Here is a 57,671-nt window from a genome sequence, read left to right as displayed (position 1 = left end):
GCAAACCACCTTTGCTGAAGTAGTTGATTACCAAATCAGTGATGACGGTAACTGGCTTGCTTATCGCACCAAAGAAAAACCAGAAGACGATAAAACAGACAAAAAAGCTGACAAGCCTGAAAGCGAAATTAAGGCAGATAAAAAAGACAAGTTCTATTCACTAGTTATCGTAAATCTGCGCGATATGAGCAAAACCACCATTGAGCATGTTGGTAAGTTTGCGCTGAGCCCTAAAGAATATGGCGTACTATTTAACGTCCATGCTGAGCATGGCACAAAAAACCACATAGGCTTTTTTGATTTAAACACGCAAACGCAAAGCAGCTTATTCAACGAGCCAGGTGTCACCTTAAGCCAAGCTATTTGGCACCCTAAAAAGCCTATTGTTGCCTTTAACATGGCCAATTATGTGAATGACGATACACGTCGTCGCGATCATCAAGTTACCCTATGGCACAGTGATACCAATACATTAAAAGAGATTGATAACCCAACAGGTTGGTTCACAGGAAAAACAGCAAAACTGACCTGGTCTGAGCAAGGCGAGCGCTTATACTTCCAAAACCGACCTGAGCTTGAAGCTAAAGAAAAAGAGCTAAAATACGAAGACGAGGCGTCACTCACTGACTTCGACACCATTCGCGCTCAAAAAGGCCTACAGGTTTGGCACAATAATGATGCTGAAATTAAAACTCGTGAAGCTAAAACATGGCAACAAGCGAACAAAAACCGCCACTATCAAGCAGTTTATCATCTAAATGGTGAGCAAGTTGTGCAGCTTGCTAACGAGCAAGCGCCAAATATTCGCCTAAACACCGAAGCGAACTTCTTACTCGCAAGTAACGATAAGCCACATTTAGAACGCATTATGTATGAAGGCTTCTTCAACGATTATGTAGCCATTAATGTGAAAACCGGCGAGCAAACTCAAATCATCGAAGGCTCACCGTTTAGACCAAGCCTATCTCCGACTGGTAGCCATGCTGCACTCTTTAAAGACCAGCAAGTTTGGTTAAAAGACTTATCATCTCAGTCTTTGTCACCACTAACCAAAGCTATCAGAGAAGCGATTTTCGCCGATGATAAGCACGACTACCCGAGCGAGCAACCTGGCTATGGTTTTGCGGGTTGGCAACTTGATGGCTCAGTTGTGTATGTCTACTCAAAGTTTGATATTTGGGCGTTCGATGTAAAAACGCAGCAAGCAACGCGTTTAACAAAGGGCCGAGAAACAAACACCCAATACCGCGTAAAACATCTTGATAAAAACCAACTTGGTTTTGCTGCAAACGACACCTTAATGCTGCATACCCACAACACTGAAAATAAACAGTCGGGCGTGGCAACGCTTAACCTAGCAACAGGTAAAGTAAAAACGGTACTAAAAGGCGAAGCCCGCTACGAACTAATAGCTAGAGCAAAAGACGCTGACAAGCTGATTTTCACCAAAGAAAGCTATCATCAGTTCCCTGATTTTTGGCAAACCAACAGTACATTCGCTAAACCTAAAAAAGTGACAAACTTAAACCCACAAGTTAAAAACTTTGCATGGGGTGGCAAACCTGAATTAGTGCAGTATAAAGGTTATAACGGCGAGGACTTACAAGGTGTGTTAATCAAACCTGCGGGCTATAAAGAAGGCGATAAAGTACCTACGGTGATTTATTTCTACCGATACATGAGCCAACGCATGTATAACTTCCCGAAAATGGAGTTAAACCATAGACCGAACTTCCCAATGTTTACCTCGAACGGTTACGCATTGTTCTTACCTGATATTCGTTTTGAAATTGGTAAGCCGGGCCCATCATCAACTCAAACCATGATCAACGCCGCGCAAAAGCTGATTGATATGGGGGTTGCCCACCCTGATAAGATTGGTTTACAAGGTCACTCGTGGGCTGGCTACCAGAGTGCCTTTATGATCACGCAAACTGATATGTTTAAAGCGGTTGTCTCGGGCGCACCAGTGTCTAACATGACATCAGCCTATAGTGGTATTCGTTTGAATTCGGGACTTGCTCGTCAGTTCCAGTATGAAACTGGTCAGAGCCGTATAGGTAAACCGCTGACGCAAGCACTTGATTTATACATTGAAAACTCACCAGTATTCTTTGCTGATAAAGTGAATACACCTGTAATGATTATGTTTGGTGATGAAGATGGCGCTGTGCCTTGGCAAGAAGGTATTCAATACTACCTAGCACTTCGCAGACACAATAAAGATGCTATCTTTTTACAATATGAGGGCGAACCACATCATCTGAAGAAATTCCCGAACCAAGTGGATTTTTCAGTTCGTATGATGGAATACTTTGATCATCACCTAAAAGGAAAACCTGCAGCTGATTGGATCAAAAACGGGGTTAAACACCAGCCTGAGTAATTGAAAACGCTTTAAATAATACAATTAATAAAGCCTGCAACCGCAGGCTTTATTATTTATGACACTTAAAACTCTATGCGTTGGTTTTAGTTAACACCTTATTTTCAAACCACTCGCCTAATAGTCGCTTTTCATAATAGAAAGACGTCTCACGACCTTTCTTAATGCGATCCATAAAGCTCATATCTTTTAATACTAGCTTTTCAGCACTACTTACCGTCACGCCTGATTTATCTTGCAAAGTGTAACTGATGGTCAATCTTGGAAAATAGATTGGCTTTATCACACGTATATCTTGCATGTTCATTCTCGCGTCGCCAGCAAGGTCTATGTCATCAAAAGTCACATTTAGTTTATAACCTTCAGGTAACTGCTCAGCCAGTTTGCTGATGTGCTTTTCAAACTGCTTAGCGACGTGTTTGTGATATGCGCCTTTCACTTCGTTTCCTGGATAGACATCGCGATAATCGTTAAAGTCTTTCCAAGTAACTTTCGCCTCTCCAGCGATACTTAAAAATGGCATACTCAAAGCGAGTAAGGTGAAACATAACTTTTTCATGATGACCTCCTAAAAGACTTTCGTCTCTATAATGAGCAAAAAAGTGCGTAATGGGAACCTTTTTAGGGCCGCAATTACACACTTTTACACTTATAAACGCTAAATTCTAAACTGTTACTTTTTTATACCGAAAAGTAACGCATACAGCACAGGTACGACTCCTAAGGTCAAAAGGGTCGAGAACAATAGCCCGCCCATAATGGTCAGCGCCATCGGCTCCCACATTTCGCCGCCGCCTAAGTACAGTGGAATTAATCCCAAAACTGTTGTCGCGGTTGTCAATAAAATCGGTCGCATACGCTGTTGTGCAGCATAAATAATGGCTTGTATAGGATGACTGCTGTCTTCATCTAACTCCATCTTAATGCGCTCAAGCAATACAATCGCGTTGTTGATCACGATACCCGCCAGCGAAATCACACCCAATAGCGTCATAAAACCAAAAAATGACTGCCCAAGTAATAGCGCAGCCACAACCCCGACAAAACCAAGTGGGATAGTTGTAAGCACAATGACTGACTTACGGATCGAGTTGAATTGGCCAATTAATAAAATCACGATAATAAAGATGGCAATCGGCATCTTATCGGCAATTGACTGGTTGGCTTTGCCCGATGACTCGGCTTCACCGCCGAGCTCATAGTCATACCCATAAGGCCAATTTACTTTTTGTGCCTCAAGCCAAGGGAGCAGCTGAGCAAACCCTTCATTGGCGGTAATACCTTCAATTTGTGCACCAACTTTTACGGCTTTTAGGCGATCACGGCGTAAAATCTGGGCGCTTTCCCAAACAACTTCGATGTCAGCAACTTGCTTTAGTGGCACTGAGCGACCTGTTGCTTGTGAATACACTACCATAGCCTCTAATTTGCCAATATCTTGTCTGTCACCTGCGATTGAACGCAAGGTAATAGGTATAAGCTCGTCACCTTCACGATACTTAGTGAGCTCCATACCACTTAAACCAGTTTGTAGAGAGTTTGCAATATCTCGGCTAGACAAGCCCGCTCTGCGAGCCCGTGCTTGGTCAATTTTGATCTGCAGCTTTTTAATGGGTAAGCCCCAATCGTCGCTGATTGACTTTAAGCCCGATGTTTCACGCATTTTCGCTTTTAACTCATCAACAATCCCCATCAGTACATTGATGTCATCACCGAGTAATCTCACTTCAACCGGATTGGCTATCGGTGCACCATTTTCGATTTTGCGCAGCTTTAAAAGCAGATCAGGGTGGCGTGCTAACGCATACTCCTCTATTTGCTTCATCACTTTATCGATATGCTTATACGACGTCGTGGTGATGATCATTAAGGCATAATTAGAACTGGTTGGCTCAGGGCTATGTGTTAACAAGAACCTAGGCCCACCATTACCGATATAGCTTACCCAATCAGTAACGCCTTGCTCTGTTTGTTCGTTTACTTTTAAGTTGTTAGCAATAAACGACTCCATATCACGCACAACCGACTCTGTCGTAGTAATGCGTGTCCCAATAGGAAGCTCTAATTCAACTTTGAAATAATCACGATCTGACGGCGGGAAGAACAATTTAGGCACGTATTGCATACCTTGAATGGCAATAAATAACATGCCCACACAACCTAGAACCGTGAACCAACGGTATTTAATCAGCCCAGCTAAAATATTTTTATAAGTCAGATAAAAGCCCGAATCGTAATTGGCTGACTCTTTCTTCACTTTCGTGAAGTAAACACATAACATGGGGATCATGGTCATCGCCAATAACCAAGAACATAGCAAGGTAATGGTCACTACTTTAAATAGCGAGGCGGTATATTCCCCCGTCGTCGATTCTGCTAAAAAGATAGGCAAAAACGCCGCGCCCGTTGTGAGAGACGACACCAGCAATGGAATTTTCAGCTCTTGTGCCGAATCAACTGCTGCGTCTATGGCTGCTTTCCCTCGCTCCATCTGAACCATGATGTTCTCAGACATTACGATGCCGTTGTCTACCAACATACCCAATGCGATGATCAATGCAGCCAAAGAGATTTGGTCGATGCTGATATTGAAAAACGACATCACCAAAATGCCTAACACCATGCTCATTGGAATAAGACTCGCGACAATCAGGCCAGTTCTTAGACCTAGACTAAACAGCATGACCACAGTCACGACTAAAACAGCTTGTACAAGGTTAGACACAAAGTCCGAGACTTTCTTTTCAACTTCTTTGGGTAAGAATGATAGCAGCTTGAACTCAACCCCAATGGGATAAACTGATTCTAGATGATGCAGAGCATTAATAACTTGCTCACCGAGCAGTAGGTTATTACCGCCCTGGCGCATAGAAATAGCAATGGTCATGCCGCTTTGCTGGGCAACTCGCACCTTGCTCTTAGCTGGGTCAACGTAATCGCGATAGACACGGGCAATATCACTGAGCAAGATCACTTGCTGACTACCCGATACATTGATGATGGTATTGGCAATATCTTCGACTGACTCAAAATTACCACTTGGCTCTAAGGCCAAAGTTTCATCTTCAATGTAAATTGAGCCACCTGGGTTAACGATATTACGAGCCGCGAGTTGATCTTTTAATTGATTTGGCGTGATACCGAGCGCCGCCATTTTGGCATTTTCAAACTCAATGAACACTCGCTGTTCTTGTATACCAAAGATCTCGACTTTCGCCGCTTCTGGCAAGCGTAGCAGTTGATCTCGAACTTGCTCAGCCACATCTTCCATTTCGCGATAGGTGTAGCCTTCGGCGGTTAAGCCAATGACTACGCCAAACACATCTCCAAACTCATCATTGACTATCGGGGCTTGAGCACCACTCGGTAAATCTTTTTCTATGGATTGAATTTTACGGCGCAAGTTATCCCATATCGGCCGCATCTCTTTGTAGCTTTCTTTAATATTGACGCTGACAATCGATACCCCTGTTTTTGAGGTACTACTGACAAAATCGAGTTCAGGAATTTGCTGCACTACTTTCTCGATTTTATCTGTCACTAGCTCTTCAACACGCTGTGGGCTTGCCCCAGGAAAGTAAGTCACCACTTGCGCAGTACGGATTATAAAACCTGGGTCATAGTCTTTCGGCATTTTGTCAAAGGCGAGTATACCCGACAGTAAAAGTACCAAGATCAACACCCATGTGGTGCGATTGTTTTCTAAGGCGAGGCGAGTAATGTTCATTACTTACCTCCTGAAAACTTCACTATTTGCCCATCGGTTACCTTGCTCATACCCGCAGTCACTATGAAAGCGCCTTGCTCAACACCCGATATAACAGGAAAGCCTAACGATGAAATTTCGCCAATCACAACAGGGGTTTTTACGATTCTTCCCTGCCCTTCTGCTTGAGGCTCAACAGTCCAAACATAGTTGCCTTGATTGTCTTTTAACACCGTCGCTAAAGGTAGGTAAAGATTTGAATTAGAACGACTTGGCGTACCCGCCATCACTTTTGCTGTCATACCAGGTAAAATATTGTAGCCATCAGGTGGCAGCATGCTGAATGTCACCTCATAAGTTTTTGTCGCTTCATCCGCTTGTGTACTCACTTCAAAAAACTCTAAGGGAAAACGTTTATCTTTAATCGCAGCAAACTCAGCAAATACTTGTTTTGGCGCCTCTTTACTCACGCGGATCATAATGCTTTCAGGCACATTCACTTTTAAATTGATGTGCTGAATGTTTTGCAGAGTCGCAATGGCTTGTTTGGCTTGTACTTCCTCAAATTGTTCAACATGGGTGCGCGATACAATGCCAGTGAAAGAGGCTTTTAAGGTGGTATATGCTAGGTTGTTTTTTGCATTCGCTAGCTTAGTTTTGGCACTGGTGAATTGCGACTTTAAGGTGTCGTAATCAGACTGGCTAATGGTGCCAGAAACAATTAACTGCTCTGCACGTGAAAAATCAGCTTTGGCTTTATCGTAATTTGCCTGTGCTTCATCGAGTGATAGCTTGTAATCTGTATCATCAATATGTGCGATAAGGTCGCCAACTTGTACTGACTGCCCTTGTTTAACGTACAAATCGGTCACTGTGCCCGGCACTTTAAATGACAAGTCAGCTGTACTTGCCGCATCCACCACCGCCGGAAACTCTTGCAAAGGCCCTTCACTTTGCTCCACAAGTTGTAAAGTTCTAACTGGCCGCAACTGCGCTTTTTTATCTGACTCTAATTGCTGCTCAGAACAGCCAATTAATAGGAGTGCAAATGTTGCAACGAGCAAAAGCGAGTATGTTGTTTTCATTGTCTTATCACCGTGATGTTCTTATTAGACGAAACAGGCTGGAAGGATAGCCTTTTGTTATCTCATTAACTGTAGCTAACTTTTCAGTGTTCGTGAGACAAGCCTGCACTTTTATTAAGCATATCAGACTTATACTTAACCAGGATTAACTAACCTGAACTTTGGGTAAGAGATTTACTAAAGTATGGGTATAAAAAAACCGAAGCCTTGGAGCTTCGGTTTGCAAGAAAGTTTCAAAATAAATAATACAGTTCAATAATTCATTTTATAGCTTTACTTAGTATCGTCAGTTGCCTGCTTATTTAATGTGATATCAGACCAAACTAAGCGATGATCCGAACTTTGTAATCCCGGCCCGACGAGATGATAGTTTGCATCGGTTTTACTCGGCCAAAACACCGCTGTTTGCTCAACCTGAATGCCAAATGTTGATGAGATCACATAATCAGCGCGCATCTTCCAGTCAGCAGTATGAGTTGCAGAAAACGGATTATTGGGTGCATTCTCAACGCCGCCCACACTAACAGGCGCGAGCTTGCCATTGATATATTCACTGGCAAATAATTTAGCCATTGGGTTGCCCGTGCCATTGCCTTCATCAGGAGAAGCATTTAAATCGCCCATGATCACAAAGCGCTTATTCTTGCCTAACCCACCTTTCTGGCCTTTATCGTCATAAATGTAGTCTGATGCATTTGGATCTACATAATCCCACCAAAAACGAATTTCATCATGGTTACGTAAGCCGTTCCTGTCTTCTTTACCATCAAACACGGGCGGTGTTGGGTGACTGGCAAGCACATGAATGACTTCATCACCCACTTTTACTGGCACATCCCAATGGCTTTTCGACGACAACCTAAATATTTCAAGCTCTTCATCGTTATACCAGGCTTCGCCTGTCTCTGGATTTACTGGCAGCGTTGCATTGGGCATGTCTTTCCATAAGAACTTTTGAAAGGTGCGTACTTCATCAGTGATGATTGGATGCTGCGATAACAACACCATGGCATATTGGCCCTCAAAGACCCCAAAGCCATAAGCGTCGCCACCGCCAGCGCCTACTTTACCGTCATTGTTTAAATCAAATTCAGTGACAATACCCGTGTTAGATTCTGCAAGGTAAAAATAAGGATAATCAATACCTTTTACGCCATTTTGACTGACGTTTAAGTAATTTTTAAGCAGTGCTCTAACCGCTCTGCCATCAGCCTCATAATCGAACTCTGCCAGTAATAGCACCTCAGGGCGAACGCGTTGAATGATCTCTGCTACTTTTTTAATTTGTGTATCGTTACCGCTTTGTACGTCGGCCAGAATATCGCCAGCATTTTTGCGATTCAAATAAGCGTTAAAAACCGCAACTCGAAGCTCACCTTGCTTAGCTGGTACGCCCAAATCACTGGTTTGACTTTGTGTTTCTTGAGATGACAAGTTTGCTGACTTTGCTGTATCTGGATGATTCAGCGAACACCCCGCCGCACTTAAACTGACTAATATGCTAAACACCAATACACTTTTATTCATGAAAATATCCTTTACGTGCTGAGCCCGATTCTCAGCAGCTGTTAGAATTTAAAATCGCATTAGCGTAAATAGTTAATTCAAATAACTCAACGCATTACGACGAGTGACTAAGCATAGCCCTTAACGCAAAAAACCTCGCAAATGCGAGGTTTTTTATAAGCGTTTAGTGCTTAGGGGATGATGTCGGGTAGCAGCAGTGCATTGCTGCACCGCCGCCCCCTAAGAACCGTACGAGCGAGTTTCCCCGCATACGGCTCAAGCCTTTATAAGTCAGTACCTGAATACAGACCGGCGACTCAGATTACCACTTACTACAGGAATAACATTCCTCATGTGATGTATCTATAACTTCTTTAATCAAATCAGTAAGCTCTCCCTGACTTTCAAATTCATCATATTCACCACGTTTGAAATGCTTTGCCGCAATCTTATAAGCTCGAGTATTTGCATCCATGTCATGCATCGATAAAAGGACATCCTCGTGATTACCACATGGTTTAATCGCTTCTGCCTCAACGGCAATCATTTCTGCAATAACTCTCTTGTGTTCCTCTTGTTCTAGGTACCTTTTTTGTTGCCCCATATCTTTATCTCCCATTAAGTGTTGGCAAATATTGTTATGGGGGTTGTTGGTCACTAAACCAATGGAACTCAATAACTTTCTGCTACAAAAATATGCAATTGCCTATGACAATTGGGATGCAACAACACTAAGTTACTTAGCTCATCAGAACCGCCTTTTACCCTTTCCACAATATGATGGACATTCCACCCTGTTTCTTTGGTAATTGTCTGGCGGCACAGCAGGCAGCGATGCTGCTGTCTGAGCCATAGCGTTAACACTTTTCGTTTACCTTGCATTGAATCACTCCAAGCTCGCTCAAGGCGCTGCTCGAAGTATGTTTCAAATGCTAAGTCATACGGATTAGCGTCCGATTTGATCTTAGTGTGTCGCTTTATCACAGTGTCATTGGTGTATATCAATCGTTTATCAAAACCGTCGATTGTTATACCGGAAAATGTCCAATTGCGTTTGCCCACAGATTTAAAGTACTTAGACTTAATCCAGCGCTTGCGCCTGTTGGCATGACGCCTTCGACACCATTGCCACAACATTTTCCAAATCCGATAGTCCACATAGTTAAAGGTTTCTTTCGCAACCACATGTCGATGATAGTTAGCCCAACCCCGTAATACCGGATTGAGTTGAGCTATCAACATACTGGCAGCCGCTGTTTTGTTACCCGTCACTATGCTTTTCACCTTATGAAGCAAGTTACGCAAGTTCTTTCGGCTTGGCTTAATTAAAAGCTTACCTTGGTACTTTCGTAAGTTTTGCCCCAAAAAGTCAAACCCATCTTCTATATGCGTGATCACCGTTTTTTCCGGCGATAACTGTAACCCTCGTTCTGCCATAAAGGCTGTTACGAGAGGTTTAACTTCCTCTTCTAAGAGCTCTTTAGAGATCCCAGTAATGATGAAGTCATCAGCGTATCGCACGTAGTTGACCTTGGTCTTGTAGCTGGCTTTGGTATTTTTCTTCCCAAAATGAGATTCAAGTACCGTTTCCAGCCCATCAAGTGCCAAATTAGCCAACACTGGAGAGATTATCCCTCCTTGTGGTGTACCCGCTTCCGTCGGATTTAATTTACCGGATTCCATAAACCCCGCTTTTAGCCATTTTCTGAGTACTTGTTTATCCAATGGGACATTGGCAAGTAGCCAGTCATGACTAATGTTATCGAAGCACCCTTTAATATCCCCCTCTAACACCCATTTAGCAGAATGCTTGCGACTGAGATTCACAAAACATTGCTCAATCGCATCTGCTGTAGAGCGCACCGGGCGAAAGCCATAACTATTTCTGTCTGCGGTAGTTTCCGACACAGGCTCTAGCGCCAGCAGGTATAACGCCTGCATAGCTCTGTCGAGCATAGTCGGTATCCCAAGCGGTCGACGCTTGCCGTTCGCTTTAGGAATATAAACTCGCCTCAACGGTTTGGGTTTATAGCCCTTACGCGTTAATCGAAATAGCGCCAGCCATTTACTCTCAGGTGTACTCCATAACTCCCCATCGACACCGGCAGTCCTTTTGCCTCGATTTTCAGTTACCCGTTTAACTGCCAAAGCTTTGGCAGCAAACGAGCGCACCAACATGCGTTGTAGGGCTTTCACCTTACGCCACTGTTGTTGCTTAGTCGCCTTCGCGATCCGTACTTGTAGCCCTCTCACCTTGCGCTCAACCGCATACCAATCAATGGTATGCCAGCTGTTTGCTTGGTGGGAGAACGCAGGTACATGGAACATACATTCCGTACTCATCTTGCTTTCCTCCATAACCACAAAATGGAGAAAAGCCAAGCCCTTACGGGGATAGCTAATCCCCGCTTGGGTTAATTTGTTAGATGGCTTTACACGCCTTCACACGATTAAAGACCAGTCTGAATTTGGCACTCTTTCGAGTTAGGGCAAAGTTAGAACCCCTATCCGAACCATTACAGTTCAGCCTTCGCTTGGTCAGACATCCTTTACCCACTTATCCAACAGTATTTCTTACGAAATACCTGCCAGAGAATGAAATTTTCTGGCAGATAATTGGGCTTACCGAGTTCCATTGTAATTACACGAACAACTTAGGTTCTACCTATTCACCGATGGTCAAATGACGACGTAATCCCAGATGTAAAAGGATTAACCGACCACGTACCTTTTGGTTAGAGCGTATCAACAATATTTCGCTCTTTGCGGTTGACGGTGTTTATCAGTAGTTCACTTACGTTAACCATATTGCCCAGCCTAGCCTTCAACCAGCTTATTGTTAGCCAATTACGACAACTCTCACGAGTAAATCACCGCTTTCGCAGAAGTACATTGTCAGGAAGCTTCGCACCATGCCGTTACCAGCATCACACTATCCCTAGGCTACAGTTAGTCGTATAACAGGTCTCACTACCGAAATGCCTAAACAAACGGTGAGACAATAATTACAACAGCTTATGCCCGTAGGTCATAAACTCCAGTTGGTTTTGGAACATATAAGAACTGCTATAGGCATGCGCCTATATTTATATGAAGTGATAGTTAAAAAAATGAATACACCTTATAGGTGCTACGAGTGATGAACAGTAGTCCTCATCTACACAAAGGGGTACTTTGTGCCAATCATTTATTTTAAATCTATACTTAAAGGTTCGATGACTAGTAAGCCTCGTTATTTATCCAATTGTTTAAACAATTGCACGACATATCAACTCCTTGGAGTGATATTCCGGCAATCGTTAAAACCCCAATTGCCGGAGTCGATTACTAATTTTGCAGGTGGTGGAAGTGAGTACCTAAGTACTCACTGACAGATAGTCCTGCTAGGCTAGCGACCTACGCGACTCTCGTCGCACTACATCATGCCGCCCATGCCACCCATTCCGCCCATGCCACCCATGTCTGGTGCAGCTGGAGCGTCTTGTGGGATTTCAGAAACCATTGCTTCTGTTGTGATCATAAGACCCGCAACTGATGCAGCGTACTGAAGTGCTGAACGCGTTACTTTAGTTGGATCTAGGATACCCATTTCAAGCATGTCGCTGTAAGTACCGTTCGCCGCGTTGAAGCCATAGTTACCTTCGCCCGCTTTAACGTTGTTTACAACTACCGATGCTTCGTCACCTGCGTTTGAAACGATTTGACGAAGTGGTGCTTCCATTGCACGTAGTGCAACTTTAATACCGTGGTTTTGGTCTTCGTTTTCACCAGTTAGCTCAGCAATCTTGCTTGCTACGCGAACGAGTGCAACACCACCACCAGGTACAACACCTTCTTCAACCGCTGCACGAGTTGCGTGTAGTGCATCTTCAACGCGGTCTTTCTTCTCTTTCATTTCAACTTCAGTAGCAGCACCTACTTTGATTACTGCTACGCCGCCAGCAAGTTTAGCCATGCGCTCTTGTAGCTTTTCTTTGTCGTAATCAGACGTTGCTTCTGCGATTTGTGCTTTAATTTGCTCAACACGACCGTCAATTGCTGCTTGCTCGCCAACACCGTCGATGATGGTTGTGTCATCTTTAGTGATAACAACGCGCTTAGCTGTACCTAGGTCTTCAATCGTTGCTTTTTCAAGCTCTAGACCAATCTCTTCAGAGATAACTGTACCGCCAGTTAGAATCGCGATGTCTTGTAACATAGCTTTACGACGGTCACCGAAACCTGGTGCTTTAACCGCAGCAACTTTCACGATGCCACGCATGTTGTTAACTACTAGCGTTGCTAGTGCTTCACCTTCAAGGTCTTCAGCAATAATTAGTAGTGGCTTGCTTGTTTTAGCAACCGCTTCTAGTGTAGGTAGTAGCTCACGGATGTTAGATACTTTTTTGTCTACTAAAAGAATGTGCGGGTTATCTAGCTCAACTTGGCCTTTTTCAGCGTTGTTGATGAAGTAAGGAGATAGGTAACCGCGGTCAAACTGCATACCTTCTACTACGTCTAGTTCGTTCTCTAGAGACTGACCTTCTTCAACTGTGATAACACCAGACTCACGACCAACTTTTTCCATTGCTTCTGCAATGATGTCGCCGATTTCTTTGTCTGAGTTTGCAGAGATAGTACCTACCTGTGCGATTGCAGTTGCGTCTGCACATGGTACTGAAAGCGCTTTTAGTTCTTCAACTGCAGCAACAACTGCTTTGTCGATACCACGCTTAAGGTCCATTGGGTTCATACCCGCAGCAACCGCTTTAAGGCCTTCATTCACGATAGCTTGTGCTAGTACCGTTGCAGTTGTTGTACCGTCACCTGCAGCGTCATTTGCTTTAGACGCGACTTCTTTAACCATCTGTGCGCCCATGTTTTCGAACTTGTCTTCTAGTTCGATTTCTTTCGCTACAGATACACCGTCTTTAGTGATAGTTGGTGCGCCAAATGACTTGTCTAGTACAACGTTACGACCCTTAGGACCTAATGTTACTTTAACTGCATTTGCTAGTACGTTTACGCCCGCTAACATTTTTGTGCGTGCGTCACCTGCGAATAATACTTCTTTAGCTGCCATGTCTTATATTCCTCTAAATTCTGTATGTAAAAACCGTAAGTTCGACTTATTCAACAATACCTAAGATATTGTCTTCGCGCATGATCAGGTACTCTTGACCTTCGATCTTCTCTGTTTTCTCAATGTATGAGCCAAACAGTACAGTGTCGCCTGCTTTTACTTGAAGTGCTCTCACTTCACCATTGTCCAACACGCGACCGTTACCAACAGCAACGATTTCACCACGTGTTGATTTTTCTGCTGCAGAACCAGTTAGTACGATACCGCCAGCAGACTTTGTTTCTTCTTCTAGACGCTTAACAATAACGCGATCATGTAAAGGACGAATGTTCATGTGTGTAGTTCTCCTAACAATTTGAACAATGACAGAATATTTATTTTCTACCAATTAGCCCAATTGCCTTGGGCTAAAACTTTAAATCTTTGTTGCAACTCTTTATGGGGATGTATTTTTCAAAACCCAAGAGAAAAAATTAAAAATTTTTAATCTTTACGCTTATATTCACCTTCAAAGGTGTTCGAGCCATCAACGTTACGCTCTGGTTGACGAGGTTGCGTGTCTTCAAACGGACGATTTGCTTGCTGCTCAAAAGGATTGTTTTGCTGCGTGCTTTGTTGGCCGCTTTGACTAAAGCCTGCGCCAAAACCACCACCAAAGCCAGTTTGTACTTTGACTGATGCTTGTGCCAATAACGCTTTAGATAATGAGCGACGCACAGCTGGGGTTAATAAAAGAAAACCAAGTACGTCAGTCATGATACCCGGTGTCATTAATAGTACACCTGCGATGATCACACACAGACCGGTAAAAATATGCTCGCCCGGTAACTGGCCCTGTGCCATTTGTTGCTGCACATTGGTATATGCACCTAAACCTTGTTGTTTAACACATTTAGCACCGATGATGGCGGTAATAATGACTAATGCGATGGTCGCAAACCCACCGATCACATCACTCACTTGAATAAGTAGCGCAATCTCAATAATGGGAACCACAATAAAAAGCAAAAATAAAATACGGAACATAGGGTCTCCTAAAGTCAATGAAAGAGAAATATGGCTAGTTCGGTCTATTTTCAAGTAATCTGGCGCAAAATACACCTTTATATGGCAACTATATTGTAAGTTTGCGTAAACGAGCGTTTGGGCTAGCACATTCATTGCGCTAGTATGATACCAATCCTCAAGAATACATCACTTAATTAAGAGGATTGGTATGATGCCTCGTTTTGGTGAACTGGTTTAGAGAAAAGCACCTTATGACAAGCGATTATAAAATTGTACTCACAACATGTGAGAGTAAACATGACGCGCGCAAACTTGCTGCGATACTCGTTGAAAAAAAATTGGCTGCCTGTGTAAACATTTTGCCCGAAGTGGAGTCTGTGTATGTATGGCAAGGAAAAGTTGAACAGCAAACAGAAAGTAAACTTTTCATTAAGACCAACGTACAACGCTTGGAAGAATTAATGGCATGTATTAAATGCCACCACAGCTATGATGTGCCTGAGATCCAAGTTCTTGATGTATCGACTGGCAACCCTGACTATTTTAATTGGATAAATGAGGTACTGAGTTAATGCGCATAGTGGCATTTTTGCTTTGCTTGCTGTTTATGCTTCCCGCACAGGCAGCGAACAACACGGTGTTAAATAGCCTTTTAGCCCCAAAACAACAAACCTTCTTACCGGTAAACGAAGCTTTCCAGTTCGATTTCGATCAGCAAGGCACTATTTTATTCACTGGCTGGGAAATAGCACCTGGTTACTATATCTATAAGCATAAGCTCGAGATCATTGCTAAGAACGCCAAAATCAAAGTGCCAGAACTCGACCCAGGTGTTGAAATAGAAGATGAGTTCTTTGGTAAGACCGAAGTGTATTTTGATGAGCTGGTTGTTGTTTCTAGACTGAGTGAAATTGGTGAAGATGCCGTCGTTAAAATTCGCTATCAAGGCTGTGCCGAAGCTGGACTTTGTTACCCGCCTGAAGTGATCACCATTCCGCTTTCTATGCTGAACAAAGTGTCAGATAAGACAAATAAAGCAGCCGAAACTGCTGCGCCAGCGGGTAATAATAGTAACGACTTCGTCAATAAACTCGCTGAGCAAGACTTTTTAACTAACCTTGCTGTGTTTTTTGGGGTTGGCGTGCTGTTAGCGTTTACACCTTGCGTGTTTCCTATGTTCCCTATCCTATCTAGTTTGATTGCCGGCCAATCAAAGTTATCGACGAAAAAGGCCTTCTCACTGTCATTTGTGTATGTACAAGGCATGGCCGTCACTTACGCTGCGCTTGGTCTGGTTGTGGCTGCGGTTGGTGGGCAAATTCAAGGTTACTTACAAAGCCCTGCGGTACTGATTAGCTTCAGCTTACTGTTTGTATTATTGGCTTTTGCCATGTTCGGTTGGTATGAAATTAAACTGCCAGAGAAGTTTATGACGCGTTTAACTAACGTCAGCAACCAACAAAAAGGCGGTAACTATACGGGCGTCTTCTTTATGGGTGTGCTGTCAGGTTTAATTGCCTCACCGTGTACCACAGCCCCTCTCTCTGCTGCTCTTCTTTATGTTGCGCAAAGTGGCGACTATCTCGTGGGTGGTTTAACTCTCTATGTGCTAAGCCTTGGCATGGGTCTACCACTGTTACTATTGGGTACTTCTGGCGGTAAATTACTGCCTAAAGCAGGCGCTTGGATGGAACAAGTGAAGATGCTGTTTGGCTTCGTGATGCTGGTTGTGCCGCTCGTGTTGTTAGAGCGTATTCTTGAATGGAACACAATCTTGTTACTTGGCAGCGTATGGCTGATTGTTACCGCGCTATTTTTGCACCATTGGCAAAGCCAAGAGCAAGCCAGTAAGCTTAAAACAACACTTTGGGCTGCTGCCGTGTTATTCATGATAGGTGGTGTATTAACGGCAAAGCATGTATTAATGCCACCAGCCAAAGTAACAGCAGTTGCTACCGCATCTGATGGTAAGTTTAAACTACTGCCGGATTTAGCTGCACTGCGTGAAGAAGTCGCCCAAGCTAACCAACAAGGCAAAATTGCCATGGTCGATTTATACGCTGATTGGTGTGTCGCCTGTAAAGAGTTTGAGAAATACACTTTCTCTGACGACAAAGTGAAGCAAGCGTTTAAAGACTTCTCTTTGTTGAAGCTCGACCTGACCGTGACCAATGAGGTGAGTAAAGAGATTTACCAAACCTTTAATGTGGTTGGTTTACCTGCCATCCTATTTTTTGATGCACAAGGCAACGAGCTGAACAATTTACGGATCACCGGCTTTCAAAGCGCCGAAGAGTTTACCGCCCACCTAGAAAAAGTTCGCCAAACCGTACAATAAGCATACAAATCTTAGGCTGTGAGCTGATAAATTCAGCAAGCAGCCTAGGCTATTTACCTACCTCACCACCTTGCTGATTAGACCAGTATTTTGCTGCTATTTAACACGAACTCTCTATAATAGTCTGCGAACGTGAGAAAAAGTTGCTATTTTCAACCGAACGGCTTAGTTTAACAAACTGAATAGAGTGAATTTTTAGTTTGTTATAGCTTTTAAGGAATTTCGCGAATTATGTCTGCAAAATCTAAGATTTTAGTACTCAATGGCCCAAACTTGAATATGTTAGGCCGTAGAGAGCCTGAGAAATATGGCTCACAGACTTTGTCTGACATTGTGAACAACCTTGAAAAGCAGGCTGAGCAACTGAATATCACGCTGACACATGTACAAAGTAATAGTGAAGCAGAGCTAATAAATACAATTCATGATGCATGGCAAGCTATCGATGCCATTATCATTAATCCTGCCGCTTTTACGCATACCAGTATCGCACTGCGCGATGCGCTGTTAAGTGTCAGCATACCGTTTTTTGAAGTGCATATTACTAACGTATATGCACGTGAACCTTTTCGTCATAAGTCTTATTTTTCTGACGTAGCCGAAGGGGTGATATGTGGATTAGGCGCACTAGGTTATGAAGCAGCATTAAATGCCGCACATCATCTACTGCACAACAAAAATAACGCAAATTAACTAACAGGCGGGCCATCATGGACATTCGCAAAATTAAAAAACTTATCGAATTAGTAGAAGAATCAGGTATTGCAGAGCTTGAGATCACTGAAGGTGAAGAGTCGGTACGTATTAACCGTCACAGCAGCGCTCCAGTTATCGCAGCACAACCACAGCATTATGCTGCAGCACCAGCACCTGTAGCAGCGCCTGCGGCGGCACCTGCACCAGCAGCTGAAGCGGCTCCGGCAGCAGCGGCAGAGCCTGCTGGTCATAAAGTACTTTCTCCAATGGTTGGTACTTTCTACGCAGCAGCTTCTCCTGAAGCACCTAAGTACGTTGAAGTTGGTCAGTCTGTAAACGTTGGCGACACACTTTGTATCGTTGAAGCGATGAAGATGATGAACCAAATCGAAGCTGACAAAGCAGGTGTAGTTAAAGCTATCCTAGTTGAAAACGGTGAGCCAATCGAGTTCGACCAACCACTATTCATCATCGAATAATTACGCAATAGAAGGCAAATGCTATGTTAGACAAAGTAGTCATTGCGAACCGAGGTGAAATTGCACTTCGCGTATTGCGTGCCTGTAAAGAGCTAGGTATTAAAACGGTTGCTGTGCATTCAACAGCTGACCGTGACTTAAAGCACGTGCTACTTGCAGACGAAACGATTTGTATCGGTAAACCAGCTGCGTCTGAAAGTTACCTTGATATTCCTCGTATTATTGCTGCGGCTGAAGTAACTGACGCAGTTGCAATTCACCCGGGCTACGGTTTCTTATCTGAAAATGCTGATTTTGCAGACCAAGTTGAGCAAAGTGGTTTCGTATTTATCGGTCCTAAAGGCGACACAATTCGCCTAATGGGTGACAAGGTTTCAGCCATCGAAGCAATGCGTAAAGCAGGTGTACCTTGTGTACCAGGTTCTGACGGTCCACTGACTGAAGACAACGAGCGTAACGTTCAAATCGCTAAGCGTATTGGTTACCCGGTAATCATCAAAGCAGCTGGCGGCGGCGGTGGTCGTGGTATGCGTGTTGTTCGCTCTGAACAAGAGTTAATTGATTCAATCGCATTAACTCAACAAGAAGCAAAACAGTTCTTTGGTAATGGCATGGTTTACATGGAGAAATTCCTTGAAAACCCTCGCCACATCGAAGTTCAAGTGTTAGCTGATGGTCAAGGTAATGCAATTCACTTAGGTGAGCGTGACTGTTCAATGCAGCGTCGTCACCAGAAAGTCGTTGAAGAAGCACCAGCGCCAGGTATCACAGCTGAAATGCGTAAGTTCATCGGTGATCGTTGTACTCGTGCATGTATCGAAATTGGTTATCGCGGTGCAGGTACGTTCGAATTCCTATACGAAAATGGCGAATTCTACTTCATCGAAATGAATACTCGTATTCAAGTAGAGCACCCTGTAACTGAAATGGTTACTGGTGTTGACCTAATCAAAGAGCAGTTGAAAATCGCTGCGGGTCAACCTCTATCAATCACACAAGATGACGTTGTGATCAAAGGTCACGCCATTGAGTGTCGTATTAACGCAGAAGACCCTGTGAGCTTTATTCCTTCACCAGGTAAAATCACTCGCTTCCACCCTGCTGGCGGCTTAGGTATTCGTTGGGACAGTCACATTTATGCTGACTACAGCGTACCACCACATTACGACTCAATGATCGGTAAGCTTATCACTTATGGTGAGAACCGTGACGTTGCAATCGCGCGTGCGCGTAATGCTTTAAATGAATTAGTGATCGATGGTATTAAAACCAACACACCATTACATAAAGACATCCTTGCGGATGAGCACTTCCAAAATGGCGGCACAAACATTCATTACCTAGAGAAAAAGCTAGGTCTTCAATAAGACACCGCTTTTACAAAAAAACCGATATCAATGATATCGGTTTTTTTATGTCTTTAATTCGAAACTAAACTATTCCTTAAGCTGTACCACCGACTGTGATTTCGTCGATCTTCAAACTTGGTTGACCCACGCCAACAGGAACACTTTGACCATCTTTGCCACATACGCCGACACCGCGATCTAGCTCTAAGTCGTTACCGACCATAGAGATCTTATGCATTACATCTGGTCCATTGCCGATTAAGGTTGCACCTTTAATTGGTTGCGTGATTTTACCATCTTCGATTAAGTAGGCTTCAGAGGCTGAGAATACAAACTTACCCGACGTGATATCAACTTGACCACCACCAAAGTTTGACGCAAATACGCCTTTTTTCACGGTACTGATGATCTCTTCTTGGCTGTATTCACCCGGTAGCATATAGGTATTGGTCATGCGCGGCATAGGTAGGTGCGCGTAAGACTCGCGACGACCATTACCAGTTGGAGCCACGCCCATCAGTCGCGCATTCATCTTATCTTGCATGTAGCCTTTCAGAATACCATTCTCAATAAGCACGTTGTAACCCGCTGGCGTGCCTTCATCATCTATGTTTAAGGAGCCTCGACGGTCAGCCATAGTGCCATCATCGACTACGGTACATAAGCTAGAAGCCACTTGCTCGCCCACTTTTCCGCTGAATGCCGATGCGCCTTTACGGTTAAAGTCGCCTTCTAAACCATGACCTACCGCTTCATGCAACAGTACGCCCGGCCAACCAGCGCCTAATACAACCGGCATAGCACCTGCTGGTGCGTCAATCGCCTCCAGGTTTACCTTTGCCATACGAACCGCTTCTTTGGCATATTCCATCCAGCGCGGTTTGCCATCGACTAACTCTTTAAAGTAGCCATAATCTAGACGTGCACCGCCACCTGCACCGCCACGTTCACGGCGGCCATTCTTCTCAAGTAATACTGAGCAGTTAAGGCGGATCAGCGGACGAATATCGGTTGCAAAAGTACCGTCACTGGCCGCCACTAACACTTCTTCGTACACGGCTGACATCGAGCTAACAACTTGTTGCGCATCGGGTGCGAGTTCACGAATATAGTTTTCGATTTCTTTTAACAGCGACACCTTGTCGTTATCACTCATGCTGGTGATTGGTTGCAGTGGCGCAAACTGCTGCTTAGCAGTAACGTCACTAAATACTTGTACTGTTTTGCTTTCACCCGCTTGCGCGATACTACGCGCCGCCATTGCCGCTTTATTTAATGCTTCGATGTTGATGGCATCTGAGTATGAAAAACCCGTTTTTTCTCCTGATACCGCACGCACACCGACACCACGCTCGATGTTATAACTGCCTTCTTTTACGAGGCCGTCTTCTAGCACCCAAGTCTCGTTATAACTTGATTGAAAGTATAAATCTGCGTAATCAACCTGATGTTGGTGAATATAGCTTAGAGTTTGCTCAAGTTGCTCTCTGGTAAGCTGACTATCCGTTAATAAGTTCTGCTCAACATTATTCATAAAACGTGCTCTTAAATCGGTTATGTTGGTGCACAGGTAAACTGGCACGAACTTGTTGGAGTTCTGATAAATCTAGCTGACACTCTATGTTTGTCAGCTCAACTTTGGCGTTCGCTAATACCTCACCCCAAGGTGAGATAGCAACACTGTGGCCGTAAGTCGCTCTGCCGTTGTCATGCAGCCCTACTTGTGCTGCCGCCAATACATAGCATTGTGTTTCTATGGCTCGGGCTTGCAGTAAAGGCAACCAATGTGCTTCGCCAGTGACTGTGGTAAATGCGCTAGGGACTAAAATGATATCTGCACCCAGCGCCATCATCTGCTGATAAAGGCCTGCAAAACGCACATCATAACATACACTTAAACCAATTCTGCCAAAGGGCGAATCGACAACTACCACATCACTGCCCGCCTGGGTAAACTTGGACTCTCGATAGCCACCACTACCATCTTGTACTTGCGCATCAAATAAATGGATCTTGTTATATTGCGCAACAACCTCACCCTGCTCATTAAAGAGTAGGCTGGCAGCATAGTATTTACCAGTATTTTCAGAGGGTAATGCAATGGTGCCTGCCGCGAGCCAAATATTAAATTGACGACAAAGCTGCGCTAACTTCTCAACCCAAAGATGGTTCTTTTTACTCTGTTCGAGCGTTGTTGTACCGTCTTTATTAAAACATAACCAAGTTTCGGGCAAACAGACTAAAGTCGGTTGTTTTAAATTTGCTTGGGTAAGTTGCTGTTGCAGATAGTTGAAGTTTTGCTCTGCGCTCATGGTTGAGCACATCTGCACAATAAAGGCCTGAGGATGCATTAATTTCCTCCTTCGTTCGCTTTATCTTTGTTTTTGCTTTGTTCGTTTTGTTGTGTTTTTACTGGGATTTGACCTGCTTCTAACTTCTCAGCCTTAACCGAAGTGGCACTCGAAGAAGGCTCACTTACGGCCTCACCTTCAACAACTGGCTGAGAGGCTGGTTGCTCACTCGGTGCTGGGGGTTCACTTTGTGCAGGTTTAGGGATCTCGATTTCGCGACTCTTTCTGTCGATCTCCGTCACCACAGGCTCTTGCATGGTGCCTGTGACTTTAAACTTAATTTCAGAAATAACCCTTGCCGAGTGCAATACTTGGTCGAGTGCCAAAGCGGCAATACCCGTTACTGGGTTCACCATCCACCCCACAATCACAGGCAAACTCGACGTCACCTGAGGCGCAACCGCCAAATCATAGTTAATTTCTTGGGTATCTAAATTAGCAAAGCCTTGAATGGTCAAATCAGCGGGAACCCCATCCATTTTCGTGTCCTTGGTATACGCGATCCCTTCTGCGATTTGTATGCTGCCTTCCATACTGTTGTAAAAGAAGCCTTTTGAGAAGACATCACGAAAATCGAGTTTTAGTTTACGTACTAGCGAGTCTAAACTCAGTAATGAGAACACCCGTGCGCCTTTGTCACTGATCTCAGATAAATGACCTTCGCCCAACTCCCATTGAATGTCTCCCGCTAGGCTAGGCACATGGACTTTATAAGGCGCGCCTTGCCAGCTCAGTTGATAGTGCATATTGGCTTTTGAATCTTTAATTGACGAGGTTAAGTCGAACTCTGAAAGCAATTCACCAATATCACGACTATTCATGATACCGCTGATCTCAGTCATGCCGTCTTGCCAACTACCTTGACCTCTAAATACATGATCTTGCTTATCAACCACTAACTCTGAAATATTAAACTTTTCCCCATCACCAAACATAGACAATGACACTTTATCTAGTTGGTAGGTTTTCACTTTGCAATCAGCACACAACATCTCAATGGCAGGCATACGGGTAAGCCATTGTAACGACTCAGCACTGTCTGGTTTTGAGGGGGCATCATCCGGTTCCGCTTCAGGCACGTTTAAACGTAAATAATCACTGTCTATCTGGATAGGTCGACTTGAACCACCTTCTGGTACCGCGACCGTCGCACGTAACTCTTTAGCATTGAGACGGATTTGTGTACCTGTTGCAACTGGCTCTAAACGCATTTCAAAATCGTTAAACGGTAAGCCTGAAATGGTTAACGCATCAATTTGCGCAGTAATTTCGTGAAGCTTTGGCAACATACTAGGATTGTCTGAAGGCTGGGCGCTGATCTGGATTAATCGATCAATAAAATCTATCCATGGCACCAATGCTATTTCAGGTAGCTCGATAGACACCTGAAAATCTTGCTGCGCTAAACCTCGGTCTTGTCGTGCTGCAATGATATGGGTATTGCTAAAGCGACCTGTTTCATTCTCTAGAATGGCATTAAAGAATAGCTTTTCTTGAATACTCGCCGTGATAAGGTTTGAAATGTCGTCACCACGTACTTGACCAGATAAAGGCCAACTGGTTTCAGCTTTTTTGCTGTAAGGCAGCGGTAGAGAACTTTCTAAGCCGGTTAGGTCCGATGTAAATTTGGCGTTATATGTGAATCCTTGTGGTGCAAAATCTAATGTAACTTGCGTGTTTAAGTCGGTTGTTCCTGCTAGGTAACCGTCCATGACCCCATGCCCATAAGGTAATAACTTATCTGTACTCGCTTTAAGTAAGGTATCTATTTCAACCTTGTAAACTTGCGCCTGTGATTCACCATGTACTGACAAGGTCAGAGGCATCTCTAGCCAAGACGCGGTCGCCGCTTTTAAATCTATAACCTCATCATCAAATGTTAATGTCCCGCTTACCTGATTTAACTGCATGCCCGGTTGAGCTAAATAGACAGAGTTATCATCCAATAACACTCGACCTGTGGCGTTTACGGCGAGACTTTTAAGGTCAATATCAAGTAACACATCTCCCGTCACCGCACCTTGTGCTTGTACCACATCAAAGACGTTTGTTAAGGGATCTTTTAAAGGCGTTTTTGCAAAAAATGCACCTAAGCTTTGTGCTTGCGTTGTTTGTTTGATATCAACAGTGAGGTTATTTGCCTGTTCTAAATTTGCCAGACTCACTTGCACAGCGCCATCAATAGACTGATTGATCAGCTTGCCCTCATCAACGTAAATATCCATACGCTCGTTGGCAAAGTGCAGTGTCGCAGCCGCTTCTTTGACTGCGGGCCATTCGGGCGCAAAGGCAAACTCTGTCTGAGTAAGTTCTGATAGAACTTCGAATCTACCTGTTTTATCTATATGTGGAAAATCTGCTAACTTGCCAGAAAGCAACACTTGAGAACCCAGATGCTGACCCGCTTTGATGGCACCGTTTAAGTAGTTGATGAGTGATTCAGCCATTAACGTCTGTGGAAAATAGTGCTTTGCGATTTGCCCGTTACCACCTTTTACTTCAATGTATAAATCAAGTTCAGGTTGTTCAAGTAACCGCAACTGCATTTCTGCTGCGAGGGTTAAGTCTTGATTATCTAACCAGATAGAGTCACTGGTAACACGCCAATGACCATTAAACTTATCTATATTAAAACGCCCTGCTAAGTGCTCATAAGCAATCGGTTTGGCAAACATATCCGCAGTATGTAATTGCCCTTGTTGCGAATAAAGCTCTATAACGGCCTGTTCACCTATCGCTTTCACTTCTAACCGCAGTGGCTCAGTGGCTGGGATACCTCGGGCATACTGCCAGTTTAGTTTGTCAGAGTAGAGCCACATTTTTGGTGCGGTATTAGTTTCAAATTCTAACTTGCCTTGTAGTGCCCCCTTTGGAGCTAACTCAGCAATTAAGTCAGTATTTGGTAAGTTGGTTAATTGTATAAACTCTGAAACAAGTGGTAAATCCAGCCCTTTAAACCATACGGATTGGCGCTCTGCCAATTCAGCAACTATCGCAATATCGGAGTAAGCCAGATTATTACGGGTGAAGTTAATCTCTGAACTTTGTAACGACCACCCTGATTTGCTTGGCAACATCAAGCCTTTTGCCTGCATTAAGCTAAGTTGCTGTGCCTGATTATCTTGTTGCCAATGAATATGGCTCGGCTGCATATTCAACTGAATGTTTTTGACCTTACCATGTGCCAATGACATCCACATTTGACCATTGATATCAGTGTGTAGGTCTTGTTTATTTTCGTCTAAATAAGGCGATAGCCAATCTTGCAGATCTACTTGGGACGCTTGAAAGTAAACCTCTCCAGCTAATTCAGCCAATGTCTTACCCGTTAAGAGTAAGTCAGCACTTAATTGCCCTTCGGTGAGTCCTGGGATCCCAACAACACCTGTGCCTCGGTGTGCCAACACATTGTTTTGCCAAATCACATCCTCAAGCAGCAAGGTATGCTCTTTGCCATTGCGCATCGTGAGGTTAAGACTACTATTTTTGATTGCAAAGTGCCCTGATTCCCCCAGAAATAAGCTTTCTATTAAGGCCTGTTGTTCAAACTCGGTATCGCTTTGTTGAGTTGAGATATCTAGTGCATTTAAATCGACATCTGCAGCAAAGCCTTCTAAAACAAAATAGTCAGATCTGAGCTGCAGAAAGCGCAATGACTCAATGACGTTAATTTGTAGGCTGGTGTTATCGATACGCAGTCGGATTGGCGAGTTGTTGTTATCGTCAAAGGTGACGTCTTCAAGCACTAAGGCAGGACCTACACCCTCCCAACTCGCAGTGATTGAGCCGATACGTAAGTCGACATTAAACTGCTCATTAATGAGCACTTCTAGGTCGTGCTTATAGTCATTCGCATAAGGCAGGCTGTAACGAAAAACAGAGACCAAAACGGCAAGCAAAACCAGTGTGACAGCAATCAGTTGCCACACTTTTCGCAAACAAAAAAAACAAACCGCTTTGACTTGCATGGGTGTTTAATCGCCTTACATCATGACAACGTCAAACTGCTCTTGGCTATACAAGTTCTCTGTTTGAATACTAACTTGTTTACCAATAAACAGCTCAAGTTCTGCAAGGTTGTGATACTCATCATTAATTAATGCTTCACTCACCGCTGCCGATGCATAAACCATGAACTTATCAGCATCATAAGCGCGGTTTACTCGCACAATTTCACGTAGGATCTCATAGCAGACTGTCTCAACGGTTTTCAATGAGCCGCGGCCTGAACATGATGGGCATACATCACATAAGATGTGCTCTAAACTCTCGCGCGTTCGCTTGCGCGTCATCTCTACTAAGCCCAAAGCTGATAAGCCATTAATATTAGCTTTTGCTCTGTCTTTAGCTAGTGCTGTTTCTAGAGAATGTAATACTCTACGCTTGTGCTCATCTGAGACCATATCGATGAAGTCGATAATAATAATACCACCTAGGTTACGCAGTCTTAGCTGACGCGCAATAGCAGATGTAGCCTCAACATTGGTATTAAAAATGGTTTCTTCTAAATTACGGTGGCCAACAAACGCACCGGTGTTTACGTCAACCGTCGTCATCGCTTCGGTTTGATCTATGATCAGATAACCCCCTGATTTTAATTCCACTTTTCGATGAAGCGCTTTTTGAATTTCACTCTCAACATCAAATAAATCGAAAATCGGCCTTTCACCTGGATAGTACTCTAAGGCATTAGACAACAGCGGTACGAACTCTTCGGTGAAGGTTTTAAGCTCTTGATAGGTCAGCTTCGAATCAACACGGATACGCTCCATGTCTTCACCAACATAATCTCGTAATGTTCTAAATGCCAAAGTCAGATCTTCGTGCAAAATCGCGGCTTTACTGGTTTTTCGACGACGTCCAATGATTTTCTGCCATAGCTTTTTCAAAAACTCAGCATCGTGTTGCAGTTCAGCCTCAGTCGCGCCTTCTGCAGCAGTACGAACGATAAAGCCACCATTTTCATCATTGTATTGCGCCACAATCTTTTTAAGACGACTGCGTTCCTCTTCAGTTTCAATACGCTGGCTTACGCCAACATGCGTAGCATCTGGCATAAACACCAAATAACGCGAAGGAATGGTAATGTCTGTGGTTAAACGTGCCCCTTTGGTGCCCAGTGGATCTTTTACCACTTGTACCATGATGTATTGGCCTTGCTTAACCAATTCACGAATATCTTGTACTTTTTTGACGGGCTGATCGTCCACGCCTTCCTCAACAGAGGCACTGTTGACGATATCTGAAGCGTGAAGAAATGCGGCTTTTTCTAAACCTATATCTACAAAGGCGGCCTGCATACCCGGTAACACTCGGCTTACTTTACCCAAGTAAATATTGCCTACAATACCTAGGTTGCCTACTCGCTCAACTTGTATTTCTTGCAGCACGCCATTTTCGATTAAAGCAACACGACTTTCACTAGGTGTCACATTAATTAATAATTCACTACTCATGCGCCCCCGCTATAAATGCTTTTATTAATTCATCTGTCTCATATAAAGGTAAGCCGACTACGGCAAAATAGCTACCCGACATCTGGGTAACAAAACGACCTCCAAGACCTTGGATCCCATAACCGCCGGCTTTGTCTTGCGGCTCGCCTGATTGCCAATAAGCGCTAATTTCTTCATCTGTTAACGCTTTAAACGTCACATCTGTCGCCACAACTTGACTCAACACCTTGTGTTTATCGGCAACGGCAATGGCGGTTAAAACTTGATGAGTTCGACCAGATAAACGCTGCATCATGGCGGTAAAATCAGCTTCATCAATGGGTTTACCCAGGGCTAAATTATCTACCACAACCACAGTATCACTGCCTAGCACAGGTTTATCATCATAACCCATAGCCACACCTGTTTGAGCCTTAAGACGTGCCAAACGTTCAACTAACTGTAATGGCGTTTCTCCAGCGAGTTGCGATTCATCTGCGTCGACTGAAAACTGGGCAAACTCATAACCTAATTGCGCAAGCAGTTGTTTACGTCTTGCTGAAGCTGAAGCGAGGTAAAGCGTGGTCATTATCTGATCCTAAATTGTCTTCGATATTTACGCAGTAGTAAAAAGATCCACGGCCAACAAAACATTCCCGTCAGGGCGGGCCATAAATACTCAGGATTAAAATAAATATCGAGTAAGAAGTGATTCAACCAAAATTGTAGCAAATGATATAAGGCTAAGAACAAACCGACTAATACAGCTTGCTGCCAAATCGAAAAGTTACGAATTTTTTGAAAGTTACTCACGGTAATATAAATACATATTGAGTAACACAATGAGTTAACCCCCAGCGGCGAGCCGGTTGCTAAATCAATAATAAGCCCTGTCACCCACGCCCAGCCAATGTTAACTCGGTGGGGTAAAGCCAGCGACCAATACATGAGCACTAACAGTACCCAGTCAGGTCGAAAGATATCTGTAGATAAGGGTAACGGCATCAGTGCCATGACTAATGCTAAAAAAAGTGAAAAACAAATCAATAAATAATGACGCTTAATCATTACGATTTTCCAAGCTTTGTTTGCCCAATACCACCAATAAGCGGACTCGGTCTAATTGTGCAATTGGCTCCGCATACACTTTCGCAAAAGGCACACTTTCATCACGATCAATGGAGGTTACAACAGCAACTGGGTAACCCTCAGGAAAAGTACCACCTAGCCCTGAAGTCACCAATACATCCCCAATTCTGACATCCAAACTATGAGGTACATGTGACAGGGTTAACTGATTTAATTTACCCATACCCTCAACGACCGTGCGCACATCATTTCTTAAAATACGGACTGGCGTTGCATGTGTGGTGTCTGTCACGAGTAAGACGCGAGAAGTTGTGGTGCCGGTATGCGTCACTTGACCTACAATACCAAGCTCATCAATCACCGCTTGCCCTACTTGCAAACCATCGATAGTGCCTCGGTTTATCACCACTTGATGACTATATCGATTTGAATGCACAGAGAGTACTTGACCAATAAGACGCGAGCTTTTCTCACGCGAAGAGGCATTTAACAAAGCTCTTAGTTCTTGATTTTCTTTTTGTAAGAATTGTAGTTGTTGCAGCTGCTCACTCTGAAGTAACTGCTTTTCTCTGAGCGCTTGGTTTTCGTCAAGCAATTGATCTCGAGTTTGTAAGCTGCGCGCACCTAGGCTCAACACCTCATAAGGCACATTAGCAAAGTACAGCAGAGGGCTTACCAGTGTATGCAAGCTGGTACGCAGCACAGTACCGCCGCTCGTATAGCGATCACCAAGTATCAGTAAAATACTTAAAATGACCGCGACGGTCAGCCTAAATTGTAGTGATATCGTACGGCCAAATAATAAGTTCATTAGTCGTAGCTAAATACATCACCACCATGCATATCAATCATTTCAAGTGCTTTACCACCACCTCTAGCAACACAAGTTAGCGGGTCGTCAGCAACCACAACTGGAATGCCTGTTTCTTCCATCAGTAGTCTATCTAAGTCTTTTAGTAGCGCACCGCCACCTGTCAGCACCATACCGTGCGCTGAGATATCAGAAGCAAGTTCTGGTGGAGATTGCTCTAGTGCAACCATTACCGCACTCACGATACCCATTAATGGCTCTTGTAGTGCTTCTAAGATTTCGTGTGAGTTTAGAGTAAATGAACGTGGTACACCCTCAGCTAGGTTACGGCCGCGAACTTCAATTTCAATAGGCTCTTCACTCTTAAATGCCGAACCAATTTCATGCTTGATAGTCTCTGCCGTTGCTTCACCGATTAAGCTACCAAAGTTACGACGCACATAGTTGATAATCGCTTCGTCAAACTTATCACCACCGATACGCACAGATGACGAATAAACCACACCGTTTAAAGAGATAATCGCAACTTCGGTTGTACCACCACCAATATCAACAACCATAGAGCCCGTTGCTTCAGATACTGGTAAGCCTGCACCAATTGCAGCAGCCATCGGCTCTTCGATTAGGTAAACCTCGCGTGCACCAGCGCCCATTGCAGATTCACGAATAGCACGCTTTTCAACTTGCGTTGCACCACAAGGTACACAAATAAGTACACGAGGGCTTGGGCGCATAAAATTATTATTGTGCACTTGCTTGATGAAGTGCTGTAGCATTTTTTCAGTCACATAGAAGTCTGCAATCACCCCATCTTTCATTGGGCGAATTGCTTTAATGTTGCCAGGTGTACGACCGAGCATTTGCTTTGCCGCAGTACCCACTGAGGCCACACTTTTAGGCCCACCAGCTCGTTCTTGACGAATGGCCACTACTGAAGGTTCGTTTAATACAATACCTTCTTCTTTAACATAAATAAGGGTGTTTGCCGTACCTAAATCGATTGATAGGTCGTTAGAGAATAATCCGCGTAATTTTTTAAACATGAGGTTGAATAACCTTAAAGAATTCTTTTAAACACAGTGGCAGCCGACTGGGCTGCCACTAATAATTTTTAGCGCTCTCGTACTAAACGAAAGCCAATATAATTTGCTCTGAAATCGGGTGCTAACGCCAAACGTGTCGATACACGCGCAAGACTTGGTGCAAAGTTCCAAGCGCCACCGCGTACAGTAACATCATTCTGAGAGGCACGTTTTTGTGTCCACTCCCAGACGTTACCTACCGTGTCATATAGGCCATAGTTATTAGGTGCAAACTCACCAACAGGGGCTGCACTTTTATTTGACCATTCACTGCCACACCAACCACAGTTTGCTAGGTTTTTGCCAATCTCATTACCCCAAGGGTATTCTGACGTTGTGCCTGCACGCGCTGCGTACTCCCACTCAACCTCATTAGGTAAACGATATTGTTTGCCTTCTTCCCCAGATAACCAGTTTGCATAGGCTTTTGCGTCTTCATAAGACACACAAACAACCGGAAAGTTCTCACTTTGCTCATAACCCGGGTTTTGCCAGTTATAATCTAGCTCCCATACTGGTTCGCCGTTTCGATAGTAAGCGCACCCTTTTGCTTTTTCAGCATCGGTTGTAAACCCAGTGCTTTGTACAAAGCGTCGAAATTCAGAAACCGTCACTTCTTTGCTTTGCATCGCGTATGAGTTGCTCAACACCTTTTCAACAACGGGTCTTTCATTCGCCAAACCGTTGCCTGTTAAATCACCCATCTTAAATGAGCCCGCAGGAATAATACTGATTTGGTTGTTCACTGACTGATTAACCAAACTCACTGCCTGAGATGTAACTGGCGACTCTGAAACTAGACTTACTGCAGGTTGCTCTACCTTTTTAGTCTCGACTTTTGGGTTCGACGACAAAGGTTGAGCTACCTTTGCCGCTCTAGGCTTTTTTACAAGCTGCGCATGGATCGTTTGTGCACGGCGAATATTCACACGTGTTTTGTAAGGTTCATATCCCAACTTACGCACTTCAATTTCATGCATGCCAACCGGGATTTGTAAATTCAGTTTTGTTGAGCCGTAGCTCACACCATTAATGAATACTTCATCGTCGTATACGTTAGAGCGCAATGTTAGCTCAACCAGTTTATCTGTTTGTTTCTGAACTGGTGCTGATGCAACAGGTGTTGGCGCTCGCTCTACCACAGGCATAACCGTGCGCGGTTGCGTCACTGCGTTATCTTCTGCGTAATTAAACTGAGTGTCAGAAAACGTTGTTGGGTAACTATTTTGATACCCAATACCACCAGATAATGGCGTGCCATATTCTGAACAGAAGCGGTTATCGACGCTCAGTAAGCCACATAAGCGACTAGCATTCACATCGCCGCGCATCGTTACACTCAAGTTTACGCTGTAATTACCTTGACCACTGAAAGAGCTTGCGGTGACATGACTACTCACTACCTTCACTTGCGCACCAGCTAAGTTGCGTTTTGGCTCAACTAAACGCTGCTCAGTCAAGTTTGCAAATAGCTGGTCAATAAAACGTTGCGTCGACTTTTGCAGACCCATCTGTTGACCACGTTGCTCACATGCCGCTAGCGTTTCTGTACGCTTACAGTTAATGGTATGTTCGATTTCTAGCGTGCCTTCACGGCTAAATTCGTTTCTTAAGCGCTCGACTCGGGCTGTGCTTAATTGATCTTTTAAGCTTTCAAGAGTGTTAACTAAGGTATGTTTGGTAATGCGAATCTGTTTGATATCTTGTCGATGTGATGCAATCGCCGCCAATTGCATGGTGATATCTTCTTTATTTTGTTTGTGTAAAGCAACTGCTTCTTGATATCGCGTTTGAGCAGCTGAAATATTTAAAGAAGGATCATCGATAAGCCTGCGATATAACTCGTTCATTGCATCGAGCGCTTGGTTTTTTTCTTTATCTAGCTCGGTAGAACGGTTTCTTAGCAAGTCTAGCTGTGACACTAAACGTGTTTCTTCACTGAGATGCTTGTCTAAAATCTGAGTATAGTTTTCTAATTCGTTTTGCTTGACTGACAATTCAGCTTCGATTGCTGTGACGGTCGCGGTATCTTGTGCAAATACATTGGCTGCCAGTAACGTAGCAGATATCAAGAGAGATAAAGGAGCGATTCGCATATTTTCCATTCCCAAAAGCGGCGATTATTTGGTCTTTGTTATTTTTTATAATTAATGCTTTATGCTATGTACTTAAACAGTAAAACACAAGCTTTGAACACACTAATATGTGAGTTTACAACTATTATCCACCCGCTTGCTACCTTTCTAGAAATATTTTCATCTCAAGATCTCAGCTGTTAGACTGAGGTTTTACACTCAATCATCATTAGTATGGATAATAATCAGTTTGTATTGCCTGAATCTCCTGTACAAGAAATTCAACATCCGTTACTTGAACAAAAAAAGATCAAGCTCGCAATTAAACGGGATGACTTACTGCATCCAGTCATTTCAGGTAATAAATGGCGCAAGCTCAAATACAACTTGATCAATATGAAAAGCAAAGGCCATGACTCTTTTGTCACCTTTGGCGGTGCTTTCTCAAACCATTTATATGCCAGTGCAATGGCATGTAAAACTTTCAACTTAACTGGCCACGCAATTATTCGAGGGCCAGACATTGATGAAAATAACCCAACCATTAAGATGGCCCGTGCTTGTGGTATGAACTTATATGCGGTAAACCGCAAAACGTATCGATTGCGCCATGACCCTGCTTATCTGAAAATCCTACAAACTGAATTTCCTAATAGCTTCATCATACCCGAGGGTGGTACTAATAAAGCGGCACTGAGCGGTGTGGCTGAATTAGCGAAAAGTTTACCTCAATCAGACTATGTGATTTGTGCAACAGGTAGTGGAGGTACTGTCGCGGGGCTTGCCAAAGGATGCGCACATAATACCCAAGTTATGGGCATTGCTGTCTTAAAGCAAGCTGACTATCTAAATCAAGAAATCGCGCAACTACTGACAGATAACCACAGTGGCGCACCATGGCAGTTATTAACAGATCATCACTATGGTGGGTATGGTAAATTCACAGATGATGTTTGGACATTTTGTCAACTTATGAGGCAAACATATCAACTACCTTTAGAGCCTATATATACAGGTAAAATGCTGTTTGCGGTATGGCAACTCATAAGCCAAGATTACTTCCCACAGGGCAGTAGTATCATGGCCATACATACTGGCGGTTTACAAGGTCTTGACGGTTTGAGATATCGCGGCTTAATAACCCGCTAGTTCTAGCTGCTGAAGTGGCTCCGAAAAATAATACCCTTGAGCCCCTTTTACACCTAAGCGCTGTAAGCACTGTAGTTCAGTTTGTGTTTCAACACCAACAGCATAAACAGGTAAACCAAGCTGTTTACCCTGCCTTACAATATGACGTACAATTTTTTGCTGGGCATGTGATTCATCTATGTTATGAACAAGATCAAAAGATAGCTTTAACGCTTTGATACATTGCACTTGCTTTAAGTCTTTCACATTAAAGGACTCTGATACTTGGTCAAGTACTAACCCAGTACCAACTGTTTCTAGTCTTAACACTATGTCTTCAAGTAATACACGTTGCTGACAAAAATCATCTAAGGTCATTTCAAATAACACCCGTTTTGCCAATTGACTTTGTGCTAACTTTTCCAAAAGCCAATTAGCAAACTTGGGGTCGCACCAATTAATAGTATGGATGTTCACACTCGCCAACAAATGGCTTTTATCTTTACTCAAGACCTTAAAAGTGTGCTCAACAATAAAGGTGTCTAATGTCCACAAGCTTTCCTTGCTATGTAACTGAGGAACAAATTGCTTGGCTGCAATTAAACCTAGCTTCTCATGCCTCACTCTTAATAATGCTTCACTCTGAGTAATTTCTTGAGTCGCAAAACAGAATAAGGGTTGGAAAAAGAGAATAAACTGGCCATTCTCAATATACTTAATGAAGTCTGATTCTGAGTTTTGCATAGATATTTCGTGCGTTTTATTGAGTGGCGTAAGGTGAATATGCTGCCACACGTTATTAGTCGCAACACTCAATGCAGAGCGTGCAAGCTGATACACCTGAGTTTGATCACATTTTGACTGATAATAACAAGCGCCTAATTTAACCACTTTGCGTGAGAGGTCGCCGCGAATGGCAAACAGGATCTGATACACCACTTCGTGCATTTTTTTACTGACTGCTGATACATCCCCCCAAGCAACTTGCTCGATAGTGACCGCCAAAGCACCTGAGTTTAAGTATTTAACTGAACATTTGGCATATTTAGAAAAGTGCTTATGGAATTGAATCGCGAAATGCTGCTGTGCGTCGATACCTTCTTCTAAATGATAGCTCCATTTGATCAACGCAAAAATACTAAATGAGTTCTCGTCTGTGCTTCTTGGTTGCTGGATTGAAGGCAGCACATTTTCTCTTTCGATAGGCAAAGACTTCTGTGGTTGGCGAAGAAAAGGTTTTGGTCTCACTCTATATATCAGCCACCAGCGATAGCCAAACACAATTAGACCTATAAATAACAAATTAAACATCAATAAAGTGCTTGCATACTCCCGCAATACTTTTGGGTGTTGTACGTAAATTGTGGAGCCCGCAAACTCAAAGGTGTCTAGGTTTTTTATATTTGAACTTGGTTTTGTGCCGAATGAGACAAACTGCAAGTTAAATTGTCGCGCCAATATATCGAGTTTGTCATCTGTTCGCTCTGCTTCAGACAGTAAACTAACTTGCTGAACAAACTGCATACCTCTTTGATGGATCTGTAGGTGGAATAAATGAATGAGCAGTGCATTAAGAAAGCATACAAGCAATATCGAGGCAATCGCTAAATACCACTTAGATAATGTGTCTGTTACGCGTTTAAATAGCGGCTTCATCACCATACAACACCTCAATCAACATTGACTAAGTGTTGTTCACAAGTCTTAAAAACTCAAGTTTAGCGCACGGAAAGCCTAGCATTAGGTTACTGGCAAATAATTTTAACTGATAGAAAAAATAAAACCCCGCAAAAGCAGGGGTTTATGAAATCTATTTCGTTTTATAAACGAGTTACTCGTTAGAACGGAATGTCGTCATCAAAATCGATTGGTGGCTCCATCGGGTTTGATGCGCCGCCTTGTGGTGCTGATTGTGGTTTAGGTGCAAATCCACCTTGCTGCTGACCAGATTGCTGTTGAGGTGCAAAACCGCCTTGCTGAGATTGCTGCTGTTGCGGTGCAAAGCCACCTTGTTGTTGCGATGGCTGCTGCGGTGCGAAACCACCTTGCTGTTGCGGTGCCTGCTGTTGCTGTGGTGCTTGGTTATACTGAGACTGTTGATTATTAAAACCACCAGACTGCTGACCTTGATACTGGCCACCACCTTGCTGCTCACCACGACCACCCAACATTTGCATCTGACCGCCCATGTCTACAACGATTTCTGTTGTATACTTTTCTTGTCCGCTTTGATCAGTCCATTTACGAGTCTGTAAGCGACCTTCGATATAAACTTGTGAGCCCTTACGTAAGTATTCACCTGCAACTTCAGCTAATTTACCGAACAACACTACACGGTGCCACTCAGTACGCTCTTGCATTTGCCCTGTGTTTTTATCTTTCCAGCTATCTGTTGTAGCAATGCTGATGTTTGCTACACCGTTACCATTTGGCATGTAACGAACTTCTGGGTCTTGGCCTAAGTTACCAACCAAAATTACTTTGTTTACACCGCGTGCCATGACGCACTCTCCTCACACTAATTCAAGCCAAGTATTTGCTTTGCTTGGTTTATATCAAATTCTTTATCATTTACTTTTAGGTAACTACGATTTTCGTCGTTCACCATCGTCGCTTCGATCACTCCCGGTAGCGCCACCAATTGCTCAGCTAATTGCTCAGCTCTATGTGGGTCGGATAAATCAGCCATTAAACTGATCACTTTACTCTTAGGAGGGATCTGCATTTGCCATGCAATAAATAGCCATATTACCCCAACTCCTGCTGCAGCCGCAAACACTGTATTCGCTTCACCAATTTGCGCTAGATAACCCCCTAAAATACCACCTAAAAACGCCCCAAAGAATTGCCCCGATGAGAAAACGCCCATGGCAGAGCCCTTCTGATTAGCAGGGGCTATACGCGATACCAAGGCCGGCATGGTCGCTTCAAGGAAGTTAAAGGCAATAAAGTAAAACAACATACACAAGGCAATGCTCATGATTGATGTTGGCAACAAAATAAGGCCTAAGGCACTAAAAATTAGCACGAAAATAGAAAGTAAAAAGACCTGTTTTTCTTTTTGTTTTTTGATGGCAATAATCATTAAAGGCGCCATTAAAATAAATGCAGCCAATAAAACGGGAATATAAAGCTGCCAGTGACTTTCAGCCGCTAAACCGCCAATGATTAACTGACCAGGCAAAACCACAAATAAGGTTGTGAGCGTGAGGTGAAGTAGCATCACACCAAGATCTAAGCGAAGTAACTGCGGATGCTTTGCCAGTCGTTTTATATCAGCAACAGACGCGACTGTATCGCCTTTTGGGGCGCGGTTTAATGCATTAGGAACCACAAAAGACACAATCACAATACCTAAAATTGCCAACCCTGCTGTTAACCAGAATACCCCTGAAATACCAAATGAGGCCGCCACCATAGGCCCAAGTAGCATAGCAACCGCAAAACTTAAGCCGATACACATACCTATTACGGCCATCACTTTAGGGCGTTGTTCATCTCGACTTAAATCTGCAGCTAAAGCCAATAAAGCACTGGCAATGGCGCCCATACCTTGTAAAGCTCGGCCAACCGTCACCCAGTAGATTGAATCTGCGACTGCGGCAATCACTGAACCGATAGCAAACACGACTAAGCCACCAATAATGACCGGCTTTCTTCCCACTTTATCGGATAACCAGCCCATAGGGATCTGTAATAAAGCTTGGGTTAAACCATATGCGCCGATTGCTAAACCAATCCACATTGGCGAGACATGCTCAAGTGACTGACCATAAATGGCGAGTACAGGCATCAGCATAAATAAACCGAGCATTCTGAATGCGAATACACTGGCTAGCGAAAAAGCAGCGCGTTTTTCTAAGGCGTTTAATGATTGGTTAGACATAATTCTCGTTATTATCTGGCTCGCAAATGCGCGCGACAGTTTAACAAAAAAATAGCCATTGCAAAAAACTTAATCTAATTTGTATTTTTTTAGGATTTCACTGATCTTGCCTGATTGCTTTAGTTTCTCCAAAGCCCGTTCCATGCGCGCTTTAATTTTCGGAGAAACACTCTGTTTGCTAAGTGCAATGTAAACAGGTTCTCGATTAATGACGAAGGGGTTTATTTCGACTTGCATGTAGTCTGGATTATTTTCTGACTGATAAAGCATATTATATTTTTCAGCAAAGAAACCTGAAATGCGGCCATGTTTGAGCATGCTAATTCGTAGCTTATTATTGGTGATCACCGTAAAGCGCTCTTCTACATTCGGTGCATTTTTTAAAAGTGCGTCAACTTCAGGACCATAAACTGCATCTCGATGAATTGCGATAGGTGCTGGTAATGTGAGTAAATCTTGATAAGCCTTAAGTGTGTAAGGACGAGACTTATGAGTCACAAACACAATGGTTTCGTTGCGTTGAGGGCCAATAAAATAAGCAAACCGCTCTCGCTGCTTGGTTGGTGACATACTCAACATCATAGCTATCTCACCGGTCTCAAGCATTTTGATTGAACGACCCCAAGGTAAACTTACGAACTTATAGCTACAGTTTGCTTCTTCTAAAAGCGCTTTGGCAAAATCAACATCTAGACCATGCCAGCTCAAAGCATCAGTTTGGTTGTTATAACGGGCAAAGTTTTCAAAACGCACTACTAAATTACAATCAGGGTTAATGCGCGTGCCCGTAAGCGCCTGCACATTGAGACTGAAAACCAAAAAGAGAAGGAGTACGTATAGTCTTTTCAAAATTTATTAGCCACATTTTTACCACTTATTCAGTGTAGATGCTTTTACAAAGAAGCGATAATTTTCACAAAAATGTGCGATACTGTGGCGAAGTTTGATTACACCCTCAAGCAGTTACTGGAGCATCATGGATAATATAGAAGTAAGAGGCGCCCGCACCCATAACCTGAAGAATATTTCATTGACTATTCCACGTGATAAGTTGATTGTTATCACAGGGTTATCTGGCTCAGGTAAATCCTCTCTCGCGTTTGATACTTTATATGCAGAAGGCCAACGCCGTTATGTCGAGTCGCTTTCAGCTTATGCGCGCCAATTTTTATCTTTGATGGAAAAACCCGATGTAGACCATATTGAAGGTCTGTCACCTGCAATTTCTATTGAGCAAAAATCAACGTCTCACAACCCTCGCTCTACTGTGGGTACTATTACCGAGATTTACGATTACCTACGCTTACTATTCGCACGTGTGGGTGAGCCTCGCTGTCCGACTCATGATTTACCGCTTGCAGCACAGACTATCAGCCAGATGGTAGATACTGTTTTAGAGCAACCTGAAGGCAGCAAACTGATGCTGTTAGCGCCTGTGGTAAAAAATCGTAAGGGTGAACACGTCAAACTATTCGAGCAATTAAGTGCTCAAGGCTACATTCGTGCCCGTGTTGATGGCGAAGTGTGTGATTTAAGCGATCCACCAACTTTAGAATTACATAAAAAACATACTATTGAAGTGGTTGTTGACCGTTTTAAAGTAAAAGATGGCTTGCAACAACGTTTGGCAGAATCCTTCGAAACCGCATTAGAGTTATCGGGTGGTGTGGCCGTTGTTGCGAACATGGACGATGCAGAACAAGCAGAGCTTACCTTCTCTGCTAACTTTGCCTGCCCGACTTGTGGCTATGCCATGACTGAGCTTGAGCCACGTTTATTCTCATTCAACAACCCAGCAGGCGCTTGTCAAAGCTGTGATGGCTTAGGTGTAAGACAATATTTTGACCCAAGTCGCGTAGTACAAAACCCTGAACTTAGCTTAAGTGGCGGTGCGATTAAAGGCTGGGATAAACGCAGTTTCTATTACTTCCAAATGCTGCAATCTGTGGCTGACCATTATGGCTTTGATTTAGAAGCACCTTTCGAAAAACTATCAAAAGAAGCACAAACTGTGGTACTCGAAGGTTCTGGTAAAACCAAGATTGCCTTTAACTATCGCAATGATCGAGGTGATGTGATCACCCGTAATCACGAATTCGAAGGCGTGCTGAATAATATGAGTCGCCGCTACCGTGAGACGGAATCCAGCTCAGTGCGCGAAGAGCTTGCCAAGTATCAAACCAATCAAGCCTGTCCTAGCTGTAATGGCTCGCGTTTACGTGAAGAAGCCCGCCATGTGTTTATTGGGAAAACAACGCTGCCAGATGTGACATTAATGAGCATCGGCGACGCAATGACCTTCTTCGATGAGTTAGAGCTTACAGGTCAACGCGCACAAATCGCTGAAAAAATCTTAAAAGAGATCCGCGACCGTTTATCCTTCTTAATCAATGTTGGTTTGAATTATTTATCACTAGAACGTAGCGCCGATACCCTTTCAGGCGGTGAAGCGCAGCGTATTCGCCTTGCTAGTCAAATTGGTGCCGGCCTCGTCGGTGTTATGTATGTGCTTGATGAACCGTCAATCGGTCTTCACCAGCGCGATAATGACCGCTTGCTTAGCACGTTAACTCACCTACGTGACTTAGGAAATACTGTAATTGTGGTTGAACACGATGAGGATGCCATCCGCGCTGCCGATTATATTATTGATATCGGCCCAGGTGCAGGTGTTCATGGCGGCCATGTTGTCGCACAAGGCTCGCGTGACGACATTCTTAATTCACCTGAGTCTTTAACAGGTCAGTATTTAAGTGGTGCAAAAGCCATTGTCGTACCTGAGCAACGCCACCAGCCAGAAGAGAAATGGCTAGAGCTCTTTGGCGCCACAGGTAATAACTTAAAAAATGTCGACCTGCGTATTCCATTTGGCTTAATGACCTGTATCACTGGTGTGTCGGGCTCTGGTAAATCAACCCTTATTAATGACACGCTATTTAAGCTGGCTCACACAGCACTGAATGGAGCGACCACGGCTGAGCCTGCCCCTCACAAAGACATTCAAGGCCTTGAACATTTCGATAAAGTGATCGACATTGACCAAAGCCCGATAGGCCGTACACCGCGTTCAAACCCTGCAACCTATACCGGTATCTTCACGGCGATTCGTGAACTGTTTGCGGGCACACAAGAAGCGCGCTCACGTGGCTACAAAGTGGGTCGTTTCAGCTTTAACGTAAAAGGTGGCCGCTGTGAAGCGTGTCAGGGTGACGGTGTTATCAAAGTTGAAATGCACTTCTTACCTGACGTATACGTACCTTGTGATGTGTGTTCTGGTAAACGTTATAACCGTGAAACCTTAGAAGTACTTTATAAAGGCAAAAACATCCATGAAGTATTAGAGATGACGGTTGAAGATGCTCGTGAGTTCTTCGATAAAATTCCAGCGATCAGCCGCAAGCTGCAAACTTTAATGGATGTTGGCCTGACTTATATTCGTTTAGGGCAAGCAGCTACTACACTTTCTGGTGGTGAAGCGCAGCGTGTGAAACTCGCTAGAGAATTATCGAAGCGCGATACTGGTAAAACCCTATATATTTTAGATGAGCCGACCACAGGCTTACACTTCCACGATATTCAACAATTACTGGCTGTACTGCATCGCCTGCGCGACCATGGCAACACTATAGTAGTGATTGAACACAATCTCGATGTGATAAAAACCGCAGATTGGATTGTCGACTTAGGTCCTGAAGGGGGTGCCGGCGGTGGTCAAATTCTTATCTCGGGCACACCTGAAGCCGTTGCTGAATGTGATGCATCTCACACAGGTAGATATCTAAAACCTTTGCTTTAAGAGGCGCAGCACTAATTAGCATAGTGTTAAATTTTATTTAATTTTTTAAGGCTTGCCCTCATAATAGGGGCAAGCCTTTTTCTTATCTTTTATTAGATTAAAGAGCCTGAATAAAAAATAAAACGAATAACGGATGTATTCATGCAAACTCTAGCAAGTATTAAAAGCGCCTCTATAACGATAAAAAATTCAACCAGTAAAGTTCTAAGTTTTTGGCAATCTTTGACACTCCCACAGAGATTTTATCTAATTGCTTTCCTGATTTTTTCTCCTGAAATTCCTGATCTTATATCAGGGGTTTTTGGAGGCCATGACGCACATAAAAATAGTGAAAGTATAGTTTGGGCCAACTCATTCAGAACGAGTACTTACTTGCTTACGCTGGCTATTCTTATTGGATTAATATGCGAATTGTGGCCAAGAATTGTAAAATTTTGGGAGAGTACTGTCGGTAAAACCGTTACTTTTATTTTTTATGCTTTTTTAGCTAACTATGCGCTGGCTTATGCCTCTGGCACCATTAATGATATTACGGGTGTCAGTGCTGAACACTTCCCATACACCCATAATTTAAGCTTAATCCTATCAATACCTACTTGGTTTATGATCAGCACCTCTATGGTGCTTGTTCTGATACCATTATTACAACCGATTTATATGGCCTTTTTATTGTTAATGAGGCCCTTCGGGCTACACACTCGCTGGCATCCGCCAGAATATAGGTTTCCTATTATAACGAGTGTTGTGCGTATGTTTTTATGTACTATTCTCGCGGTCTTTTTTTTCGTTATGAGCATATCTTCTGGTGTCGCTGGCAGCATGAATACCATTTTCAGCACCCTAGTCAGTAATTTTACGCCGGTAAAAGTAACCTATGGCATTAGAAAGTTTGACCAAGAGCAGCCTTCAGCTGTCGATAACTCAGCTATGTCGAACCCTGAAAAAAGTAAAGCAACACTCAATACAGACTCTGATGAAATTGATAAAGAGCTAAAACTCTACAACGAACGTGTTAACAACTACGACAACCGTATAAAGCAAATTCTTGCTTACTTTATTTATGAACTAGAAGCCGATAGCTACTCTCGATGTCTGGTCACACCAGGAAGACGTGTTGTAGAGCTCAATGATTACGATATTTTAGAGATCTGGCCGATAGAAGGTAAAGAAAAAGCCTATCACTTTGAAGTGAAGCCTTGTATTTCACCCGGCATAAAACTTCATTTGTCTAGCCAAGCTAAAGCGCTATATTAGTTAAGAATAAAGATGTGCTAACAATGATAAATAATAAAAAAACGGACCAACTCATGGAAAAGCTCCCTTCTCCCAAGCACCTATCAGGTTTTTACTATAGCTTAAAAACGCGGTGGCTCACGTTCTGGCGCTCACTCACATTTTCCCAACGCTTATATTTCACGGCCATTGCGTTGTTTTTTCTATTATTAAATAGCGAGTCTGAGCCTGTACCTGGAGTCTCTGAAAACGAACAATTTTTAAATGACTTGTTTTCGCCCTCGACGTTTTTAATGGTTGCGATCATTATCATCGCACTACTGAGTGAGCTGTGGCCAAAATTAATGAAGTTCTGGGACAGTTTACCCGGTAAAGCCGTAATATTGATTTTTTATGCGTTTATCGCCAACTATGCGTTAGCTTATGCGGCAGGCGCTATCAATGATATTACGGGAGTCAGTGCTGACCACTTCCCGTATACCCATAACCTCAGTTTAATGCTGTCTTTACCGTCCTGGTTCTTCATCAGCACACTCAGTATTTTACTATTAGTGCCACTATTACAGCCCTTCTATGTCTTACTTTTGTTATTCATGCGCCCTTTTGGTTTACACACCATGTGGCACCCACCTGAATACCGCTTTCCAATTATTACCAGCTTTGTGCGTATGACACTGTGTGTCATGCTCTTTGTATTTGTACTTATGTTTACATTTACGTCGGGTATGTTTGGTGGCATGAGTACCATGTTCACGAATGTGATCGAAAGTTTTAGTAATACCACAGTAAGCACCAATGTAACCGAGGAAGTTGACAAAGAACTGTCTGAACCAGCGAAGCCAAAAGAAGTAAATGCGGAACAAGTCGATCAAGCCATTGCTCAAGCGCAGCAAGATCAAAGCCCGGTGCTTTCTGTGAATATCGGAGAAGGTGATGCGGCAACCATTTCACTCTCTGAACGTGCCGAAGCATACGATAATAAAATCAAAACCATTCTGGCTTATTTTATCTACGAACTAGAAGCCGATAGCTATTCTCGCTGTCAGGTCACTGAGGGGAGCCGCATGGTAGAGCTAAATGATTATGAGATTTTAGAGATCACGCAACTGTCCGAGCAAGAGCGTACCTATAAATACGAAGTCAAACCTTGTATTTCGGTGGCCATTGGCCACCAATTTAAATCTTCGGCTTCAATACCTACAGAAGAAAAGCAGTAAGCTGCTGTTTTTCTTCTTCACTTAATGGTTGTGAGCTTTTATTCGCAAAGTCATAACGTACCATCACGGTTTTGCCCTCAGCGCAGCACGTTCCGTGCTGCCAAGCTTGCTGTAAAATCACAAATGAGCTTGACCCTATGCGCTCAATGGCAGTTTTAACTTCAACTTCTTGACCATAAAACAACTCGCCTTTAAAGGTCACTTCGACCTTGGCAACAATCAATCTCCATTGTTTTGGATCTAGGTCAGGGGTAAAAATCTTAAAAATAGGCACACGCGCGGCTTCAAACCAAACCGGTAGTGCGGTATTGTTGATGTGTCCGAGCACGTCGGTTTCACTAAAACGCGGCATGAGTTTTTCTGACAACATAATAATTCTAATATCCTGTAGGTACTCAGATGACAGATTTTATTCGCGTTTACGACAACGCACTCTCAACTGACTTTTGCGATACATTTGTGCAGCAGTTTGACCAAAGCCCTCACCTAAAGCAAGGGGTCACGTCTGGTGGTGTCGATCTAAGCAAAAAAATTAGTCACGATCTGTATTTAAATGCGCACCCTGAGTACGCACAGACTTTACAACACATTCAACAAGTCACCGCACAGCATGTGTTTAAGTATATTGAAGAACACTTCTTTATGATGATCGGTGCATTTGGTTTAAAGGTGTACCACCCAAAAACAGGGCAACCTGTTGACCTAACTGTCGATAATTTCGAAGAAGTCGGTAAGCCACAAATTCACGTGCTTACGCAGCAGCTATTTCGTTTGGGCAACATTCAAGCGCAAAAATACCAAGCTGGAAAAGGCGGTTATCCGTATTGGCACAGTGAAGTATACCCTCAGCTTGGCCATAATGAAGCGCTTCATCGCGTACTGTTATTTATGTTTTATTTGAATGATGTTGAAGAAGGGGGAGAAACTGAGTTTCACTATCAGAATAAAAAAATAGCCCCTAAAAAAGGCGCTATGGTTGTCGCTCCGGCTTATTTTACCCATACACACCGAGGCTGCATTCCAGTTTCTAACGATAAGTATATATTGACGTCTTGGGTACTGTTTAACAGAGCCGAACAAATCTACGGTGCGCCACCAGAGCAGGCTACGATGTAAGATTAAACTTGGAAGAAGCCCTAGCGGCCTCTTCCAATAAAGTCATTCCAAGCTTCTAATAACTCAACAAAATCTTCAAAACCACAGACTGCCATTAGGCCATGCTCGTCGAGTTCAAGTGCATCATCTTGATATTGCGCTAAGTCATCGTTGTTATGAAATAAGCTATGCGCTTCAAATAATGCCTCTTGCTCACACAACTTAAAGCGTACTTCTTTGCCCAGTCTGACCAAAGGCGTGTTTAATGACTTAATATTACGACATTGCGCGAGTAAGTCTTTAACTTCATTGTGAGCCAGCTCTTCGTTAAACCAGCGACCAATCAAAGCTTGCTCGTCACTGATCTTGACCCTGAAACCACTGATTAGGTCACGAATAAATTGATACTCCATACGACTGTCTCTCAAAATTAATAAACTTATAAACAAAGAATATTATACTTTGCATGACATAAACTGCCCAGCGACTTGAGCTTTCATAGCGCAAACAGGATAATTCACGCTCCGACACTATTTCGAGTAGATATGAACCCAATTGATATTCTATTCCCGCTGATCTTCGTGGTCACCGCTGGGTTTATTTGTGCCAAAATACAATTTTTATCCTCTACCCATTTTGAAGGGCTGCGCACCTTTATTTTCAATTTGGCTATTCCCATTTTTCTTTTTCTCAGTATGTACAAAGCCGATTTACAACAGGCATTGTCACTCAACCTACTACTCAGCTTTTATCTGCCTGTGGTGCTTGTGTATTTTGCAGTATGCATTGCTTTTAAAGTGCTTGGTAAGCTATCACTGGCTGAATCTGCGGTTCTTTCGCTTTCTGGGTGTTATTCAAATACGGTATTAGTTGGCTTGCCCATCATAATCATGGCACTTGGTGAGCATTATGGCGCATTAGTGTTTATGGTGATCACTTTTCATAGTGCACTCTTATTTGCATTGACCTTTGCTTTAAGTAGTAACGTGAAAGGGAGCTTGGGTGAGTTATTAAAGCCTTTATTACTCAACCCCGTCGTGCTGAGTATTAGCTTAGGTATTGTGGCAAACGCGATGTCATTTCCTCTACCTACAACACTCATCAATGGGCTAGATTTACTAAGCGAGCCAGCAATCGCAGGGGCGTTATTTGTGTTAGGTGCGAGTTTAAATCAATATTCGGTGAAAGAAGCTTGGAAAGGCGCATTAATAATCAGCATTATTAAGCTCGGGCTTCTACCCGCAGCTGTTTTTTCCTTTGCAACTTGGTTTTTTAACCTACCAACAGCGCATGTTGCCGTTGTCACTCTAATGGCCGCATCGCCACTGGGCGTGAATGCTTACTTAGTAGCAAGACAATTAAGAGTAAAACAAGATGTTGCTGCTAGCAGTGTTGTGCTCTCAACACTGCTCAGCGTTTTTACTTTAAGTGTGTGGTTGCTAACGCTCGTACCGTGAACGATAGCTAGTGTATTTCGCTGCATCTATGATTGCCCATAAGTGTGCAACCGCTGCAATGATCGCTGGAAGTACTAAGAACCAAAGCGCATAACCACCAAACACGATGATTGCAAAAATAAGTGCTGGAATAATACGACCTTGTACCAGCTGGCCTAAACCAGGAAAAAATATATTACAAATTGCGGCGATTACATTACCGCCTGAACCTTGTTCTGCCATGGTAACCTCTCTTATTTAAGATTTCTGTTATTAACTAAACAGTAATCGTGCCAAAAATATTAATCAATAAAAATCAAACAGTTAAACAAATCACTTTCTATTTTAAAGTTATAAAGGTGGTTTAATAAGCCATTTATTGGTTTTTTTACTCACTTTATTGGGCGTCATTTAACATACTGAATTTTAGATATAAATAGTAAAGCAGTCCATTCGATATTTAGTTATGCTTAATAGATAACAGAGCACAAGATTAGTGTCTTGATAGCTAAAAGAATAATAACAGGATTTCATCATGCTTTTTAAACTCTCTCAGCCCGTGACTAAATTGGTCGAACGTTACTTACCCGACCCCTACGTTATCGTACTTTTATTAACATTGGTTGTTTTATCACTCAGCATCACCTTAACCCCTTTTTCATTTGAGCAAGCCGTCACATCTTGGGGCCAAGGCTTTTGGGCATTGCTAACCTTTGCGATGCAGATGTTAATGGTACTCGTAGCGGGCTTTATGCTAGCTAGTACGCCTGTTTGTAAGTCTCTGCTTGATAAACTCGCGCAAAAAGCCAGCTCAGGTTCTACGGCAATTGTCATGGTGACCTTAGTATCTATGCTTGCCAGTTGGATAAACTGGGGCTTTGGGTTGGTTGTTGGAGCATTATTTGCCAAAGCACTCGCTCGCCATGTACAAGTCGATTACCGCGTATTAGTCGCAAGTGCCTATTCTGGTTTTATTGTGTGGCATGGTGGGTTATCGGGTTCAGTGCCCTTAACCATTGCAACAGAAGGCCATTTTTCTAGCGACAGTATTGGGATTATTACAACGCAAGATACCCTGTTTTCGCATTTTAATTTAATTTTAATGGCCGTATTACTGGTTGTGCTTCCTCTTCTTAATGCCTTGCTACTGCCGCCTAAAGACCAACAAATCATTGTTGAGAAAAATAAGCTTGAAGATAAAAAAGTTGCGGTTGTTAGCATCAATACCCCAGCTGAAAAACTAGAACACAGTAAGTTACTCGGCATACTCATTGGCACCTTGGGCTGTGGTTATATGGGCTATTACTTTATTGCGCTCGGTGGTGGGCTCAATCTGAATAGTGTGATCGGCTTATTCTTATTTTTGGCTATTTTGCTTCATCAAACGCCTGCTAACCTTCTTAAAAGCTTGCAAGAAGCAGTGAGCGGCGGTGCCGGTATTATTATTCAATTTCCGTTTTATGCTGGGATCATGGCAATCATGAAAGACTCTGGCCTCGCTCAACAAATTTCCAATATCTTTGTCTCAATGAGTAGCGCTGACACACTGCCGTTTTGGAGTTTTATTAGTGCCGGCTTGGTGAATATTTTTGTCCCTTCAGGTGGTGGTCAATGGGCTGTGCAAGCCCCGATTGTTTTACCTGCAGCGATAGAGCTAGGCGCTGAGATAAACCGAGTAGCGATGGCTGTTGCTTGGGGTGACGCTTGGACTAACCTCATTCAACCATTTTGGGCATTGCCTGTGCTAGCAATAGCAGGCTTAAAGGCCAAAGATATCATGGGTTTTTGTCTGATCCAGTTAGCAGTGAGTGGCATTATCATTGCGGCAATACTCACCTTCGCTTAAATATTGCGAGTGACTGAAAAGATGTCGCCGTTACAATCATCAACGGCGACATACATACTTAATTAGATAAGATCTTCATTGGTAAGCTTAAAATCACATTGTCTGAATCTGCAAAGTGCATCATCACTGCAATGTGCCCTACTGCTACAACCACATACATCAGCGCTGAGACAATCTGACCATATCTATCAAGGGGTAACAGATGAGAAATATGACGATCACGCCACTCAAACACTATCTCCAAACTGCCTATAAAGATAAAAAACACCAGTAGCATCAAACCAAATGTCCAACTGATATAAAGCCCCAGTAACACCCCACCAAAACAGGCTAAGAGACCCACCCAAGAACGCATAGAGAAACTAATGCTTTTTAGTACGTGACCGCCATCCAGAGGTAGAATAGGTAATAAGTTAAATAAGTTAAGTAGTGCACTAAGCACGGCGACACCGGCAAAAATCTCCATATCTGTTGCGTAATACAGCACCACCCCCAACACTGAGGTAATTAAGCCAAATGCAGGCCCCATTAAAGAGATCACCACATCTTGCCAACGGGTTGTAATTTTTTCATCACTGACAGCTAAGCCACCTACGAAAGGAATTAAATAGATACCCTTCGTCTTGATACCAAAGTACTTCATTGCACGCACATGACCATATTCATGTACCACCAAGCAGGCAATGATCATCAGGGCAAATTCCAACGAGAATAACCATGCATAGCCTGCGACTGACGCTCCCGCAAGCGCAGCCTTTACGACCTTAGCACTTTTGAAAATTTTAAAACTAAGCATCGCTAAACCCAACCAGCCTCGCTTACTTTCAGCTTGTTGGTGAGGCACTTCGAGCCACTGTGGCGGTTGCGCATTCACAGCAACCCCTAGCAGCCCTTGTGCAAGCTGTGAGGTATTAAAGTTCACTACCTGTTCGTTTATCTGGCAACTTTGTAGATGCTCAGTTTCCAATTCAAGTACTAAGGCTTGTTGTTGATGAAAAACTTGAATGATTTGTTGTTGATTAAAAATCAGAGAAATTGGCTGTCCAGCCACGTTAAGTTCGATCCGAGTCATGATGCTAAAACTAAAGTTTTTTTCTATTATCCCAACAAACTCTAACAGTGACAAACCATCATTTTTTGATCTCGATTTGGTCATTTCTATTTCGCTGTTCTAAACTTAAATATCCTAACCAATTTCAGGGAGTGATTTATGAGCTTTAAAACACAGCGTATTTTGGTTGTTGATGATTCACAGGCCATTCTCATGGTCATGCAGGCAATCTTGGCCGAGCTCGGCGTTGAGCACGTCACTTGTTGTGAGTCAGCACAAGCAGCATTGTCACAAGTAGAACAACAACCTAAAGTCTTTGATGCCATTTTTACAGATTTAAATATGCCTGAAATGGATGGCATGGAACTGATCAGGCAACTCGGTCAGAAAGGCTATCAAGGCGGCGTGATTATTATCTCAGAAATGGACCGTCGTATTATTGACCTCGCGTCAAACCTAGCTAGGCAGAATCACGCATTGCTCTTGGGTAATATTGCCAAGCCAATACAACTCGTTGAAGTAGAAAGACTGCTTAAAAAGCTCAGCACGCTCTCTCGGCCTCAGACAGAAGATGGCCAACTCATCAGTGAAGCTGAGTTATTACATGCATTGAGTAATAGTGAGATCACCCCTTTCTATCAACCTAAGGTAAACCGTGCAACCCAGCAAATTGAAAGCCTTGAAGTGCTGGCTCGCATTGTCTCTGAGCAGCATGGTTTTACTGTTTTACCGGCAAGATTTATTGATGTTGCAGAAGATTTAGATTTAATAAACTTAGTGACATTTCAGTTGTTTGAAAAAGCCACGGCTGAATATGAAGCGTTGAAAGAAGAGCTGCCTCACCCATGTCAATTGGCATTCAACTTATCGCCGATCCAATTAGAAGATATGAATTGCCCGGCAAAGCTGTCTTTATTACTTGAGTTAAATCACCTTCAACCTAGTGATATCATTTTAGAGATCACCGAACAAAAACCACTATCAAGTGCCAATCAGCTTGAAACGCTAAATCGCTTAAGAATGAAGGGGTTTGAAATTTCTCTCGATGACTTTGGTACCGGCTTTACGAATATTAACCAGCTAAAGTCTCTGCCATTTACAGAGATTAAAATAGACCGCTCTTTGATCACCCACATAGATTCAGATTACTTTTCACAAGTTATCACCAAGAGCTTGGTCGATTTAGCAATCAAAGAAGGCTTTAAAGTTGTGGCTGAAGGGGTAGAGAGAATAGAAGAATTACAGTATCTAGAGCGATACAAACATGACTTATTGATGCAAGGCTTTTTGATCAGTCGCCCGAAAGCCAAGAATGAGCTTATTCGCTGGATCCACTCTTGGCTTAGAATGACAAACTTTAATTCTTAGGCTGATCTTCTTCTGTATCAGCTTCTATTAAATGAGAGTGGCCGTCGACACGATCACGCCATTTTTGTTTTGCGGCTTGTTGCATATTAGTCGATTGCTCACGCTCATCAACAATATCCATGCCCATTAATGACTCAATCATATCTTCAAGGGTGACGATACCTTGCACATCACCATACTCATCAATGATCAGCGCAATATGGATACGCTTTTCTAATAATGCTTGGAATAGAACTGGCGCACCTAGCGTCTCAGGAACAGTATAAATCGGCTTTACTAGCTTACCGATTTTGTAGTCTTCTCCTAAGCGATGGAAGGCTAACATAATGTCGTTCTTATGCACGAAGCCAATAATGTCATCGGTATTCTCTGAATAGACCAAAATACGAGAGAAAGATACCGAGCCATGCTCAGATAAATACTCGTTTACCGTCATATCTTTGTGCACTTTAAAAAGCACAGTTCTTGGCGTCATAACATTTTCAAGCTTGGCATGTCTAAACTGCAATAAGCTTCGAATAGTTTCACTTTCTTCTTGTTGCAGTGCACCTGCTTCGCTGCCCATTTCAGCCATAGCCTCAATTTCTTGACGAATAAAGTGCGCTTCGTCTTGTTTTGAGCCAATTAATTTAGTGAGTTGATCTGACAACCACACGAACGGTTTTAGAATTCGAACCATCCAAGTTAAAGCCAATGACACAATTGGCGTTAGTGCACGCCAATAAGTTGCACCTAGCGTTTTAGGAATAATTTCTGAAAGTACCAATACCAATAACGTCATCACAGCAGACGCAATACCCACAGCAGCATCACCAAATACTGCAGCCGCTTGTGCACCAACACCCGCAGCCCCCGCAGTGTGCGCAACCGTGTTTAAGGTCAAGATAGCTGATAATGGCTTATCAATATTGTCTTTTAAACCCTGCACCCGCTTTGCGAGTAGTGGTTTATCTTTTTTTAATATCGCTACATGACTTGGTGTAATACTGAGTAACACCGCCTCCATCACCGAACATAGAAATGAAATGGCAATGGCCAAAAACATGTAACTGAATAACAGAAACAACCTAAACTCCTTAATTTCGCAGACTCTCGCGACTTAATCGCAACTCTGCTGAAGATTTAATTTGATGTGCTATATTGGGGCAATTATTTTCCCTACAATAGGTGCATCAATGAAATTAACAACGGTCGCCACTTTACTATTTTCGGCACTGTCTACGCAACTTGTCGCTGCAGAGCTAGACGCAAATAAAGTAAAGTTTATTGGACCCCTTGCTGATACAGCAACAATCAAGCCAAATAATACGCCTTACCAAGCTGCCATCATTAATAACTTATTGCCTAAATTACAAAGTGATTCAAAAACACTGTCAGTATTAGGTAAAAAAGTGACTTGGCAACCACTTGGTGAAGTGAACGACCTGACGATTGCAGGCCTGCAAGCGATTAAGTTCAACTTCTCGGCAGAGCGTTTTGTGCAAGGTAAGTTAAAGCTTAATGGTATCGAAAAAGCCCATGTATTTTTAAATGGTGAAACCTTATCTGGCAGCAAAGAATACGACATCAATGCGGTTACGGGCGACCACCAAGTTGTTATTGTGGTAGAACAAGCAGATGACTGGAAAAAAGTCTCGCTAGAATACCTACCTAAAGCAGAACATGACGTTATTACACTGACGACAAAAGAAACTCGTGCGCTTTCAGCTAAGCAACTTTTTGATGCACCAACGATCAGTTCTGTATCGATTTCTCCAAACGGCGAATACTATGTTGTTACTGAGCGTCATTACCAGGGTAATCATGGTAATAAAGCCATCAACAAAACAACGTTAACCGATGAAGAGGGTAAAGTGCTTTACCGCTTTGACGGCTTATCTGCAAATCAAATTAAATGGCGTGCGGATAGCAAACAGGTTGTATTTGTTCGCAATAAAGCCGTTACGGTTTTAAACCTTAAAGACTTAGAAGAGAAAGTGGTTGCTGAACAACTAGATGGCGCATATGGCTTCCAGTACTTCGACAACAACACGCTTGTATTTGCTTGGTCTAAGTCAGATAAAAGTAAGCATACATTAGTTAAACATTTCAGGGGGTTAGAAGATCGCTGGTCTTATGCACGTAATAACAGCCAAATCTTCATGTTAGACATCAACTCTGGATTTATTAACCCAATCACTGAAGGCAAGTTGAGTCACTCATTGGCCGATTTTGATAATGAAGCTGGCACAATTTTGGTGACGCGTAATCCTAGCGATTATGCTAAACCGCCTCACATGCTAACAGAGCTTGTAGAAGTTAATTTAAAAGACAACCAGCAGACTGTACTTGGTCAATACCGTACATTTAGCTCAGCAAAATATGCCGATGACGGTATCTATGTGGTTGCGGGCCCTGACTTTGCAAATGGGTTAGGCCGCGCTATTCCAGAGAATATGCTTGCGAACAACTACGATGGCCAGCTTTATAAGCTAGACCGTCAGGGTAAAAATGCACAGGCATTAAGTAAATCATTCGACCCTGCAATTGGCTCAATGCAAGTATTACGCAATGATGATGTCGTAATTAAAGTGACTGAGCGTGATACGCAACAACTGTATCTATACGATGAAAGCAAAGCTCGATTCACTAAGCTAAAAACAGGCTTTGATGTCGTAGGTAGGTTCAGTATTTCTGACGAGCGCAACCCTGACTTACTTGTGACTGGCACACAAGCATCTCACCCTCAGCAATTAAAACGCTTAGATATTTCTAAAAACCGCGCTAAAACACTGTGGGATTCAAAAGCTCTGGCTTATGACAATAGCGAAATCGCCACCCTTTCTGAGTTTAACTTCATCAATAAAGAAGGTGTTGAGATTAAGGGTCGTGTATACACACCTCACAACCTAGATGAGAGCAAGCAGTACCCTGCTCTAGTATACTATTATGGCGGTACTTCTCCTGTATCGCGCGGCTTTACCGGTCGTTATCCGTTTAACCTATGGGCAGCACAAGGTTATGTTGTGTATGTGCTACAACCAACGGGTGCGACTGGCTTTGGTCAGGAATTCTCTGCTAAGCACGTGAATGCATGGGGTGAGTACACTGCAAACGACATTATCGAAGGCACTAAAAAGTTCTTAGCTGCACACCCATATGTAAATAAAGACAAAGTAGGTAACTTAGGTGCATCTTACGGCGGCTTTATGACTATGCTACTTGCGACTAAAACGGATTTATTCAGTGCGTCGATTTCTCACGCAGGTATCTCAAACATTACTTCTTATTGGGGTCAAGGTTGGTGGGGCTACCTATACTCTGGCGAAGCTTCGAAAAACAGTTTCCCATGGAATAACCCGAAACTTTATTCTGATCACAGCCCAGTTTTCCATGCTGACAAAGTAAACTCACCGTTATTACTTATCCATGGTGACGCTGACACTAACGTGCCTCCAGGTGAAAGCCACAACATGTATACGGCACTTAAGTTACTTGGCAAAGACGTAGAATTGATTGAGTATAAAGGCACAGATCACCAAGTATTTGCCCGTGACCGTCGCTTCCACTGGTGGGATACCATGCTGGCTTATTTTGATATGCATTTAAAAGACCAACCACAATGGTGGCAGTATATTTATAAATAAGTATGCATAAATTATGTCCACCTTAGGGTAAGCACTCTAAGGTGGACCATTTTAATCACGCCTAGCAGAACCAATTGCATAAATGTTTATGCAATTGTTACAAATTGTCATTATTCCCTTCTCAGCAATGTTTTCACAGTGCTAATATATACATAATTATTGAATAGATAGCTGACCTATGAGTATCAAAGTATTATTAGTAGAAGATGATGAACTTTTAGCAAAACGCATTATGAGCCATTTTGCTGAAACAGAATTTAGCATCGAAGTTGATAGTACCGGTGCAACTGCATTAGCCAAAGTACAGCAAGCAACGCAAGCTCAGGAACGATTTGTGCTGGCGATCGTCGATATTGTTTTGCCTGCCACTGACGGTTTAGCGTTAGCGAAAGAACTCAATACCTTGACAGATATTGGTGTCATCATGCTATCAAGCAGAGACTCCCAAGCTGATAGGATCGCAGGCTTAGCACAAGGCGCTGATGACTATGTTTGTAAGCCCGTTGATCTACTTGAACTTGAATTAAGAATGCGCGCTTTGTGTAAGCGCTTAACGATTGCAAATGATGACGATGAGTCTGAAGAGTTTATTGAGTACTCAGATTTCAAACTTCATCCAGATAACCGCACTCTGATTAATGGCGCAGCTGAAGAATCACGATTAACTGAAGCGGAGCACAAAGTACTTATTTGTTTAATCGCCAATGCAGGAAAGGCGACTTCTCGAGAAAAAATCTCAGAAGATATCGGCCAGCCAGACTGGAGCCCAAGTGACCGAACGGTTGACGTACTTATCGGCCGCTTACGTAAGAAGCTGGGCGATGAAAAAGAGCAAAAACGTATCGTTACGGTTCGCGGTAAAGGCTACATGCTATCTACTTAATACGCGGTTAACTGAGCGAGTAATCGCTCAAAAGCACGATAACTTAGCGCCTCTTTTAGAGAGGCTAAATCTATATCCTCCTGCAAGTTTAAATCTGCAATAGTACGCGCCACTTTCAAAACCTTATGATATGAACGTGGTGACAATGCCAATTTCTCGGCCGCTTTCCCCAGAAAAATAGCATCTGCTTTTGATAATGCACAATGTAATTGCAGCTCTTTGGTTGATAACGCTGCGTTGTTTTTTTCTTGTCGTTGATAAGCAAAGCGAACCGCTTTCTCTACCCGAATACGGATCTCAGCGCTCGATTCTTCAGGCTGAGTAGACTGAAGCTCTTCAGTCGTTAACCTTGGTAATTCGACTTGCAGATCGATTCTATCTAAAAATGGTCCTGATACTTTTGATAGGTATTTTAACACTTGATCAGGTGTTGCCCGTTTATCGCTATGGTGCCCAGTTGGGCTGGGGTTAAGTGCCGCAACCAACTGAAAATTAGCAGGGAAATCGACTTGCCTAGCAGCACGAGAAATAGTGACTTGGCCCGTCTCCATCGGTGTTCTTAATGAATCTAATACTTTTCGATCAAACTCAGGCAATTCATCTAAAAACAAAATGCCATTATGCGCCAATGATATTTCTCCCGGCTTAGGGTTGGATGACCCTCCAACTAATGCGACTGCTGAACAAGTATGGTGCGGAGATCTGAATGGACGGTTCAACCAGTTTTGATGTGTGACCGACTGCCCAACTAGAGAGTACACAGCAGCAGTTTCAAGTGCTTGCTGCGTTGTCATTTGAGGCATAATTGTTGGAATACGTTGAGCCAACATAGATTTACCGGTACCAGGCGGCCCCAAGAAAAGGAGGTTATGACCACCTGCCGCAGCAATTTCTAATACTCTCTTTGCTATTTTCTGACCTTTCACATCACTCATATCTAATTGCTCAAGAGACTGTTCAGAAACTTGATCGTAAGTAATATTTAAAGGGAGTGATTGCTGCCCATGTAGGTCTAGCCAAATTTCTTGCAAACTGGTGACGGCTTTTCTATTTGACTGAGATACTAAGCTTGCGAGTTGATCGTTACCCTTAGGGATATAAGCAACATGATTCTCTTCAGTAGCAGCCATAACCGAAGGCAAAATAGCAGTAATAGCAGAAAGCTCACCACTTAATGCAAGCTCACCAAAAAATTCAAAGTTACTTATCTCTGTATTTTGTATTTGACCAGAAGCAACCAATATCCCAACGGCAATTGCGAGGTCATATCGCCCACCTTCTTTTGGCAAATCTGCAGGTGCTAAGTTTACTGTTATACGTTGGTCTGGGAACAAAAAACCTGAATTAACGAGTGCAGAACGTACTCGTTCCTTAGACTCTTTTACTGAGGTTTCAGGAAGACCAACAATAATAAAAGCAGGAAGTCCATTGCTTAAATGAACTTCAACCGTCACTTTAGGTGCTTTGACGCCGACTTGTGCGCGGGTAAGAATTTTTGCTAAAGACATATCCTTGTCCCTATCAGTTAATATTTAAAAACGTGTATCACCCAGTTGTAACGCATCGCCATCAATCGAACAACTAAGGTGGTTAACATGCCAAACAACATACTTACTTCTATCGCTATAGAAAAAGACATTAACTGAGTATAGACGATCCCGCCTAAAATACAGGTAATAGCATAGAGCTGCCCTTTTAAAAGTAGGGGGATATCACCAGCCAGTACATCACGGATCACCCCACCAAAACACCCAGTTAGCACCCCCATAATCACTGATGTTGTTGCTGGCATACCGATAGACATGGCTTTTTGCGTGCCCATTACAGCAAAAAGTGCCAACCCAAACGCATCTGCCACCTGTAAAAATTTACTCGGAATTTGCTTTTGCTGGTTCAATACAACAATACTGATCAATACTGCACTAAAAATAGCAATAAAATAGCTTGGATCATGCAGCCAAAAAACCGGCTCATCTAAAATAATATCCCTCAGCGTTCCACCACCAATACCTGTTACCGCAGCTAGTACGACAACACCAAAACCATCTAAATGCTTTTTATGGGCAATAAGGGTCCCAGAAATAGCAAAAACCATAACACCGAGTAAGTCGAACCAATGGATGAGATCGCTCATTAAAATTCCTGAAAATAGATAGATATGAAAAGCTAATAAAAAAAGAATTATAAATTAATTTTTTAAATATTGAAGCAAGGTGCAAAGTTAATGACAGCGAGCAAAGCGAGCACATTTTCTTTGCGCAAGTATAGTGCGAAAGGTTTATGACAAGCGCGTAGCGCTTACATTCTTTTCGCGCAAGGTGAACTGAATTAGTTTAACTGAAGTTTAGGGTTTAGTTATTTAGGCGTTTGAAAAATGTATCAGAATCAACAGAGTGGCTACTGTGAAGGTTGCTCACTTCACCTTGCGCAGAAGTTTCCGCATTATCACTTCGTGATGCGAAAATTCTGCACATAGCAAAAAGCCCGCTGCATTGCTGCAGCGGGCTTCTTTAATTGTCCGGGGTAACCTTTGCTGGCGATGTTCTACTTTCACATGGACGAAATGAGACCGAAGCGTAGCTTCGCAGTTCATTGAGATGAGCGCATGGATGCGCGATGGGACCCAGCTTCAGGGATGAATGTAGTGC

45 protein-coding genes (1 of these 45 running past the window's edge) are annotated in these 57,671 nt (G+C 43.1%); 16 read left to right on the top strand and 29 right to left on the bottom strand.

Going from position 1 to position 57,671, the window contains the following annotated elements; translation table 11 throughout:
• Positions 1 to 2,386: the 3' portion of a prolyl oligopeptidase family serine peptidase gene (locus tag AAEU28_RS17075; RefSeq protein ID WP_421965201.1), read on the top strand. It extends 371 nt beyond the left edge of the window; only the last 2,386 of its 2,757 coding nucleotides appear in the window; the start codon falls outside the window, past its left edge; the stop codon is at positions 2,384 to 2,386.
• A gap of 73 nt (positions 2,387 to 2,459) precedes the next feature.
• On the opposite strand, the gene AAEU28_RS17070 is transcribed toward AAEU28_RS17075, so the two are convergent.
• From AAEU28_RS17070 to AAEU28_RS17030, 9 genes are all read right to left on the bottom strand, one after another.
• Positions 2,460 to 2,945, bottom strand: coding sequence for a DUF3016 domain-containing protein (locus AAEU28_RS17070; protein WP_421965200.1), 486 nt, complete (start codon positions 2,943 to 2,945; stop codon positions 2,460 to 2,462).
• A gap of 114 nt (positions 2,946 to 3,059) precedes the next feature.
• Positions 3,060 to 6,113, bottom strand: coding sequence for an efflux RND transporter permease subunit (locus AAEU28_RS17065; protein WP_421965199.1), 3,054 nt, complete (start codon positions 6,111 to 6,113; stop codon positions 3,060 to 3,062).
• Complete coding sequence (locus AAEU28_RS17060) at positions 6,113 to 7,177, bottom strand: efflux RND transporter periplasmic adaptor subunit (RefSeq protein WP_421965198.1); 1,065 nt, start codon at positions 7,175 to 7,177, stop codon at positions 6,113 to 6,115. Before AAEU28_RS17060 ends, AAEU28_RS17065 begins: the two co-directional genes overlap by 1 nt.
• A 273-nt stretch (positions 7,178 to 7,450) precedes the next feature.
• Positions 7,451 to 8,704 (bottom strand): endonuclease/exonuclease/phosphatase family protein, encoded by a 1,254-nt coding sequence (locus AAEU28_RS17055; protein ID WP_421965197.1) that lies wholly within the window; start codon positions 8,702 to 8,704, stop codon positions 7,451 to 7,453.
• Positions 8,705 to 9,005: 301 nt separating this feature from the next.
• A complete protein-coding gene (locus tag AAEU28_RS17050) occupies positions 9,006 to 9,287 on the bottom strand; it encodes a hypothetical protein (RefSeq protein ID WP_421965196.1) in 282 nt (93 codons plus the stop codon).
• Between the two features lie 68 nt (positions 9,288 to 9,355).
• Complete coding sequence (gene ltrA / locus AAEU28_RS17045; protein WP_421965195.1) at positions 9,356 to 11,026, bottom strand: group II intron reverse transcriptase/maturase; 1,671 nt, start codon at positions 11,024 to 11,026, stop codon at positions 9,356 to 9,358.
• A gap of 1,072 nt (positions 11,027 to 12,098) precedes the next feature.
• On the bottom strand, positions 12,099 to 13,745 hold the full coding sequence (gene groL, locus AAEU28_RS17040) for a chaperonin GroEL (protein WP_138561414.1): 1,647 nt from the start codon (positions 13,743 to 13,745) through the stop codon (positions 12,099 to 12,101).
• A gap of 46 nt (positions 13,746 to 13,791) precedes the next feature.
• Positions 13,792 to 14,079 (bottom strand): co-chaperone GroES, encoded by a 288-nt coding sequence (locus tag AAEU28_RS17035; protein WP_058028548.1) that lies wholly within the window; start codon positions 14,077 to 14,079, stop codon positions 13,792 to 13,794.
• A 149-nt stretch (positions 14,080 to 14,228) separates the two neighbouring features.
• Complete coding sequence (locus tag AAEU28_RS17030; RefSeq protein ID WP_421965194.1) at positions 14,229 to 14,771, bottom strand: FxsA family protein; 543 nt, start codon at positions 14,769 to 14,771, stop codon at positions 14,229 to 14,231.
• A gap of 233 nt (positions 14,772 to 15,004) precedes the next feature.
• On the opposite strand from AAEU28_RS17030, the gene cutA reads away from it, so the two are divergent.
• The 5 genes from cutA (at position 15,005) to accC (ending at position 19,633) form a co-directional block, all read left to right on the top strand.
• Positions 15,005 to 15,325, top strand: a complete 321-nt coding sequence (gene cutA / locus AAEU28_RS17025; protein ID WP_421965193.1) for a divalent-cation tolerance protein CutA — start codon at positions 15,005 to 15,007, stop codon at positions 15,323 to 15,325.
• Positions 15,325 to 17,091, top strand: a complete 1,767-nt coding sequence (locus AAEU28_RS17020) for a protein-disulfide reductase DsbD (protein WP_421965192.1) — start codon at positions 15,325 to 15,327, stop codon at positions 17,089 to 17,091. Before cutA ends, AAEU28_RS17020 begins: the two co-directional genes overlap by 1 nt.
• A 231-nt stretch (positions 17,092 to 17,322) precedes the next feature.
• A complete protein-coding gene (gene aroQ / locus AAEU28_RS17015; protein WP_421965191.1) occupies positions 17,323 to 17,784 on the top strand; it encodes a type II 3-dehydroquinate dehydratase in 462 nt (153 codons plus the stop codon).
• Between the two features lie 17 nt (positions 17,785 to 17,801).
• Positions 17,802 to 18,266: an acetyl-CoA carboxylase biotin carboxyl carrier protein gene (gene accB / locus AAEU28_RS17010; protein WP_421965190.1), complete on the top strand. Its 465-nt coding sequence runs from the start codon at positions 17,802 to 17,804 to the stop codon at positions 18,264 to 18,266.
• Between the two features lie 23 nt (positions 18,267 to 18,289).
• A complete protein-coding gene (accC, locus tag AAEU28_RS17005) occupies positions 18,290 to 19,633 on the top strand; it encodes an acetyl-CoA carboxylase biotin carboxylase subunit (RefSeq protein ID WP_138481634.1) in 1,344 nt (447 codons plus the stop codon).
• A gap of 76 nt (positions 19,634 to 19,709) precedes the next feature.
• Here the strand turns inward: accC and tldD are convergent, their stop codons facing one another.
• The 9 genes from tldD to AAEU28_RS16960 form a co-directional block, all read right to left on the bottom strand.
• Positions 19,710 to 21,149, bottom strand: coding sequence for a metalloprotease TldD (gene tldD, locus AAEU28_RS17000; RefSeq protein ID WP_421965189.1), 1,440 nt, complete (start codon positions 21,147 to 21,149; stop codon positions 19,710 to 19,712).
• Positions 21,142 to 21,966 carry a carbon-nitrogen hydrolase family protein gene (locus AAEU28_RS16995; RefSeq protein WP_421965188.1) on the bottom strand — a complete coding sequence of 275 codons (825 nt, stop codon included), beginning with the start codon at positions 21,964 to 21,966 and terminating at the stop codon, positions 21,142 to 21,144. Before AAEU28_RS16995 ends, tldD begins: the two co-directional genes overlap by 8 nt.
• Positions 21,966 to 25,934, bottom strand: coding sequence for a YhdP family protein (locus tag AAEU28_RS16990; RefSeq protein WP_421965187.1), 3,969 nt, complete (start codon positions 25,932 to 25,934; stop codon positions 21,966 to 21,968). The genes AAEU28_RS16995 and AAEU28_RS16990 overlap by 1 nt, the downstream gene beginning before the upstream one ends.
• A 15-nt stretch (positions 25,935 to 25,949) precedes the next feature.
• Entirely contained in the window at positions 25,950 to 27,422 is a 1,473-nt protein-coding gene (gene rng / locus AAEU28_RS16985) for a ribonuclease G (protein WP_421965186.1), read from the bottom strand.
• A complete protein-coding gene (locus AAEU28_RS16980; RefSeq protein ID WP_421965313.1) occupies positions 27,415 to 27,993 on the bottom strand; it encodes a Maf family protein in 579 nt (192 codons plus the stop codon). The genes rng and AAEU28_RS16980 overlap by 8 nt, the downstream gene beginning before the upstream one ends.
• Positions 27,990 to 28,469 carry a rod shape-determining protein MreD gene (mreD, locus tag AAEU28_RS16975; protein ID WP_138481646.1) on the bottom strand — a complete coding sequence of 160 codons (480 nt, stop codon included), beginning with the start codon at positions 28,467 to 28,469 and terminating at the stop codon, positions 27,990 to 27,992. Before mreD ends, AAEU28_RS16980 begins: the two co-directional genes overlap by 4 nt.
• A complete protein-coding gene (mreC, locus tag AAEU28_RS16970; RefSeq protein ID WP_138481648.1) occupies positions 28,462 to 29,301 on the bottom strand; it encodes a rod shape-determining protein MreC in 840 nt (279 codons plus the stop codon). Before mreC ends, mreD begins: the two co-directional genes overlap by 8 nt.
• The gene (locus AAEU28_RS16965; protein ID WP_058028534.1) at positions 29,301 to 30,344 is read right to left on the bottom strand and encodes a rod shape-determining protein; all 1,044 of its coding nucleotides are present in this window, start codon (positions 30,342 to 30,344) and stop codon (positions 29,301 to 29,303) included. Before AAEU28_RS16965 ends, mreC begins: the two co-directional genes overlap by 1 nt.
• Positions 30,345 to 30,412: 68 nt before the next feature.
• Positions 30,413 to 32,479: an SUMF1/EgtB/PvdO family nonheme iron enzyme gene (locus AAEU28_RS16960; RefSeq protein ID WP_421965185.1), complete on the bottom strand. Its 2,067-nt coding sequence runs from the start codon at positions 32,477 to 32,479 to the stop codon at positions 30,413 to 30,415.
• Between the two features lie 213 nt (positions 32,480 to 32,692).
• On the opposite strand from AAEU28_RS16960, the gene AAEU28_RS16955 reads away from it, so the two are divergent.
• Positions 32,693 to 33,607: a 1-aminocyclopropane-1-carboxylate deaminase/D-cysteine desulfhydrase gene (locus tag AAEU28_RS16955; protein ID WP_421965184.1), complete on the top strand. Its 915-nt coding sequence runs from the start codon at positions 32,693 to 32,695 to the stop codon at positions 33,605 to 33,607.
• Here the strand turns inward: AAEU28_RS16955 and AAEU28_RS16950 are convergent.
• The 4 genes from AAEU28_RS16950 to AAEU28_RS16935 all read right to left on the bottom strand — a co-directional run bounded on the left by AAEU28_RS16950 (position 33,593) and on the right by AAEU28_RS16935 (position 38,321).
• On the bottom strand, positions 33,593 to 35,242 hold the full coding sequence (locus AAEU28_RS16950; protein ID WP_421965183.1) for an EAL domain-containing protein: 1,650 nt from the start codon (positions 35,240 to 35,242) through the stop codon (positions 33,593 to 33,595). The genes AAEU28_RS16955 and AAEU28_RS16950 overlap by 15 nt on opposite strands.
• A 182-nt stretch (positions 35,243 to 35,424) precedes the next feature.
• Positions 35,425 to 36,087, bottom strand: a complete 663-nt coding sequence (ssb, locus tag AAEU28_RS16945; RefSeq protein ID WP_421965182.1) for a single-stranded DNA-binding protein — start codon at positions 36,085 to 36,087, stop codon at positions 35,425 to 35,427.
• A 17-nt stretch (positions 36,088 to 36,104) separates the two neighbouring features.
• The gene (locus AAEU28_RS16940; RefSeq protein ID WP_138481660.1) at positions 36,105 to 37,472 is read right to left on the bottom strand and encodes an MFS transporter; all 1,368 of its coding nucleotides are present in this window, start codon (positions 37,470 to 37,472) and stop codon (positions 36,105 to 36,107) included.
• Between the two features lie 69 nt (positions 37,473 to 37,541).
• Complete coding sequence (locus AAEU28_RS16935; RefSeq protein WP_421965181.1) at positions 37,542 to 38,321, bottom strand: substrate-binding periplasmic protein; 780 nt, start codon at positions 38,319 to 38,321, stop codon at positions 37,542 to 37,544.
• Positions 38,322 to 38,448: 127 nt separating this feature from the next.
• Between AAEU28_RS16935 and uvrA the strand changes: the two genes are divergently transcribed.
• From uvrA to AAEU28_RS16920, 3 genes are all read left to right on the top strand, one after another.
• On the top strand, positions 38,449 to 41,268 hold the full coding sequence (gene uvrA, locus AAEU28_RS16930; protein WP_421965180.1) for an excinuclease ABC subunit UvrA: 2,820 nt from the start codon (positions 38,449 to 38,451) through the stop codon (positions 41,266 to 41,268).
• Positions 41,269 to 41,409: 141 nt separating this feature from the next.
• Positions 41,410 to 42,522, top strand: a complete 1,113-nt coding sequence (locus AAEU28_RS16925) for a hypothetical protein (RefSeq protein WP_421965179.1) — start codon at positions 41,410 to 41,412, stop codon at positions 42,520 to 42,522.
• A 53-nt stretch (positions 42,523 to 42,575) separates the two neighbouring features.
• On the top strand, positions 42,576 to 43,718 hold the full coding sequence (locus AAEU28_RS16920) for a hypothetical protein (protein WP_421965178.1): 1,143 nt from the start codon (positions 42,576 to 42,578) through the stop codon (positions 43,716 to 43,718).
• On the opposite strand, the gene AAEU28_RS16915 is transcribed toward AAEU28_RS16920, so the two are convergent.
• Positions 43,699 to 44,088: an acyl-CoA thioesterase gene (locus AAEU28_RS16915; RefSeq protein WP_421965177.1), complete on the bottom strand. Its 390-nt coding sequence runs from the start codon at positions 44,086 to 44,088 to the stop codon at positions 43,699 to 43,701. The genes AAEU28_RS16920 and AAEU28_RS16915 overlap by 20 nt on opposite strands.
• Positions 44,089 to 44,117: 29 nt before the next feature.
• Between AAEU28_RS16915 and AAEU28_RS16910 the strand changes: the two genes are divergently transcribed.
• Positions 44,118 to 44,834 (top strand): 2OG-Fe(II) oxygenase, encoded by a 717-nt coding sequence (locus AAEU28_RS16910; protein ID WP_421965176.1) that lies wholly within the window; start codon positions 44,118 to 44,120, stop codon positions 44,832 to 44,834.
• A gap of 20 nt (positions 44,835 to 44,854) precedes the next feature.
• Here the strand turns inward: AAEU28_RS16910 and AAEU28_RS16905 are convergent, their stop codons facing one another.
• Entirely contained in the window at positions 44,855 to 45,226 is a 372-nt protein-coding gene (locus AAEU28_RS16905) for a YacL family protein (protein WP_421965175.1), read from the bottom strand.
• A gap of 132 nt (positions 45,227 to 45,358) precedes the next feature.
• Here AAEU28_RS16905 and AAEU28_RS16900 point away from each other — a divergent pair, with 132 nt between their 5' ends.
• On the top strand, positions 45,359 to 46,270 hold the full coding sequence (locus AAEU28_RS16900; protein WP_421965174.1) for an AEC family transporter: 912 nt from the start codon (positions 45,359 to 45,361) through the stop codon (positions 46,268 to 46,270).
• On the opposite strand, the gene AAEU28_RS16895 is transcribed toward AAEU28_RS16900, so the two are convergent.
• Positions 46,253 to 46,492, bottom strand: coding sequence for a hypothetical protein (locus tag AAEU28_RS16895; protein ID WP_130255620.1), 240 nt, complete (start codon positions 46,490 to 46,492; stop codon positions 46,253 to 46,255). The two genes, AAEU28_RS16900 and AAEU28_RS16895, sit on opposite strands and share 18 nt — an antisense overlap.
• 292 nt (positions 46,493 to 46,784) lie before the next feature.
• Here AAEU28_RS16895 and AAEU28_RS16890 point away from each other — a divergent pair, with 292 nt between their 5' ends.
• Positions 46,785 to 48,095: a short-chain fatty acid transporter gene (locus tag AAEU28_RS16890; RefSeq protein WP_421965173.1), complete on the top strand. Its 1,311-nt coding sequence runs from the start codon at positions 46,785 to 46,787 to the stop codon at positions 48,093 to 48,095.
• 58 nt (positions 48,096 to 48,153) lie between these two features.
• Here the strand turns inward: AAEU28_RS16890 and AAEU28_RS16885 are convergent, their stop codons facing one another.
• A complete protein-coding gene (locus AAEU28_RS16885; RefSeq protein ID WP_421965312.1) occupies positions 48,154 to 49,167 on the bottom strand; it encodes a site-2 protease family protein in 1,014 nt (337 codons plus the stop codon).
• A 138-nt stretch (positions 49,168 to 49,305) separates the two neighbouring features.
• Between AAEU28_RS16885 and AAEU28_RS16880 the strand changes: the two genes are divergently transcribed.
• The gene (locus AAEU28_RS16880; RefSeq protein ID WP_421965172.1) at positions 49,306 to 50,514 is read left to right on the top strand and encodes an EAL domain-containing response regulator; all 1,209 of its coding nucleotides are present in this window, start codon (positions 49,306 to 49,308) and stop codon (positions 50,512 to 50,514) included.
• Here the strand turns inward: AAEU28_RS16880 and AAEU28_RS16875 are convergent.
• Positions 50,504 to 51,580, bottom strand: a complete 1,077-nt coding sequence (locus tag AAEU28_RS16875) for a hemolysin family protein (protein WP_421965171.1) — start codon at positions 51,578 to 51,580, stop codon at positions 50,504 to 50,506. The genes AAEU28_RS16880 and AAEU28_RS16875 overlap by 11 nt on opposite strands.
• Positions 51,581 to 51,689: 109 nt before the next feature.
• Between AAEU28_RS16875 and AAEU28_RS16870 the strand changes: the two genes are divergently transcribed.
• A complete protein-coding gene (locus tag AAEU28_RS16870) occupies positions 51,690 to 54,140 on the top strand; it encodes an alpha/beta hydrolase family protein (RefSeq protein WP_421965170.1) in 2,451 nt (816 codons plus the stop codon).
• A 178-nt stretch (positions 54,141 to 54,318) separates the two neighbouring features.
• On the top strand, positions 54,319 to 55,023 hold the full coding sequence (locus tag AAEU28_RS16865) for a response regulator transcription factor (RefSeq protein ID WP_349284812.1): 705 nt from the start codon (positions 54,319 to 54,321) through the stop codon (positions 55,021 to 55,023).
• Here AAEU28_RS16865 and AAEU28_RS16860 read toward each other — a convergent pair.
• Complete coding sequence (locus AAEU28_RS16860; protein ID WP_421965169.1) at positions 55,020 to 56,531, bottom strand: YifB family Mg chelatase-like AAA ATPase; 1,512 nt, start codon at positions 56,529 to 56,531, stop codon at positions 55,020 to 55,022. The genes AAEU28_RS16865 and AAEU28_RS16860 overlap by 4 nt on opposite strands.
• Before the next feature lie 17 nt (positions 56,532 to 56,548).
• Entirely contained in the window at positions 56,549 to 57,157 is a 609-nt protein-coding gene (locus tag AAEU28_RS16855; protein WP_421965168.1) for a trimeric intracellular cation channel family protein, read from the bottom strand.
• Positions 57,158 to 57,671: the final 514 nt, after the last annotated feature.

The organism is Pseudoalteromonas sp. SS15, from assembly GCF_049257195.1.
Classification (GTDB): domain Bacteria; phylum Pseudomonadota; class Gammaproteobacteria; order Enterobacterales; family Alteromonadaceae; genus Pseudoalteromonas.
This window is presented reverse-complemented; position numbering and strand designations above follow the sequence as displayed.

Bases quoted from the DNA above. Each gene is read 5' to 3' on its own strand.
- AAEU28_RS17070 (WP_421965200.1), bottom strand. From the start codon at position 2,945: ATGAAAAAGTTATGTTTCACCTTACTCGCTTTGAGTATGCCATTTTTA.
- AAEU28_RS17065 (WP_421965199.1), bottom strand. From the start codon at position 6,113: ATGAACATTACTCGCCTCGCCTTAGAAAACAATCGCACCACATGGGTG.
- AAEU28_RS17060 (WP_421965198.1), bottom strand. From the start codon at position 7,177: ATGAAAACAACATACTCGCTTTTGCTCGTTGCAACATTTGCACTCCTA.
- AAEU28_RS17055 (WP_421965197.1), bottom strand. From the start codon at position 8,704: ATGAATAAAAGTGTATTGGTGTTTAGCATATTAGTCAGTTTAAGTGCG.
- AAEU28_RS17050 (WP_421965196.1), bottom strand. From the start codon at position 9,287: ATGGGGCAACAAAAAAGGTACCTAGAACAAGAGGAACACAAGAGAGTT.
- ltrA (WP_421965195.1), bottom strand. From the start codon at position 11,026: ATGAGTACGGAATGTATGTTCCATGTACCTGCGTTCTCCCACCAAGCA.
- groL (WP_138561414.1), bottom strand. From the start codon at position 13,745: ATGGCAGCTAAAGAAGTATTATTCGCAGGTGACGCACGCACAAAAATG.
- AAEU28_RS17035 (WP_058028548.1), bottom strand. From the start codon at position 14,079: ATGAACATTCGTCCTTTACATGATCGCGTTATTGTTAAGCGTCTAGAA.
- AAEU28_RS17030 (WP_421965194.1), bottom strand. From the start codon at position 14,771: ATGTTCCGTATTTTATTTTTGCTTTTTATTGTGGTTCCCATTATTGAG.
- cutA (WP_421965193.1), top strand. From the start codon at position 15,005: ATGACAAGCGATTATAAAATTGTACTCACAACATGTGAGAGTAAACAT.
- AAEU28_RS17020 (WP_421965192.1), top strand. From the start codon at position 15,325: ATGCGCATAGTGGCATTTTTGCTTTGCTTGCTGTTTATGCTTCCCGCA.
- aroQ (WP_421965191.1), top strand. From the start codon at position 17,323: ATGTCTGCAAAATCTAAGATTTTAGTACTCAATGGCCCAAACTTGAAT.
- accB (WP_421965190.1), top strand. From the start codon at position 17,802: ATGGACATTCGCAAAATTAAAAAACTTATCGAATTAGTAGAAGAATCA.
- accC (WP_138481634.1), top strand. From the start codon at position 18,290: ATGTTAGACAAAGTAGTCATTGCGAACCGAGGTGAAATTGCACTTCGC.
- tldD (WP_421965189.1), bottom strand. From the start codon at position 21,149: ATGAATAATGTTGAGCAGAACTTATTAACGGATAGTCAGCTTACCAGA.
- AAEU28_RS16995 (WP_421965188.1), bottom strand. From the start codon at position 21,966: ATGCATCCTCAGGCCTTTATTGTGCAGATGTGCTCAACCATGAGCGCA.
- AAEU28_RS16990 (WP_421965187.1), bottom strand. From the start codon at position 25,934: ATGCAAGTCAAAGCGGTTTGTTTTTTTTGTTTGCGAAAAGTGTGGCAA.
- rng (WP_421965186.1), bottom strand. From the start codon at position 27,422: ATGAGTAGTGAATTATTAATTAATGTGACACCTAGTGAAAGTCGTGTT.
- mreD (WP_138481646.1), bottom strand. From the start codon at position 28,469: ATGATTAAGCGTCATTATTTATTGATTTGTTTTTCACTTTTTTTAGCA.
- mreC (WP_138481648.1), bottom strand. From the start codon at position 29,301: ATGAACTTATTATTTGGCCGTACGATATCACTACAATTTAGGCTGACC.
- AAEU28_RS16965 (WP_058028534.1), bottom strand. From the start codon at position 30,344: ATGTTTAAAAAATTACGCGGATTATTCTCTAACGACCTATCAATCGAT.
- AAEU28_RS16960 (WP_421965185.1), bottom strand. From the start codon at position 32,479: ATGCGAATCGCTCCTTTATCTCTCTTGATATCTGCTACGTTACTGGCA.
- AAEU28_RS16955 (WP_421965184.1), top strand. From the start codon at position 32,693: ATGGATAATAATCAGTTTGTATTGCCTGAATCTCCTGTACAAGAAATT.
- AAEU28_RS16950 (WP_421965183.1), bottom strand. From the start codon at position 35,242: ATGAAGCCGCTATTTAAACGCGTAACAGACACATTATCTAAGTGGTAT.
- ssb (WP_421965182.1), bottom strand. From the start codon at position 36,087: ATGGCACGCGGTGTAAACAAAGTAATTTTGGTTGGTAACTTAGGCCAA.
- AAEU28_RS16940 (WP_138481660.1), bottom strand. From the start codon at position 37,472: ATGTCTAACCAATCATTAAACGCCTTAGAAAAACGCGCTGCTTTTTCG.
- uvrA (WP_421965180.1), top strand. From the start codon at position 38,449: ATGGATAATATAGAAGTAAGAGGCGCCCGCACCCATAACCTGAAGAAT.
- AAEU28_RS16925 (WP_421965179.1), top strand. From the start codon at position 41,410: ATGCAAACTCTAGCAAGTATTAAAAGCGCCTCTATAACGATAAAAAAT.
- AAEU28_RS16920 (WP_421965178.1), top strand. From the start codon at position 42,576: ATGGAAAAGCTCCCTTCTCCCAAGCACCTATCAGGTTTTTACTATAGC.
- AAEU28_RS16915 (WP_421965177.1), bottom strand. From the start codon at position 44,088: ATGTTGTCAGAAAAACTCATGCCGCGTTTTAGTGAAACCGACGTGCTC.
- AAEU28_RS16910 (WP_421965176.1), top strand. From the start codon at position 44,118: ATGACAGATTTTATTCGCGTTTACGACAACGCACTCTCAACTGACTTT.
- AAEU28_RS16905 (WP_421965175.1), bottom strand. From the start codon at position 45,226: ATGGAGTATCAATTTATTCGTGACCTAATCAGTGGTTTCAGGGTCAAG.
- AAEU28_RS16900 (WP_421965174.1), top strand. From the start codon at position 45,359: ATGAACCCAATTGATATTCTATTCCCGCTGATCTTCGTGGTCACCGCT.
- AAEU28_RS16895 (WP_130255620.1), bottom strand. From the start codon at position 46,492: ATGGCAGAACAAGGTTCAGGCGGTAATGTAATCGCCGCAATTTGTAAT.
- AAEU28_RS16890 (WP_421965173.1), top strand. From the start codon at position 46,785: ATGCTTTTTAAACTCTCTCAGCCCGTGACTAAATTGGTCGAACGTTAC.
- AAEU28_RS16885 (WP_421965312.1), bottom strand. From the start codon at position 49,167: ATGACTCGGATCGAACTTAACGTGGCTGGACAGCCAATTTCTCTGATT.
- AAEU28_RS16880 (WP_421965172.1), top strand. From the start codon at position 49,306: ATGAGCTTTAAAACACAGCGTATTTTGGTTGTTGATGATTCACAGGCC.
- AAEU28_RS16870 (WP_421965170.1), top strand. From the start codon at position 51,690: ATGAAATTAACAACGGTCGCCACTTTACTATTTTCGGCACTGTCTACG.
- AAEU28_RS16865 (WP_349284812.1), top strand. From the start codon at position 54,319: ATGAGTATCAAAGTATTATTAGTAGAAGATGATGAACTTTTAGCAAAA.
- AAEU28_RS16860 (WP_421965169.1), bottom strand. From the start codon at position 56,531: ATGTCTTTAGCAAAAATTCTTACCCGCGCACAAGTCGGCGTCAAAGCA.
- AAEU28_RS16855 (WP_421965168.1), bottom strand. From the start codon at position 57,157: ATGAGCGATCTCATCCATTGGTTCGACTTACTCGGTGTTATGGTTTTT.